Origin of the sequence: Desulfofundulus sp. TPOSR (assembly GCF_011393055.1) — a bacterium.
GTDB lineage: Bacteria > Bacillota > Desulfotomaculia > Desulfotomaculales > Desulfovirgulaceae > Desulfofundulus > Desulfofundulus kuznetsovii.
The window spans coordinates 1-57,671 of the sequence record NZ_JAAOEF010000003.1 but is presented as its reverse complement, the minus strand read 5'-3'; the positions used below and the strand labels follow the sequence as shown (position 1 = coordinate 57,671).

Genomic DNA, 57,671 nt, shown 5'->3' with positions numbered 1-57,671 from the left:
AAAGACCCGGCAAAAACTGGCCGCCGTTTTCCCCGGCTGGATGGAGGTAAATAACCCGGCGGACATCTGGCCGGCGGGTATGGCCAGGGGATACCTGGACATCCTGGAACTGGCCCTGGATACAATACTGGACGATCCGGGCGTGGATGCGGTTCTGGTGATCAGTCCGGCTTATCTGGATCCCGAAGAAGACCCGCGCCTGGACATTTCCCCCACGATTAACCGGATGGCTTCCCGGTACCCGGAAAAACCCCTGGCCCTGTGGATTTTTGGCGGTTACCGCCCGGAACTGGCAGCCAGGATGGAAAAAGAAAACCGGGTGGTGGTCTATCCATCCCCGGAACGGGCCATGGCCTCTTTAGCGGCTTTATACCGTTACCTGCACGAAATTAAAAACCGCACCCCTTTATCCCCACCGGTCTTTTCCGGCATCCAGGAGGAGCGCGTCGAGGCCATCCTTGAAACAGCCAGGCGGGAAGGGCTTAAAACCATAAATGAAACCGCCCTGGAAATTCTCCAGGCCGGCGGCATTCCGGTGCTTCCCTCCCGGGTGGCGCAAAACGCCGGGGATGCCGTGAAAATAGCGGAATCCCTGGGCTACCCGGTGGTAATGAAAATTGCCAGCCCGCAGATCTCCCATAAATCGGACGTGGGCGGAGTGAGGGTTAATTTGAACGATGCCCGGGCGGTGGAAAAAGCCTATAACGAAATGGTGGAAACAGTTTCCGCCCGGGCACCCCATGCGACCATCAAAGGAGTGCTCATCCAGCCCTACAGACCCGGTGGAGTGGAGGTGCTCCTGGGCTGCAAGCGTGATCCCTCCTTTGGACCGGTTCTGGTCTTTGGGCTGGGGGGAATTTATACCGAGCTGTTCCGGGACGTTTCCTTTGCCGTCGCGCCAATAAACCGGGAAGAGGCCCTGGACATGATCAGGGAAACCAGATCCTACCGACTGCTCCAGGGGTACCGGGGACAGCCCCCGGCAGATATCGAAGCCCTGGTGGAATGCCTCCTGCGCCTCAGCCAGCTGGTCACCCGGTGGCCTGAAATTATGGAAATGGACATCAACCCCCTTTTAGTTGGCCCGCAGGGCGCGGTGGCCGTAGACGCCCGCATAACCATAGGATGAGTAGAAAGGAGTAAAGGGAACAGGTGATCATGACCGATAATAACAACTGGAAAAAGGTTGCTTTTCGGAACTCCCGTGGTTTAACCCTGGCCGGGCTGCTGTACGGCACGCCGGAGGAAACAGGTGATATTGTCATTCACTGCCACGGCTTCACGGGCAGCAAGGAAGGGGGTGGACGGGCCCTGGAGCTGGGTGCCGAACTGGGCCGGCGCGGCTGGTCCACCCTGGTCTTTGATTTTGCGGGCAATGGTGAAAGCGAGGGAGACTTCGCGAACATTACCCTCTCGGGACAGATCGACGACCTTACCTGCGCCGTGGACTGGGTGCTCAAACAGGGGTACAAGCGGGTGGTCACCGTGGGGCGCAGTTTCGGCGGTTCCACGGTCATCTGCCAGGGAACCCGGGATCCCCGGGTAGCCGGGGTGTGCACCTGGGCTGCACCGGCCAGATTACTGGATCTTTTTGCCTCATTTACCGACGGGCCCATTGACGGCCCGGAAGAAATGGTAGCTATTGCGGGAGAAGGCGGCATCATTTACTTGAAAAAGGCTTTTTTCCAGGACCTGAAGCTCTATGATGTTCCAGGAGATGCGGCGCGCCTGGCCCCCCGGCCCCTTTTAATCATCCACGGCACCAGAGATGGCGTCGTTCCGCCGGAGGATGCCCGCCTCATCTTTGAAGCGGCCGGCGAACCCCGGGAACTGGTCTGGATTGAGGAAGGGGATCACCAGTTCGCCAAACATTATCATCAGGTCTGGGAAACCCTGTTTGACTGGCTGGACAGGCACTTTAAAAGGTCAGCCTCCTAAAGCGAGGAGTGTAAAAATTGTTGGGAAAGAAAGTGCTTAAAGGAAAGAAAAACCCTTCCCCGGCCCGGGACAGCAGGGAAGCAAGCCCCGCCTACCGGGCCGCCGTGGATACGGGGGGCACATTTACCGATATCTGCCTGTTGCGGGAGGACACCGGAGAAATATTTATCTCCAAGGTACCTTCAACCCCCTCTGATCCGGCCCGGGCCGTACTGGGCGGCCTGGCCAGGGCAACAGCCGCAGCCGGTTTGGAACCTGCCGGATTGAGAATGCTCCTGCACGGCACCACCGTGGCCACCAACGCCCTCCTGGAAGGCAAGGGCGCACCGGTTGCCCTCCTGGTTACCCGGGGCTTTAAGGACATCTTGCTCATCGGGAGGCAAAACCGGCCGGCCCTTTACGATTTCTGGACAGTAAAACCCCGCCCCCTTGTTCCCCGCCGCCTTACCTTTGAGGTAACGGAACGGATCATGGCGGACGGCCAGGTATACATTCCCCTGGATGAAGGGGAAGTGCAGGCTATAGTGGAAGAAATCCGCCGGGCCGGGGTAACTTCCATTGCCGTAAGCTTTCTGCACTCCTACGCCAACCCCCGGCACGAACAGAAGGTACGGGATATCATCGCCCGGCTTTACCCCGACGCCCTGGTGACCCTGTCTTCCGACATCCTGCCCGAATTCCGGGAATACGAACGCACCAGTACCACCGTCATCAACGCCCTGGTTCAGCCCCGGATAGCCGCTTATATAGCCCGCCTGAAGGAAGGTTTAAAGGGCCTCGCCAGCCCGGGGGTGCAAAGCAAACGGCCACCCGGTTTGTTCATCATGCAGTCCAGCGGGGGCATGCTGACGGCGGAGCAGGCCATGCGGGAAAGCGCCCGCACCGTTCTTTCCGGACCCGCCGGCGGGGTTTTAGCCGGGTTATTCCTGGCCCGCCAGACCGGCCGCCCCAATGTAATTACCGCCGATATGGGCGGCACCAGCATGGATATCTGCCTGATTAAGGGAGAGCAGCTGCGCCATACCACGGAGGGTGCCATTGGCGGTTACCCGCTGAGCCTCCCCATGCTGGATATCCACACCATCGGGGCGGGTGGAGGCAGCATTGGCTGGGTGGACGGAGGCGGAGCCCTTCGGGTGGGGCCCGCCAGCGCCGGGGCCGCTCCCGGCCCGGCCTGCTACGGCCTGGGGGGAACCGAGCCTACGGTTACCGACGCCAACCTGGTGCTGGGACGTATCAGCCCCACCCGGAGTTTAAATCCCGCCCTTGCTTTACAACCCCGGCTGGCCCGGCAATACCTGGAGGAAAAGATTGCCCGTCCCTTGAAACTTACCGTTGAAGAAGCCGCGGCAGGTATGATCCGGGTGGTAAATGCCGCGATGGCCCGGGCCATGCGGGTTGTTTCCGTCCAGCGGGGCCATGACCCCCGGGATTTCACCCTGGTGGCCTTCGGCGGGGCCGGGCCGCTGCACGCCGTGGAACTGGCCCGGGAGCTGAACATTCCCTATGTGCTCATCCCCCGCTACCCCGGAGTCACCTCCGCCCTGGGCATGCTCCATGCCGACGTGCGCCGCGATTACGTACGCACGGCGCTGTTGCCTTTAAACGACACGGAGCCGGACCAACTGGCGGACCTTTACACACCTCTCGAAGAAAAAGGCCGGCGTGAGCTGGAAGAGGAGGGATTTTCCCCCGCGGAGATCATTATCACCCGCCAGGCCGATTTGCGCTACAGGGGCCAGTCCTATACCCTGACCCTGCCGGTGCCGGCCGGTCAACTGGCTGCGGAGGATCTGGCCATTTTACGGCGCAGCTTTCACCTGCTTCACCGGCAGGAATACGGGTTCTGCCGCGAGGAAGCCCCTTTAGAAGTGGTCAACCTGCGGCTGGTGGCCCTGGGCAGCCTGCCCCGCCCTCACATATCCACCCCCGGAAAAAAGAAGGGTTCAAGGGCGGCGCCCGAACCGCTGGAAGAGCGGCCGGTGTATTTTGGCGGCCGTTTCTTACCCACACCGGTTTATCACCGCAACGATCTGGAACCGGACATGAGCCTGAAGGGACCGGCGGTAATTGAGCAATCCGACACCACCACCCTGGTATGGCCCGGAACATCCGTACGGGTAGACCAGTGGGGCAATCTCATCATCCATGTGGGGGGAAGATAGATGTCCCAATTAGATATAGACCCCGTACAACTGGAAGTAACCCGCCACGCCCTGCAATCGGTAGCCGAGGAAATGGGCGCCACCCTTACCAGGACGGCCCTGTCCCCCAATATCAAAGACCGCCGCGACTGCTCCACCGCCATCTATACCGCCGACGGCCGGCTGGTGGCCCAGGCGGAACACATTCCGCTGCACCTGGGCCTCATGCCCGCGGTGGTGCAGGCGGTATTGCGGGAATACCCCCTGGCAAAACTTGAGGAGGGCGATGCAGTTATTATCAACGATCCTTACATCAGCGGCTCCCACCTGCCAGACATCTGCGTGATCAGCCCGGTCTTTTACAGGAACAGGCCCCTGGCCCTGGTGGCCAATCTCGCCCACCATGTGGATGTGGGAGGCGCAGTTCCGGGCAGCATGTCCACCACAGCCACGGAAATTTTCCAGGAGGGTATCCGTATCCCACCGGTTAAAATCCGCAGACGGGGCAAGGTCAACCGGGAGCTTTTAAAACTGGTTTCCCACAACCTGCGGACCGCCAGGGAGTTTCATGGCGATATCCAGGCCCAGCTCACGGCCAACGACCGGGGGATAAAAAGGCTTATGGAGCTGGCGGAGCGCTACGGAGCAAATGCCTTGAAGGAGCATATGGAACAAATCATCAGCTACACCCACCGGCGGCTGCTCGCTGCCTTAGAAATAATTCCTCCGGGTACCTACGAGTTTGAAGACTTCCTGGAAGGTGACGGTCTGGAACAAAATCCCATCAATGTCCGGGTAGCCATTACCCGGCACAACAAGGGGCTTACAGTAGACTTCAGCGGCACCCACCCCCAGGTAAGGGGACCGGTCAATGCCACCAGAGGGGTAACCCTGGCCTGTGTGTACTATGTAATAAAAGCAGTGGTGGACCCCGATTTACCTTCCAGTGACGGTCTCAACCGGGCTGTGGAGGTAGTTACACCCGAAGGCAGTCTGGTAAATCCCGTCTTCCCTGCCCCGGTAGCCCACGCCAACATTAATACTGCCCAGCGCATTGCCGACGTGCTCCTGGGTGCCCTGGCCCGGGCGGTGCCGGAGCGGGTAACGGCAGCGGGAACGGGAAGCATGAGCAATTTCACCGTGGGCGGCGTCGACCCCGCCACCGGCACCTACTATTCCTACGTGGAAACATACGGCGGCGGCCAGGGAGCAAAACACAACCAGGACGGGATGGACGGAGTACACGTGCATATGACCAACACCCGCAACACACCGGTGGAAGTAATCGAGCAGTCCTACCCGCTCAGGGTGGAGCGTTACGCCCTGGTTCCCGATTCGGGCGGGGCTGGAAAGCACCGGGGCGGTCTGGGCATGATGCGGGAAATCACGGTCTTAAGGGGAGAAGCCACAGTAGCGGTAAGCACTGAACGGACCGAATTGCCGCCCTGGGGCCTGGCGGGTGGTTTGCCGGGACAGCAGGCTATGGTCAGGGTGGCCTGGCCGGCAAATACAACCTTTGCAAATTCAGGTTTCAACGGGGGCCCTACCGGACGGCTGCCAGCGGCAGCAACAGTGGAAACAGAAATGAACGGAGGAAAATTTACCTGCCGGGTACCGGCGGGAACCACCATCAGGCTGCAAACCGCCGGCGGGGGTGGTTACGGTAACCCCCTGGAACGGGATCCGGAGCTGGTACGGCAGGATGTGCTGGAGGGTCTGGTCAGCCGGCGGGCGGCAAAAGAAGTGTATGGAGTAATATTCACCGCGGAGCTGGAGATAGACCATGAGGCCACCGCCCGGCAGCGGGAAGAATTGCGCCACAAGGGGCAATGAAAACATAAAAGTCTACATGATTTGCCGGGCTATTTTGGACTGCCCCCCTATGGACAGCAAAGACCCGTTATGATATAATCTTACAAAATCAAACTGGTTGGTGGTTACCGGCAAATACTCTTCTCCTGGATTAGGGAGCGGGTAGTTTGTGTTTGGGCCCCTGAACCAGTAAGTCCCTGAAAGGAGAGGAGTATTTGTGTCTTACGAGGACAAAGTGCTTACCTGCCGCGACTGCGGCGCCGATTTCATCTTTACCGCCGGAGAACAGGCCTTTTACGCCGAGAAAGGCCTGATGAACGAACCCACCCGCTGCCGGGACTGCCGCCGCCGGCGCAAACAGCGCAACAGCGGTAACGGCGGGGGAATGGAGCGGCAGATGTACGATACCTTCTGCTCTACCTGCGGTGCACCCACCCAGGTGCCCTTTAAACCTACCGGCCGCAAGCCGGTTTACTGCCGGGAGTGCATGGCGGCAAACCGGCGGGCAAGCTTCCGCTAGTTTTCCACCGCAGTCATTACCCTACCTTTAAGGTAGGGTTTATTTTTTGGGGTGCCCGGTTGCCGGCTGCTAACCAGCGGACCAACCGGAGCGGAACAAACCAGTCCGTGAATGGAAGCGCGGCACTGGTGCTTCAGGGAAACTAACGGTATAATGATGGGAGAAGGAAGGTGATTTCAGTGATTGATCCCGTAGCCATCCATATCGGCCCGTTGCAGATACGCTGGTACGGCATCATTATGGCCACGGCATTTTTAACCGGCATTTTTTTAGCCTTGCGCCGGGCGGAGCAAAACCGGATGGACTCCAATCACATCTTGAATATGGTAACATTGATTATCCCGGCGGCCATCATTGGTGCCCGTATATATTACGTTATTTTTGAATGGTCCAGCTACCAGCACAACCCCTGGGAAGCCCTGGCCATCTGGCACGGCGGGCTCGCCATCCACGGCGGTCTGCTCGGGGGCACCCTGGCGGGGGTGTGGTATGCCCGCCGGCATAAACTGTCCGTCCCACTGCTGGCCGACATTTTGGCCCCCAGCGTCATCCTGGGCCAGGCCATCGGCCGCTGGGGCAACTTCATCAACCAGGAAGCCCACGGCGGTCCCGTATCCCCGGAGTTTATGGCCTACTTCCCGGACTTTATTCGCCGGCAAATGTTTATCGAAGGCCAGTATTACCACCCCACCTTTTTGTATGAATCGCTATGGAATCTGGCGGTATTTGCCTTCCTGATGTGGTACTGGCCCAGGAAACGCTTCACCGGAGAGGTAGCCCTTTTATACTTAGGCCTGTACTCGGCAGGGCGCTTCTTTATCGAAGGTTTGCGTACCGACAGCCTGATGCTGGGGCCGGTCCGGGTAGCCCAGCTGGTCAGCCTCCTCCTGATCGGGCTGGCTGTAACGGGAATATGGTACGGGCGGGCGAAAACTAAGACCAATATACCCCGAAGCTCCAAACAAGACACCCGTTCTAAGTAAGGAAATAAATGCGGGGCCACCTTTTAAAAGAAGATTTTTAACAAAAAATTAACCCATTGCACATTTCACCTTTAACAATGGCGCTATATACTGGCCGTAAGACTACATCCGGAGGGTGAATTTATGACGCAAGATATCACCATTGAGGAGGCTGCCAAAACTTTGCGAAATGCCGGTCTGAAGGTTTCCCGCATCAGCGGCACAGGCCAGTTGCGCACGGAATTCCCCAGAGGTTATTACGTATCCATAGGCGAACATGTAGCCCGGGAACTGGCAGCCTACATTAAAGGGAACCCCCGGATTGACCCCGACCGTATCAGCGAGTACTTCCAGGCACGTATTTTTTACGGAACGGCCGTGGCCATTTCCCTGTTGCAGTCTGACGGCACAATAGTGCGCAAACCGGCCTAATCTTTAATCTAACGGAAATTTTTCAGACGCAGCCCAGCCTGCCAGGCATTGCTGCGTTTTATTATTTTAAGGCCTCTAGCCCTGCTTACCAAGGCAAACTTGCCTCTTTGTCCACTTTATGGTAAGCTCAAAATATGATGAGAATGGGCACCTTTTGTCACGTCCCGCTCGTTAAAACTCGCAAGGAGGGGAACTTGTGGCCAAACCCTGGTTGGAGGAGCTTAAATTTGAGCTTTACGGACTGGCCATCATAACCCTGGCACTCTTAGGCATGGCCAGCTTGTTTACCCCGGCGGCAGGAACGGTAGGGCACTTTCTTGCCCGGGGTTTGACGATCACTGCCGGAAGCGGCCGTTACCTGCTGCCCGTAGTTCTGTTTTGTTTCGGGATAAAAGTTTTGCGCGAACGAAAGGTTAACGGGATAACCTCCCGCGCCTGGGGCCTGCTAATATTGCTGATCAGCACCCTCACCTTTTTGCACTTGTTTATTCCGCCGGACCAGTTCTTTCGCGCCGCCTGGCAAGGGCAGGGCGGCGGGTTGGTGGGAGCCGCTTTCAGCTATTTACTGCATCTGTGCTTTGGCGTTGCCGGAAGCTATATCCTGCTGGCCTTTCTCAGTACAACTGGCCTTGTCTTGCTCACCGGCCATTCCCTGACCAGGCTTATGGGCATTATAGTTCAGGCCGTACGCAGCACGTTGCAGCGCCTGGGGAAGCGTTTGTCCGACTTTTTCTTTGAAGAGGTGGAAGAGGCGGACACCTGCAAACAAACCAGCTCCCCTGCCCTTCCCGAAAAAAAGGACAACCTTCCCCTGCCGCAGCCAAATGCCCTGACCGGGGAGACGGAAACACAGGAACAAGGCACCAAAAACCGCCGGCAGCAAAAGGAACGGCGCAAGCAAAATGCCCGGGAGCAGGACGGAGCGGAATTAATGGAGACGGAGGTAGCCCCTTGCGCCCTGGCCGACGGCCGCCCCTACCGCCTGCCTTCCACCGGTCTCCTGGCTAAACCCAAGCCCCGGGATAATTCCATTTTAGAGCGGGAGATTGCCGAGAAAAAACAAATTCTTGAAGAAACCCTGGCCAGTTTTAACATTCAAGCCCGGGTGACCCAGGTATCCGTAGGGCCGGCCATCACCCGGTATGAAATCCAGCCTCCGGCGGGCATTAAAGTCAGCCGCATTATGGGCCTGGCCGACGACATAGCCCTGGCCATGGCAGCTCCCGGGGTACGCATTGAAGCGCCCATCCCGGGCAAGGCAGCGGTGGGCATCGAGGTGCCCAACCGGGAAATAGCCACCGTTCAACTGCGGGAATTGCTTGAAAGCAGGGAGTTCACGGAAAGCCCTTCCCGCCTTACCGTAGTTCTGGGCCGCGATATTGCTGGGGCACCCGTCATCGCGGACCTGGGTAAAATGCCCCACCTGCTGGTAGCCGGCGCTACGGGCTCGGGGAAAAGTGTGTGCATTAACACCTTAATTGCCAGTATTCTATTCAAGGCTACTCCCGATGAGGTTAAATTTTTAATGATCGATCCCAAAATGGTGGAATTAACTACTTACAACGGCATTCCCCATCTGGTGTCTCCGGTGGTTACCGACGCCAAAAAAGCGGCCGGGGTCTTACGCTGGGCGGTAAAGGAGATGGAGCGGCGTTATGAGCTTTTTGCCCGCACGGGGGTAAGGGATATCAAACGTTACAATGAGCTGTTCCGGACGGCCGGGAAAAACCCGGCAACAGATGCCGCCTCAACCCCGGACGAAGCTGCAGCGGCCACAACGGCACAGGCGGAAGGCCCCCTGCCCTTTGTGGTGATCATCATTGATGAACTGGCCGACCTGATGATGGTCGCCCCGGCCGACGTGGAGGATTCCATCTGCCGTCTGGCCCAAATGGCCCGTGCGGCGGGGCTCCACCTGGTCGTAGCCACCCAGCGTCCCTCGGTGGATGTGATCACCGGCTTAATCAAGGCCAATATTCCCTCCCGCATCTCCTTTGCCGTCTCCTCCCAGATGGATTCCCGGACCATCCTGGACATGGGGGGGGCAGAAAAACTGCTGGGCAAAGGAGACATGCTCTTCTTCCCGGTGGGGGCTCCAAAACCCATGCGCGTGCAGGGAGCCTACCTGTCGGATCAGGAGGTGGAAAACCTCACTTCCTTCCTGAGGGAACAGGCTCAACCGGTATATGACCAGCGGGTAATGGAAGAACCGCCGGTGGAGGAGGAGGAAGAGGCCAGGATGGAGGATGAAGATGAACTGCTTCCCCAGGCAGTAAAAATACTTATTGAAAACGGCAATGCATCCATTTCCATGCTGCAAAGAAGGCTGCATATTGGTTATGCCCGGGCCGCCCGGTTGATCGACATTATGGAGCAACGGGGCATCGTGGGCAAATTCGAGGGGAGCAAGCCCCGGGCCATTTTAATGACCATGGAACAATATCAACAAATGTTCGGACGCACTGGTTGACTTCTCATCCTGCCGGTGATACATTTTTAGTAACGGTGAAAACCGGGCACGGCAGAGGAAAAGGCGGGCGAAAAAAACATAGGGGGTAGGAAATTATGGTTGATTGGACGGCATTTTATGCAGGTATGGCCATAGTTCTTGGTGTGGGCGTTTTGGCGGCTATATTTGCCGGACCAATCAGTCGGGTAATGGAAAAGGTCGAAGAAAAAGCCAGTGGCCACCAAAGTCATTAAACAGGGCAATTTTCTATAAAAGCATCAGGAAACGGCCGGTGGACCCCGTGGATGTTGGCGAGGGGGACTCCGGCTGTTTTATCATTTTTGATAGCCGGGGAATTTTTTAAATAGACACCCATGACGCTTTCAGCGCCACCAACAGAGGATGAAAACGGCCGCCGTTTTGCACGAAGCGACCTAGCACTCACCGCAACCAGAGTTCTCTGATGGAATGAGTGCTAACTATAACTCTCCCGGTATGCGCAGCCAGGGAGGATTGCGGGTGACAAAGTATACGTTTCAATGGTATACTTAGATAAAGGCAGCAATGACAGGAAGTGGGGTATGACAAGTGCACGCGAGCAGGAAATCCAAGCGGAAAGTGCCGGTTCTGCTTTTGAGCCTTTTCATCTTGTTGCTCCTGGCATCCAGCTGTACCTGGTCCAGGCAGCAAGCACCGGCAAATCAATCGCCGGACCCCACCACACCCCAACCCCTCTTCCTGGCTGTGTATTATGTAAAATCTACAAGCCAGGAAAGCTATTTGGTGCGGGAAGTCCACCAGATACCCCCGGCGAAGGACCCGGCTCTGAAAGCGGTACAGGAATTAATTTCAGGTGAGCCATCTACTCCGGGAGCCATACGTATTTTACCCCCCAACACCAAGGTCCTGGGTGTAACGGTAAAGGACGGTCTGGCTACAGTCAATTTCTCCAGGGAGGTACTGGAACACCCCAGTGCAGGTGCCGAAGGGGAAGCCCTGGCCATCCAAAGCGTGGTCAACACTTTAACTGAGTTCCCGGAAATCCGCCAGGTATCGTTCCAGGTGGAAGGCAAGGTGGATGAGCGCGCCCGGGACTGGTGGGGCCACGTAGGTTTATATGATCAACCTTTCCGCAGGGATTTGTCCAGGGTTTATGAACCGGCCATTTGGGTCACCCACCCCACACCGGATCAGGTAGTTGGTGTGCCGCTACTGGTCAAGGGCAGCGCCAGAGTTTACGAAGGAACGGTCAACGCCAGACTGCTGGACAGCCAGGGCAAGGTTTTGGTCAGCGCATATACCACCGCCACCAAGGCTGCCCCCGAGCGGGGAGACTTTGAAATGCGGCTCAACTTCAAACCCCCGCAGGACGGAAAGGGTATCCTGGAAGTTTACTCGATCAGCGCCAAGGACGGCAGTATTGAAAACAAGGTAACCATACCTGTGCGCTGGCCTTAAAGTATCCTTGCGGGTAAATGGTGCCTTGAGGATAGATAAAGGGCTAAACAAGAAAGAAAGCGAGGTAGCAAGATGACCAAAGAAAAAAACAAGCCCGGTACCGTTGAAACAGCCCAGGGGGAATCCATAGAACATCTCATGAAACGGGTAAAAAAGAACTGCTCTGGGTTTTAGCCAGCAGCGTCGTTGCCTTCGGGCTGGGCCTTATAGCCGGAAATTTAATCAAGTTCTAGTGTTGATTAGCCAGAGGAGCACGGCAAAAGCAATAAACACCAGACGCAGGACACTTACCGCCCTGCCGGCCACCATTCCTTTCATCCTTAACCATTCCGCCAAAGCGCAGGGTAGAACCAGGACTCCAAAAATAAACCGGGCTACCGGCGTAAAAGCGGGATAACCGAGGGTAAAAACCCACAGAATCAGCGCCCAGGCGATAATGGCCAGAGCAAGCTTTGCAGGGCCGGGTAAATTACGGAAGGACATTGACTACACCTCTTTTCTATACTATTACCTAAATTCCCCTTTTTTACGGAATTTCCTTCTCCTTTTCCCCGCCCCCGCATATTCTAAAGAAAAGAGAGGGCGGGAATTACAGGTGTCATTAGGAATAGTTCGCGTCCAAAACAGGGCGCAGTTTTTTTCGTTCCTGGGGTTGGCGGAATTAATTTACGGCCGGAATAGCCAGGCAGCCCTTGCCAACCGGCGGGAAACGGCTCTTTTGTTTGACCCCGGAGCCAACCCGGCATTACGGCATGTTCGCCCGGCCCTTTTTTTAGCCCTGCAAAACGACAAACCCGTGGGGCGGATAGCCTGCGCAGTGGATGAATTCTGCCGGGAAGAGAATACGGGTTTTTTTGGTGCTTTTGAAGCGGTCCGGGATGAACAAATAGCCCGGGCTCTCATGGAAGAAGCGGGGAAATGGCTCGGGGAGCAAAAGTGTCAGAAAATGATCGGCCCTGCAATGGTAAACACCAACCAGCAGGTGGGAGTTTTAATTGATGGCTTTTCCGCTCCCCCGACCTTCGTGCTTCCCTACAATCCCCCCTATTATAGAGAACTTTTCGAAAGCTGCGGATGCAAAAAACTGGCAGATCTACTGGCTTACCAATGGTCGGCTGAAGACACGTTACCGGAGGAAATAAACCGGGCAGCCCGCCGGGCCAGGCGCTACCCGGGAACCGTGGTACAGCCCTTAAACTCTTGTTTGCCCTTTAACCGGCAGGTGGAAGCGGTGCACTATATCCTGAACCGCTCCATGGAACGGAACTGGGGCTACATTCCCCTGACCCTTCCTGAGGTCCTGGCCATTTTAACTCACTATCAAAGGGTGGCAGACCCCCGCCTGCTCCTGCTGGCCCGGGTAGACCATCGACCGGCGGGAATTTGCTTTTGCATACCCCGACTGGAAGGGCCGGTAGGGAAACCGGTCTTTAGGCTGGCCCTTTTGGCCGTGGTCCCCGAATTCCGGCAGCGGGGAATAGATGCCCTGCTCCTGGAAACCTGTCATGCCGCCCTGCCACCCGGCAGCCAGATAGAAATGTCCCAGATCCATGAGGGCAACTCGGTGGTGCTAAAAATGGTGCAAAGGGTAACCCCGCATCCACCGGTCAGACGTTACCGGGTATACCAGCGGAGCATCTCCTGAAAGAAAAAAATTTCCCACTGGATAGAAGTGGGAAACGGGAAGAAGGAGGTATATGGTTTTTCATGCGTGCTCTATATATTGTGACATAAGCCGACTTTTTTTTCTGTCATCCCGGCGACAATTTTTTTGTCTTGTTGGCGACAAGCAATCAGAACAGGGATCATCACCCTGGGGTACAGTTACAGTTCCCGTATTTTAACACCCCGGGCCAGTTCTTCCCCTTCCAAATTATACAGGGCATCCAAAAGGGCTGCCTGAAAGCTCGCCGGTCCACGGCCGGTGGCAGCGGCATGCTCGGCGGCCAGGCCGTAATAAGCGAGGGCTGCTGCACCGGCCGTTACGCCGTCGGCTTCCACCGCCCGGAAAGCGGCAATGACACTGGTGGCGGAGCAGCCCGTACCAGTCACTGTAGTGAGCATGGCATGACCGTTGTCCACCGCAATCAATCGCTCTCCGTCGCTGATGTAATCGGTGGCTCCCGTTACCACAACCACGGCGCCTGAATCCCGCGCCACCCGCCTGGCCATCTGGCTGACGGGCACGGAAACTTCCCCGGCATCCACACCTTTAGTCTGCCCGCCGAAACCACTGACGGCAGCGATCTCCGAAGCATTGCCCCGCAAAATGTCGATACGCAATTCCCTGATTATCATCTGCGCAGTCGCCGTGCGAAAAGGCGTGGCCCCCGCCCCGACGGGGTCGAAGATAACAGGGATACCTGCCGCATTGGCTGCCTGGCCCGCCAGCAGCATTGCTTCTACTTCTTCTGCCGTAAGCGTCCCCATATTCAACACCACGGCCCGGGCTAAGCGCGCCATATCAGCCACTTCTTCCCGGGCATAGGCCATCACCGGTGAAGCTCCAACGGCCAGGGTAACATTGGCGGTCAGATTGGTCACAACCAAATTGGTGATGTGGTGTATCAGCGGGCGCTCCTTGAGCACCTTTTGCCGCACGGTAGCTACCCGTTCTCCCCAGTTCATAGCATTCTCCCTCCAAATATCTGCTATGTTTTAAGCAATCACTAAAAAACCCACCCGGTAAGTTTTTACCGAGCAGGTCTGCAAGAACCTCCTGGTATTCTTTCGGCATCAATTTGAAAATTCCTGCCAGCCTCGGACATCCGTGCCTAGGGAGGGGCGAATTCCACGAAAACCGTGGTTCCCGGAGCCACGCGGCTGCCCGCCTCAGGACGTTGCCTGACGGCCACACCGCTCCCCGAGGCTTTGAATTTTAAACCCAACTCCTCCAGGATTGAGCCCGCCTTTTTTACCGTAAGCCCGGACAAATCGGGAACAACCAGCCGTTCCGGAGCCTTGCCGGCAGCAATTTGTAAACTAACCGTGGTACCCGGGGGAACGCGTTTGCCTGCCGATGGCTCCTGGCCGGTCACCAGGCCCGTTTTTCCGGAAGACCACGACCGCAATCCCCGTTCCTCCAGTAGCCAGCGGGCGTCGGCCACTGGAAAGCCGACCACATTGGGTACGACAACCAGTTCATCCTGCTCCGGGGGAGCATCCTGGCTCTTCCGTCCGGGAGTTTCGGGCACCCCAAGGTAACGCAAAGTGTCCCTTACAACGGCGCCAAAGGCCGGAGCAGCCACCTCACCCCCATGATATTCCTGCCCCCGGGGTTCGCCGACCACCACCAGGACGGCAATGCGGGGATCATCGGCAGGAGCGAAACCGGCAAAGGAGGCCACATACTTCCCCTCCACATAACCGCCCGGGCCGGGTACCTGGGCGGTACCTGTCTTCCCCGCTACCCTGTAGCCTTCCACCAGAGCCCGCTTGCCTGTTCCTTCCAGAACCACCTTTTCTAATAACCCGGACAGCTGCCGGGCGGTTTCCCTGGAGATAACCTGCCGGATTACCCGGGGGGATATTTCACGGATAGTTTTTCCCGAAGCATCCTCCACGGCCCTGACCACATGGGGCTGCATGAGGTAACCCCCGTTGGCTATGGCCGAAACGGCAGTTAAAAGCTGGATGGGCGTAACCGCGATGGATTGCCCGATGGCCATGGTAGCCAGGTCCAGCTCCGAGGCCTTTTGTTCAGGTAACACTACTCCCGATTCCTCGCCGGGCAAATCAATGCCCGTGGGGGTGCCAAAACCAAAACCCCGGACGTATTTATAAAACCTCTCCTTGCCCAGCCTTAGCCCTACCTGGACGAAAACCGGGTTGCAGGAGTTTCCCACAGCCTGAGCAAAAGACTGCGGTCCGTGACCCTTGCGATCCCAGCAGTAAATCCGCCGCCCATTAACCACGGCATAACCCGGATCATTAAACCAGTCCGTGGGCCGCACCACCCCCTCCTCCAGGGCTGCCGCCGCGACAATCATCTTGAAGGTTGAACCGGGTTCATAGGTATAGAGGGTGACCGGATTTTTTTCCCAAACTTCCCGGGGAAACTTCTGCCACCGGGAGGGGTCAAAGGTGGGCCGGTCGCCCATGCCCAGAATCTCTCCCGTTTTGGGGTCCATGACCAGAATGGCCGCCCACTTCGGCTGGTAAGCAGAAACAATCCTGTCCAGCTCCCGCTCCACATAGTACTGGATGGTCTGATCCAGGGTGAGTACCAGGTTGTTTCCCGCTTCCGAGCGCTTCACTAACACCGCACTCTGGGGGATCTGACGGCCCTGGGCGTCAATTTCCAGCACCATTTTTCCCGGCGTTCCCCGCAATTCCCTGTCATAACTTTTCTCCAGGCCATTAAGACCCTGGTTATCATCCCCCACAAAACCCAGCAGGGCCGCAGCGAGGTTACCCTGCTTGTAAAAACGGGTACTGGATTCAACAAAACCAAGGCCGCTGATTCCCTGCAGCTTTTTGGCCCGGTCGAATTCCACACCGTGTTGCAACCAGACAAAGGGTCCCCGGGCGGCCAGTTTTTCATATATTTCTTCACGCCGGATACCCAAAATAGCCGCAACCTTATCCGCAATACTCCCGGGATCCTTTATCTGATCGGGATGGGCATAAACGGAATAAGAGGGAATGCTGGTGACCAGGAGATTGTGATGGCGGTCATAGATGTTTCCCCGGTTGGGTTGCAGGATAATATCCCGGGTACGAATATTGGTTGCTTCCTGGCGCAAATGCCCTCCCCATACGATCTGAACCAGGAAGAGGCGCACGATCAGGTAGCTAAAGGCCAGCAGCACCATCAGGAGGAGAATACCCATGCGCCGGGAAAAGGAAGTTTTAGGAGGAGTCAATTTAACGCCCTCCCTTTTCCAGATGACTGCAATCGTTAAACAGGGTTAAAATTCCCTTCTCCCAGGTGGGAAATTCCAGGATAGACAGGCATGCATTATTGACTCCCAGACGCCAGTATTGATTTAAATCCATTCCTAAAACCGTACCCACCAGCGTCCGAATACAGCCCCCATGGCAGACAACCACTACCTGGCCGGTAGGGGTTTTTTCCACTATCTCCCGCACCGCCAGGGTGACCCTCTCCACCACCTCCGCCAGGGTTTCCCCCCCGGGAATGCGCGTGTACAAAGGGTAATGCCACCACTGTTGCAGCTCCCGGGGATAGCGGGCTTTAATTTCCGCCACCGTGAGTCCTTCCCAGGCGCCGAAGTTAATTTCCCGCAGAGCCTTCAAGGGCACGACGGGCAAACCGTGAGGTTCCGCCAGAATGCGGGCCGTGTTCAATGCGCGCTGGAGGTCGCTGGCGTAAAAGGCACTGAAATTTTCCCCGCGCAAACGCCGGGCCAGCGCCCGGGCCTGCTCCAGCCCCCGCGGGGAAAGGGCGATGTCGCTGTGGCCTTGAAATCTTAACTCTGCGTTCCAGATTGTTTCGCCGTGCCTGACCAGATAAATGCGGCAGCTCATGATAGTTTCTCTCCCCTAAAGTACCTCGCGCAGTGCTTCCAGGAGGCGCAAGTTTTCCTTGCGCCTCCTTACGGCAACTCGAATGTATCCCTCCGACAGGCCGGGAAAGTTGGCACAGTTACGCACCAGGATTCCCCGGCGTCCCAGCTGGCGGACCAGTTCCCCCGCCGTAAAGCGAGTGTTAGTTATATCCACCAGCAAGAAATTGGCCGCTCCGGGGAAAGGACGCAGACCGGGCAAAGAGGAAAGTTCCCGGAACAGGAATTCCCGCTCCCGGGCCACCATATCCCGGGTAGCTTCAATGTATTCCCTGTCCTGCAGTCCGGCCACTCCGGCCACCTGGGCCAGGGCATTGACGCTCCAGGGGTCCCTTGCCCGGTCCAGGGCCCGAACCACGTCGGGCCGTGCCGCCAGCACCCCCAGGCGCAAACCGGGAATGGCCAGAATCTTGGTCAAAGAATAAAGCAGGATTAAACGGGGGTGCCGGCCCGCCAGGAAAAGCAAAGTATGGCTTTGGGGATCGGCCACAAAGTCCATAAAAGCTTCGTCAATAATCACCATGGCCCTGTATGCCGCAGCCGCTTCCAGCAAAGCCTCCAGTTCCCGGCGGGGAACAAGCCCCCCGGTAGGGTTATTGGGGTTGCATAAAAAAAGAGCATCCACCTCCGGCAGTTGCCTTAACACTTCCTCCAGGGGGAAAGGAAAACCCGCGGAGGGATCCAGAAAAACATAATTGACCTCCCCCCCGGCAGCCTTTACGGCCAGGGCATATTCGCTAAAGGTAGGGGCAGGAATGAGCACCCGGCGGAAGGAAAAAACCCGGGCCAGCAGGTAAATTAACTCGCTGGCGCCGTTTCCCACCAGAAGGCACCGGGTATCCACACCAAGGTGCTCCGCCAGGGCACTTTTTAACTCCCGGCAATCAGGATCCGGGTAATGGCAGATTTGCCAGAGGTTAGCCTTAAGGGCTTCCAGAACTGACGGGCTGGGGCCCAGGGGATTGATATTGGCGCTAAAATCCAGAAAATCTTGCGGCGCAAGCCCGTATTCCATGGCCGCCCGCACCAGGTTGCCGCCATGGGGGGGAACGGACTGGTAGTCCTTTTCTATTTTATCATCAAGGCTCATCATTTGCACCCCCGCTACCAAAAAGTTACTGGAAGGTAACTGCTTAAAGGATATGCCGCCAGCAGTAAGAACACTTCCAGAATTTCATTGATGGCCCCGTAGGTATCCCCGGTTAGGCCGCCCAACCGGACGGTGAGATAGAAGCCAAGCCCGTGCACCAGTAAAAGGGAAACAAACAGCAGAACCAGGCCCACCGGTCCCCCCAGTACGGCTGCTACCAGGACAAAAAGGGAGGCCAGGGCCAGTTCACGCCCCCGGGTATGGCGGACCTGCAAAAGGCCAAGGCCCTGCGGCCGGGCATAGGGAAAGCGGGCAATGGCATAAACCATCCCCCAACGGCTGATGGCCGGGACGATCAACAGCAAGCGGGGCAAAACTTCCCGGGGCAGGCTGAAAAGCAGCGCAAACTTGAGCAACAATAAACAGGCCAGCCCGATCACGCCGAAGGCTCCCACCCGGCTGTCCCGCATAATTTCCAACATTTTTTCCCTGGACCGCCCGCTGAAGATGCCGTCCATGGTATCCATAAACCCGTCCAGGTGCAACCCCCCGCTGAATGCAACCATGCCCAGCACCAGAAGGGCGGCGGTGACTGCCGGCGGGAAGAAGGGAGAAAGACCAAAATAAAGGACTGTCCAGGCCGCGCCCAGGAAAAGGCCCACCAGGGGGAAAAACACGGGGGCCCGCCCGTAGGCCAGCTCATCAAACTCACCCCGGTAAACGTAAAAACGGGTCAGAAATTGCAGGGCCATGGCCAGGGTTTTCAGCATCCCATCACCCTCTGCCTTTTATAATCTTCGCAACGGTCAATAAATCGCCGGGCAACTTCCGGGCAGGAGGCAAAGTGCAGGTGCAGGTAGGAGGCCAAAAGGTTGCCATGGACATAGCCATCCAGCACCCCCTCCCGATCCCCTTCCCGGTAAAGCGCATAAGCCCGGGGGAAATCCCGGGGCATGCCCTCTATGGAAGAATAGTGAAATTCGTGGCCCACCAGCCTTGTTCCCGCCGGGGCCAGGATATTATCGGCCAGTACCCGGGCTTCACAGTATCCCAGGGCCACCCGCCGGGAATGCATGCGACATACTCCCGGCAGCAAGCCGGCCATGGGATACTCCCGGCCTTCAAAATCGCAAATGGCCCGGCAAAGATACATCAACCCGCCGCACTCCGCATAGACGGGCATACCCTGGTGAAAAGCCCGGCGCAAACTTTCCAGGAACCCTTTGTTGGCCGCCAGCTTTTCTAAAAACATTTCCGGAAAACCGCCGCCAATGTACAGGCCGTCCAGCTCCGGGGGTAAAGCCGGATCGGCAAGGGCGCTGACAAAAACGATTTCCGCTCCTAGAGCAGCCAGGAGCTCCAGCCCATCCTGGTAGTAAAAGTTAAAGGCGGCGTCCCTTACTACCCCCAGGCGCACCCGGGAGGGCAGGGGTGCGGCAGGGAAAATTTTCCGCGTGGTTTCGGGCAGCAGCGGCGCCGCCCGGGCTGTTTCCAGCAGGCGGAAGAGATCGACCCCTTCCTCCAGGACCGCCACCAGCCGCTCCAAGTGATCAGCCAGGGCGTTCTTTTCCACCGCCGGCAAAAGACCCAGGTGCCGGTGGGGAAGGGATATTTCCTCCCGGCGGCCAACCCAGCCCAGCACGGGAACACCAGCCTGTTTTTCAATGGCCTCCTTGAGCATGACGTAGTGCCGGGGGCCGCCCACCCGGTTGAGCAGCACTCCGGCCAACCGCACCCGGGGATCAAAAAGGCGGTAGCCCAGAACCAGGGCGGCTGCACTGCGGGACATGGATCGGGCATTCACCACCAGCAAAACCGGAGCCTCGAGGGCTTTAGCCACCTCCGCCGAACTGCCCCGCTCCGTAGCCCCTTTGCCGTCGTAAAGACCCATGACCCCTTCGATTATACAGAGGTCTGCCCCCGAAGCGGCGCGGGCAAACACCTCCCGTACTCCGGCCGTCCCCAAAAAAAAGGTATCCAAATTGCGGGAAATCCGTCCCGTGGCCGCAGTGTGGTAGCCGGGATCAATATAATCCGGGCCCACCTTGAAAGGCTGGACGGCAAAACCCGCCCGGGTAAAAGCGGCCATCAGAGCCGTGGCCAGGGTGGTTTTGCCGGCCCCGCTGTGGGTGGCGGCAATCAAAAGGCGCGGGATCTTCAAAAGAGTGTAACCTCCTTATAAAAGTGAGCAAAAGACCAACTTCACCGCCAGGCCGTTTATTACGGCCAGGGCGGCGGTAAGGTAGAGCATGTCCACCGCCTGGCGGATGTGATCTATCAGCGGCGGGTGGCCGGATTCGTTTAAATAGGCTCGAAAGGAAGCCTGCCCGCCATAATAGTTCAGCCCGCCGAGGCGTACCCCCAGGGCGCCGGCCATGGCTGCCTCGGGAATGCCGCTGTTGGGGCTGGGATGACGCCGGGCATCTTTTCTCATAACCTGCCAGGCCTCCCCGGCCCGGCGCCCGGAAAGCCAGGCTGCCGCCACCAGCAACAACCCGGTCCAGCGGGCAGGCAAAAAATTGGCCACATCATCCAGGCGGGCCGAGGCCCAGCCCAGATCCCGGTACAGGTCGTTTCGGTAGCCCACCAGGGAGTCAAGGGTATTCACCGCCCGGTAGGCTACGGCCAGGGGCGCTCCGCCAATGAGGGCGTAAAAGAGGGGGGATACAAAACCATCGACAATGTTTTCAGCCACCGTTTCCACCGTAGCCCGGGTCATTTCCCGGGCATCCATGGCGTGCGTATCCCTACCGACTATAAAGCCTACCTGCTGGCGGGCCAGGTCCAGATCGCCCCGGGACAGGGGGAGCAGTACATCCCGGGCCGCCCCGGCCAGCCCCCGGACGGCAAAGGTGGTGGCAATGAGCCAGACCTCCAGCCCCAGGGCCAGCCAGGGGTGCACCAGGGCAGCCAGGCGGATCAAAAAGTGCGCAGCCAGGTAACTGCTCCCCACCACCACGGCTGCCAGGACCACCCCGGCGATCCGCAGGGAAAGGGGACTCCCGGCTACCCGGCGCAAGAATTTTTCCAAACCGGCAATGACTTTCCCTATAATCACTACCGGGTGGGGAAGCCAGCGGGGGTCTCCCACCAGCAGATCCAGCATATAAGCAGCAACTATTACGAGCATGTCCCGTTACCTGGCACAAGTCCAAACACCCAGGCCTGTCGCCCCTTTCCATGCATTCTCGTCTGAGTTATCCCCACTTTCCAACTACCCTGTTTTGGCTCCCGCTCGCTCCGGTGACCCAGCACTCACCGGATCCATATACCTGCCCGGAGATTGAAAGTCCATATTAGGCAGCAACCATCCTAATTAAAGAACTCCGGCAACGGTGAGTGCTGGGGGGCCAAACTCATTCTTGTAGAGAATTTCATACCGCCCCGGCCATGGAGCCCCTGCTCTTGGGTCCCGGCAAACCGAGGAACTGGTAAATCCTGCCCATATCCAGGCTTCCCCGCACTACAGCGGCCAACCGGTCATAATCCCGTTCCCGCTGCTCCAGGTGGCTGGTACCTCCCTGCTCCAGGGGAGCCAGCCCCTTCCTTAATCTCAGGGCATTGAGCAGCTGCCGGCGGAAACCATCGTCGTCAAACAGGCCGTGGATATAGGTGCCAAAGACCAGCCCCTGCTCGTCCTGCGCCCCGTCCGGGCAGTCCACCGCTTCCCCGGAACGCCGGTGAATGTGAAAGGCCGGTACAGCCCCGGGCCCCAGTCGGGTGCGCCCCATGTGAATCTCGTAACCTACTACCCTCTGTCCCCGGGCCGGTGATAAAAGGGGGCCCCTGCCGCTGACTGTGGCCTCCACCTGGGTGGTCACCTTTTCCGGCTCAAAGGCGGTGCTGATATCCAGCAATCCCAGTCCTTCTATTCTGGGAATGCTGGACTCGGTGTGATAGGGATCGGCCAGCTCTTTGCCCAGCATCTGGAAGCCGCCGCAGATGCCGATTACCGGTACTCCTTCCCGGGCCAACCGGCATATTTCGCCGGCCAGGCCCGATCGCTTCAAAGAAACCAGATCCTCAATGGTGTTTTTGCTTCCGGGAAGGATGATCAGATCCGGCCGTCCCAAAGGAGTTCCTTTCCCAATATAACGCACATTCACATCGGGCTCGTCCTCCAGGGGATCAAAATCAGTAAAATTGGAAATATGGGGCAGGTGAATGACGGCAATTTCCACTTCCCGCCTGGAAGACGTCCGGCTTCTGCGCAGGCTTTCCTCGGAAACCGTATCCTCTTCCTGCACCCGGAAACCTTCAAAATAGGGAACCACCCCCACCACCGGTATCCCTGTTTTTGCTTCCAGGAAGTCCACCGCCGGCTGGAAGAGTTTTAAATCCCCGCGAAACTTATTGATAATGATCCCCGCTACCCGCCGCCGATCCTCTTCCGGAAGCAATTCCAGGGTGCCAACCACTGCGGCCAGGGCGCCACCCTTGTCTATATCGGCGGCAAGCAGTACCGGCGCCCCCGCCAGCCGGGCCACCCGCATGTTCACAATTTCCGTAGCCTGGAGGTTGACCTCGGCCGGGCTTCCGGCACCTTCAATGGCCACGATCTCGTAACACCGGCGCAGCCGGTCCAGGGCCTGGCATATAATTTCCCATGCCTTTTGGGCATAGCCGTTATGATATTCCCGGGCGGAAAGGTTTCCTACCGGCCGGCCCAGGACGATCACCTGGGAGGAGGCCTGCCCCGTGGGCTTGAGCAAAATGGGGTTCATGTCCACATGCGGCTCTATCCCGGCAGCCTCGGCCTGCACCACCTGAGCCCGGCCCATTTCACCCCCATCCCGGGTTACAAAAGAGTTCAGGGCCATGTTCTGGGACTTAAACGGAGCCACACGATAGCCATCCTGGTAAAAGATACGACAAAGGGCGGCCACCAGGACACTTTTGCCCACGTGTGAAGCGGTTCCCTGCACCATAATGGTCCTGGCCAGCATATGCAAGCTACCTCCTTTTAAATACCAGGGATTTGATCTCCACGGGCAAACCGGCCACCACCAGGTAAACCTCCTCCGCCTCCCGGGCCAGGATCTGGTTTACCCGCCCCGCCACATCGCGAAACGAACGGCCCAGGGCATTGTCCGGCACCAGGCCCAATCCCACCTCATTGGCTACCATAATTACCCGGGCCGGGGAGGCTGCTGCCGTCCCGCCCAATTGCCGGGCCTGTTCCAGGATAAAACTTTCTTTGTCTTCCACCGCACCGCCGGAGGCGGGCAGGTTTTCATCCAGCAAGAGATTGGTAACCCACATGGTCACACAGTCGATTAAAAGGACGCCTGCCTTTCTTTCGTATTCCCTGATCACCCTTTCCAGCCGGTGGGTTTCTTCTACAGTAAGCCATCCGGCAGGGCGGCGCCGGCGGTGATTAGCGATCCGCCGGGCCATTTCATCGTCGCCGGCGGCTGCCGTAGCTACATAAACAACCCTTGAACCGTTTGATGCGGCCAGTTTTTCGGCAAAACTGCTCTTGCCGCTCCTGGCACCGCCAAGAACAAGCACCAGAGCCATAACCACACCCCTTAAAACAAAAACCCCAGCCTTCGAAAGACCGGGGAAACTTGTGCCAGGCCAGTCCCTAGCCCCGAACGACGCCATGCCCCTTTGCTCACGAAGGGGTCAAAGGCACCCGCAGGCAGGTATCCTGGCTCCCGGATCATCGCCTGCCCCACGCCTTCCCTGGCGGTGGCATTGCAGGGCTGCTTCCCGGTTACAGTGGCGGAGACCGCTCAGGACTTTCACCTGATTCCCTATTCTCCCCTTTGGGGCACCTGCGGGCTGGATAATCACTTTGTTGGCTAATTCGCTATTTTAAAAGAAAATCCTCTTCACAGTTAAAATTTTTCTACGTATTCCTTTACGCGCTGGACCAATTCTTCGATCAGGTGGGGCAGGGGTTCGGTACGCAATCCCACCAGTTCTACGGACCCCCGTACCAGGGGCAACAAAATTTTTTTTGCCGGGCTCGCGGCGAGGGCCGCGGCCATGGCCGGTGTTAACTCCCCCATCATGGCGTGGGGGAAAAGAATACTTACCGGACCCACGATCAGGTCCACCCGGGGCGCATTGTAAATTACCGCATTTTCGCCGGTGGCCCCCTCGTTGGCACCGGCCCGGAGCATCACCGAAGTAGCCAGGGCATTGGTTCCCAGGGCCAGAATATCCACCTCCTCGGGCAATTCCCGGCGCAACCTTTCCATGATATGCTTGCCAATACCGCCGCCCTGCCCGTCCACTACAGCAATACGCATAATATTCGCTCCTAAACCTTTAGTTTCAAGCACAACTTAAACGGGGCTTGTCCCCGCTTACACCGGTGCTTAAGTGTAAGATGTACACCCCGGCCCGCTGTGGACCGGATCCCGCCGGCACTGCGAAGGCGGTATGAAACCGGCTTAACCGCCGCGAGAGTCCGGTCGCCTCGCTTCAACAGAATCCCTGGACAGGTAATCCTTTAGTCTCGATTCCAGCTCAAGGATTTGCAAATTTTTTCGTAAAAGGGACCGGGCATAACGGTAATTAACCCGGTGCAGCCGCTTGTTCTCCTTTTCCAGCTGGGCCAGGATGGCAGATTTTTCTTTATCCATCCGTTCAATTAAATTCATCAACACCCGGCGGCTCAACCGGAGTTGTTCCACCTTCTCCTCCAGTTCCTGGATCCGCCGTTGCATTTCAAGCACATCCATCGAGCCACCACCCCAGGCAGCAGGTCTGGTTTTAGTATATGCTGCCCCTGGTGGCAATAGACGAAGGGCTACCGGAAGGAAAAGGCCCTCCCAATGCGTTCCACGGCCTCGGCCAGCAACTCCTCTTCCTGTACCAGGGCTATGCGCACATAACCCTCCCCCATGGCTCCAAAGGCCAGTCCGGGAATGACCAGCACCCCTGCCCGCTCCAGCAATTCCAGGGCAAACTGCCGCGAGGAAGTATATCCCGCCGGCAGGGGAGCCCAGACAAACATGGAGGCGTTGGGTTTGGGCATATGCCAGCCGTAACGGGCCAACCCGTCCACCAGCACATCCCGCCGGCGCTGGTAAGTGCGAGCCGTCTCTTCCACGCAACTCTGGGGACCTTCTAAGGCCGCAATGCCCGCCTCCTGAACCGCCCGGAATACACCGTAGTCAATGTTGGACTTGATGCGGGCCAGGGCGGCCAGCACATCCCGGTTGCCCACGGCAAAGCCTATCCGGCAGCCGGCCATATTATAGGTCTTGGACAGGGAATAGAACTCCACACCCACTTCTTTGGCGCCGGGAACTTCCAGAAAACTCATGGGTTTAAAGCCGTCGTAAGCCAGCTCGGCATAGGCTGCGTCATGGCAGACCAGAATACCGTAATGGCGGGCAAAATCGACCACCCGCTCAAAAAATTCACGGTTGGCCGAAACGGCCACGGGGTTGTTGGGGTAGTTGAGCCACATCAACCTGGCCCTGCGGGCCACTTCCCCGGGGATAGACGCCAGGTCGGGCAGGAAATTGTTTTCGGCCAGAAGGGGCATGGGGTAGATTTCCCCGCCGGCTAAGAGAATGCTGCAGGCATAAATGGGGTAGCCCGGATCAGGAACCAGGGCCACATCCCCCGGGTTAATATAAGCCAGGGCGATATGGGCCAGACCGTCCTGAGAACCCATTAATACCAGCACTTCATAATCCGGATCCAGTTCTACCCCAAAGCGCCGACGGTACCAGCGAGCCAACGCCCGGTGGAGGGCCGGCAGGCCTTCCAGGGGGTAGCGATAGTTAACTGGATTATCAATTGCCCGGTGCAGGGCGGCAATGATGTGGGGGGCCGGGGGACGATCCGGGCTGCCCACACCCAGATTAATCACCTTTACTCCCCGGGCCTCTACCTGTTTCTTATAATGTTCCATCTCGTTAAAAATGGCCGATTCCAAACCTTTAATACGCTGAGCTACTTCCATGTCCCCACCCCGTTCGACAACAAGTTTAAGTTCCCGGGCCTTGCCGGGCCAGTTCCTGTAATATAGATATTACTTCATCTGGTGCCGTGGCCGCCCCCAGGCGGTTATACTCACGGTGGTCCGAACCGTGGTAATCGGAGCCACCGGTGGCCACCAGGTGGTAACGCCGGCAGAGCCTTTCGTAATGCCACACCATCTCTTCAGAATGGGCCGGGTAAAATACTTCGAGACCCTGTAACCCTTCGGCAACCAGCCGGGGGATGAGGTGATCGCAACGGGCCAGGCCAGGATGGGCCAGCACCGCCACCCCGCCCGCCCGGCGAAGCAAACGTACCGCCTCCCGGGGGGTATACTTGTACCTGGGCACATAGGCCACCCGATCCTTGCCGATGTACTTCTCAAAAGCTTCCCCCACCGTGGCCACGGCCCCCATCTGAACCAGCGCCCGGGCTACATGGGGGCGCCCCACCGCCCCTTCCCCGGCCAGCTCCAGCACCTGTTCCACTTCCACCGGTATTCCCAGGCAACGGAGCCGCTCCACCATCTTTACCACCCGTTCCACCCGTGCCCGGCGAAAAAGGGCCAGACGGGCCAGCAGTTCAGAATGGTCAATCTGAAAAAGATAGCCCAGGATATGTATTTCGTGGCCTTCTTCCTCCGTACTCAGCTCCACTCCAGGCAAAACCGGAAAAGAAAGCTTTGTACCTGCGTCCAGGGCGGGAAGAAGGCCATCAACGGTGTCGTGATCGGTGATGGCCAGGGCCGAAAGACCCGCCCTCCAGGCCTTTTCCACAACTTTTCCGGGAGCGTCGGTACCATCGGAAGCGGTGGTATGTACGTGCAGGTCACAGGGCAATTATTTCACCTCATTCGACACGACTGGCGGTTGTTCCTGCCCGGGTAAAACCTGATGCAATACCCGCAAGAAGTTACCCCCCAGGATGGCAGAAATCTCTTCGGCCCGGTACCCCCGTTGCCACAGGGCCCGGGTTAAGGAGGGCAGGTGGGAGACATCTTCCAGTCCCGGGGTGACATTTTTAATACCATCAAAGTCGGAACCTATTCCCACACAGCCCACCCCTCCCAGGGCGACCATGTGATCCAGATGATCCAGCAATTTGTCCAGTGAAGGCTCCGAGGGATGGACGAATTCGGGACAAAAGCACAGCCCTATTACTCCACCGCGGGCGGCCAGAGCACGGATCTGGTCGTCGCTCAAGTTGCGGCGGTGATTGCAGATATGCCTGGTGTTGGAGTGAGAAGCAATTACCGGCGCCGTGGATACTTCCAGCACATCCCAGAAACCGGCCTCGGATAAATGGGAGACATCCACCAGCATCCCCAACCGGTTCATTTCCCGCACCACCTCCCGGCCGAAACGGGTTAAACCACCCCTGGTCTCTTCTTCGGCCACCCCGTCGGCCAGTTCGTTGCGCCCGTTCCAGGTCAGGGTGAGGCTTCTCACCCCCAGGCGGTAAAACATGCGCAAGACCTCGAGACTACCGCCCAGGGCCTCCCCGCCCTCTATGGCCAGAAGGGCACCAATTTTACCGGCCGCCCGGGCCGCCGTAATGTCCTCAAAACAGGTAATCATCATTAATTCTTCCCCGTTGGCTTCCAGTTCACCATAAAACCGGTCAATAAGGGTCATGGCCCTGGCCACGGCCCGCTCCCGGTAAGCCGGGGCAATAAAGGCGGCAAAAAATACAATATTGACGCCCCCCCGGCGCAAACGGTTTAAATCCACATGCCCGCCCTTTCCCTCCTCCGATAAATGACGGTTTTGAATCTCCATAGCCGTAAGTACATCACAATGGGCATCTACCACCACGCTCTGGTGGTGCAGCATCAACCAGTCCACGTCCATTTCACTCCCGTGAATAAACTAAAAAACCTGTTTATCCATCAAACGGAATAAACAGGCCGCCTGCACAAAATTTATAATTTTAAGTTTTTATCTGGGTTCAACTATTAATTTGATGGCCGTTCTTTCTTCCCCGTCAATTATAATATCGGTGAAGGCAGGTATGCAGATCAGGTCCATTCCATGGGGCGCTACGAATCCCCGGGCAATGGCTACCGCTTTTACGGCCTGATTGAGGGCACCGGCACCGATGGCCTGTATTTCCGCACAGCCACGCTCACGGAGAACTCCGGCCAGGGCTCCAGCGACAGAATTTGGGTTGGACTTTGCTGAAACCTTTAATACTTCCATGCACGAAAGACCTCCTTCTTCTGTGGAAATATTTTTCCGGCACCTGCTGCAGTTCATAAATTATATATTCGCTAAGGTCAAAAAAATTCCTTTTTTATGACGCACCCTTTTGGAATCTTTTTTCTAACTTCTGATTATTCGAAATTTTGTATCCTCCTCACTTCCCGCGCCTCACCGGTTTCATCGTCAATATCGATGACCACTGCATTGAACTGGTAGGGCCCGGAAGCTACCTCAAAGCGGCGGGGCAACTGGGTGAGAAACTTGCCCAGCACCAGCTCCTTTTTAACCCCGATAACCGAATCCCGGGGACCGGTCATACCCACGTCGGTAATGTAGGCCGTACCGCCGGGTAAAATGCGTTCATCGGCCGTTTGGACGTGGGTATGGGTACCGCAAACTGCCGATACCCGTCCGGCCAGATACCAGCCCATAGCCATTTTTTCCGAGGTGGCTTCGGCATGAAAATCCACCAGGATCACCCTGGTTATCCCCTCCAGCTGGGCGAGCAGCTGGTCAGCCTTGCGGAAGGGACAATCAAGTTCGGACATAAAAACCCGCCCGGCCAGGTTTAAAACGGCTATCCTTCCCTTATGCCCGGTCTCATACACGCAAAAACCCGCCCCCGGTACCCCGGGAGGGTAATTGGCCGGGCGCAAGATCCTTTTCTCCTGTTCGATAAGGTCGAAGATTTCCTTGTGATCCCAAACGTGATTGCCCATGGTAATGACATCAATGCCGCTGGCCAGAAGTTCCCTGGCCACTTCCCGGGTAATGCCGTTGCCTCCGGCGGCATTTTCACCGTTGGCCACAACAAAATCGATGTCCAGTTCCCGCTGCAAGCCGGGCAGGTTCTCTTTTAAAGCCCGCCTGCCGGGGCGGCCTACAATGTCACCGATGAAAAGCAAACGCACTGGAGGTTTCCCCCTGGTCACTTGTTAAAAACCAGTACGCGACCGTCTTCACGAAAGGCAAAAAGATGCTTGTCCTCAGCAGCCACGCGCATGCTATCGAGCATATGTTCAATAATTTCCTCCTGGATCAGCAGATCCTCTTCAAAGAGGGAGTCATTGGCTTCGGTAACCAGGTTATCATCCAGAAGCTGGCGCAAAAGCTGCACGATAAGGGCTATTTCCTCCTGAACCAGGGTTTCCACATCCCGCTGAACCTCAATCATGGTCAGGTGGTCACAAATTTGATGGTCGATGAGGCTGACCCGGGTCTGTTTGCCTTCCAGCATGCTGAAAACTTCTATACTATCAAGCAGCCTTTTTTTTACAACTGCTAATTCCCGGTGATTAAGGACCCGGGAAGCAATGAAGTTAAACTTCAAAACCTGCCTGCCGGGATCAAAATTAATGGTGGCCACCTCGGGGTAACGCACCAGTATGGAAATTAACAGTCCCACGCTATCCGTAACGTCTTCCCTGCCCGTAACCAAAAAAGTCACCTTCCTTTTAGATACTGCCGCATAACCACCCGGGACGGCGGTAGTCCCCCGTCAACTGAGCCAATGAAGAAGTTAGAGCAGTGAGTGATGGGGCGCTCCTTATGGGACGACCGCCGCCCGTTTCGTTTCTGGTTTTACGACAGTACCTTTTGTCCCTCATATCAGTAATACGTTTAAATTCGGTTTTATCGGGCGAGTTCCTGCCTTTCTCTCAGGGTAGTCCAAAAAAAATTTGTTCCAAAAAAGGGAAGTGACCCCTCCCCAGGGTCACTTTGCGTACTCCACCACCCGGGTTTCCCGTATAATGGTCACCTTAATCTGACCCGGGTAATCCAGCTCTTTTTCAATTTTCTTGGCAATTTCCCGGCTCAGGCGGACGGCTCCCAGGTCATCTACCTTATCCGGCTTAACCATAATCCTGATCTCTCGCCCTGCCTGGATGGCATAGCATTTTTCTACACCCTCAAAGGAGCCGGCGATCTCCTCCAGCTTCTGCAGCCTCTTGATATAGGCCTCCAGGGTTTCCCGCCGGGCTCCCGGACGGGCCGCCGATATGGCATCAGCCGCCTGTACCAGGACTGCCGTAATAGTTTGGGCTTCCTGATCCCCATGGTGGGAGGCAATGGCGCTGATCACCTCGGGATGCTCGCGGTACTTTTTGGCCAGCTCCACCCCAATGGATACGTGGGGACCCTCTACCTCGTGGTCCACCGCCTTGCCGATGTCGTGCAGCAAACCGGCCCGTTTGGCTATTTGTGCGTCCACACCCAGTTCAGCGGCCATCAGTCCGGCCAGGTGGGCCACTTCAATGGAGTGTTTGAGGACATTTTGCCCGTAGCTGGTACGGAATTTTAAACGCCCTAAAAGGGTAATTAGCTCGGGATGCAAACCGTGCACCCCGGTTTCGAAGGTAGCCTGTTCCCCGGCCTCGCGAATTTGGGCTTCCACTTCCTTGCGGGCCTTTTCAACCATTTCTTCAATCCGGGCGGGGTGAATGCGCCCGTCAACGATGAGCTTTTCCAGGGCAATACGGGCAATTTCCCGCCGGATGGGATCAAACCCGGATAGAATTACCGCTTCCGGAGTGTCGTCGATAATTAAATCGATCCCGGTTAGAGTTTCAAAAGCGCGAATGTTGCGCCCTTCCCGGCCAATGATGCGCCCCTTCATCTCATCGCTGGGCAGGGGAATGACCGCCACCGTAGTTTCGGTGACGTGATCTGCGGCACACCGCTGAATGGCCAGGGAAATAATCTCCCGGGCGCGCCTTTCCGCCTCCTCCCGGGCCTTGTTTTCCACATCCTTGATCATCAGGGCTGCTTCGTGTTGCACTTCCTTTTCAATGTCGGCAAGTAGCTGCTGGCGCGCTTCCTCTGAAGTCAGCCCCGAGATCCGTTCAAGTTCGCTAACCTGTTGTTGATAAATCTCACTTAAACGTGCTTTTAGACTTTCAATCTCTGCCTCCTTGCGGTTAAGGGCTTCTTCTTTGCGTTCAATGGATTCAATTTTGCGGTCGAGGGTTTCCTCCTTTTGCAGCAGCCGCCGTTCCAGGCGTTGCAGTTCGGACCGGCGCTCCTTGTTTTCCCTCTCCATCTCATTACGTAACCGCAAGACTTCTTCCTTAGCCTCAAGGATGGCTTCCCGTTTTTTTGCCTCTGCAGCCTTTTCTGCCTCTTCTATTATTTTCCTGGCTTCAGTTTCGGCCGAAGCAATCTTGGCCTCTACCAGGTACTTGCGAACCAGATACCCGATGGCAAAAGCAGCCACTGCGGCGATTACCGTTACGGCTACGGTAATAGCTTGCAAATTATCTCACCTCCTTAAACGCATTTCCCTGCAGGCATCCCCAGCTTTTTAGCCCGCCGGGCCTGCCGGGATGTCACAGGGTATACAAAAAAAAGACCGAGTCAAGCTCGGTAGAAAAAGAATCGGTACTACTTTTGTTTCGGCCACGGGCAGAAAAACTCCTCTAACCCCTTTTTTAGAGGTTATTCTTGAGGTTATGTCCTTCCCTTTGGGAAGGTTGTATCTATTTCAAACCCGTACCAGTAGTAACCAATTCTATTTTCTCCCAACGTTAATTCTATATTTTTTATTAGAGAATGTCAAGGTTGAACCCTCACTGCTCACTGGTAACAGGCGACATAACTGGTTGCCATCAACATCCCAGCAGTTCAAAATTACTCCCCTGTGGTTTGATCCCCTGCTGAAGGCATCTTAATGCCGCCCATCTGCAGTTGCTGGCGAATTTTTTGCTCAATTTCCTGGGCTACCTCCGGGTGATCCCGCAAATATTCCTTCACATTCTCCCGGCCCTGTCCCAGCCGTTCCTCTCCGTAAGAATACCAGGTGCCGCTTTTGGTGATGATCTTCATCTCCGTGGCCAGATCCAAAAGCGTCCCCTCCCTGGAAATCCCCATACCGTACATGATATCAAAATCTGCCTGCTTAAAGGGCGGAGCCAGCTTATTTTTGACTACCTTCACCCGGGTCCGGCAGCCAATGATGTCTGAACCCTGCTTTAATGCTTCCAGCTTGCGCACCTCCAGGCGTACGGAAGCGTAAAATTTTAGCGCCCTGCCGCCGGGTGTGGTCTCCGGATTGCCAAACATCACGCCCACCTTTTCCCGTAACTGGTTAATAAAAATAGCCGTGGTGCGAGATTTGCTGATGGCACCGGTTAGCTTGCGCAGGGCCTGGGACATCAGGCGGGCCTGCAGGCCAACCTGGAGCTCGCCCATTTCCCCTTCAATTTCCGCCTTTGGCACCAGGGCCGCCACCGAGTCGATGACCACCACGTCTATAGCACCGCTCCGTACCAGCGCCTCACAGATCTCCAGGGCCTGCTCGCCGGTATCGGGCTGGGACACCAGCAGATTTTCAATATCCACCCCCAGGTTTTTGGCGTAGACCGGGTCCAGGGCATGTTCCGCATCAATAAAAGCTGCTATGCCGCCGGCTTTTTGGGCTTCGGCAATGATGTGCAGGGCCACGGTGGTCTTGCCCGAAGACTCCGGGCCGAAGATTTCCACCACCCGGCCCCGGGGCACCCCGCCCACCCCCAGGGCAATATCCAGGGACAGGGCACCGGTGGGAATCACCTCCACGTTGAGCCTGGCGGTCTCGCCCAGTCTCATGATGGCCCCTTTACCGAAATTTTGCTCAATTTTACTTAAGGTCGCTTCCAGGACCTTTAATTTTTCATTGGACATTCCCAACACCACCTTAAAAAAAGTAAGTACCCACCGGGCCCGGCCAAAAAGGCCTGGCCAAAACTAACGCGATGGATTATTATTATAATCGTGCGGAAAGGAGAGGGCAGGTAAGAAATGAACAAAAGACATTTCCTGAGGGGGGTTAAGGACGCCCTGCCTGTTGTGCTGGGCTACCTCCCTTTGGGCATGGCCTTCGGGGTGCTGGCCCGCTCCGGCCACCTTTCCATTGGCCAGGTGCTGGCCATGTCTTTAATGATCTATTCCGGCTCGGCCCAGTTTATTGCCGTGGGCATGCTGGGAACCGGGGCGGCCCCGGCCAGCATTATGGCCACAGTCATGCTGGTCAATTCCCGCTTGATACTTTTAAGTGCCTCCCTGGCACCCCATCTTTCCCGTGTGACCGCTCCCGTGCTCTCTTTCCTGGCCCACGGGATCACCGATGAAACCTACGCCGTGGCTATGGGCCGGATGGGTGAAAAGCCCCCTAACCGGTGGTACCTCACCGGGTTGTTCGTCACCGCCCACCTGGCCTGGTTGGGAGGCAGTGCGGCGGGAGGAATACTGGGCAGGCTGCTGGGGGATACCGCCCGCTGGGGGCTTAACTTTGCCCTCACGGCCATGTTTATCTGCCTGTTAATCTTGCAGTTGAAAAACAATGTCACCATCATGGTAGCCGGCCTGGCCGGGCTGGTTTCGGTCGCGGTGGCCACCATGATCGGCGGCGGATGGAATATCATTGTGGCCACTATCCTGGCCGCTACGGTGGGAGTGTTGATGGAAAAATGGAACAAACCGTCTGGGCGATCATCCTCGGTATCGCCGCATTAAATTACCTGTTCCGGGTGACCCCGCTTTTACTTTTAAGCCGGGTCCAGATCCCTCCGCTCTGGGCCAGGTGGCTGGGTTACGTACCGGCAGCCGTACTGGCGGCCCTGATTGCCCCGGAAATTTTTCTGGCCGGAGGTGAGCCGGCACTAACGCTGGAGAACAAGAACCTCCTGGCCGCCATTCCCACCTTTCTGGTGGCCGCCAAAACCAGGAGCTTACTTTTCACCCTGCTGGCGGGCGTAGCCTCCATGGTCCTTTTCAATGCCCTGGGCTAGGACCGGGCGAGTAAATACAGGCGGATCATGTTCAGGGCAGCATTGGCCGCCCCCTGTCTCACCGCCTGACGGTGGCCGGGAAAGTGAAATTCCCGGCAGCTGGTACCATCAGCGGTAGCCAGGGCAATATATGTCAGCCCCACCGGTTTGGCCGGGGTACCCCCGCCCGGCCCGGCAATACCCGTAATGGACAGTCCCAAATGTGCTCCAGTAAGGGATCTCACTCCTTCGGCCATGGCCACGGCAGTCTGCTGGCTTACGGCACCGTGAACTTGAAGAGTCCCGGCCGGGACACCCAGGACTTTTTCCTTCACCCGGTTATCGTAAGCCACGATGCTGCCCAAAAAATACGCGGAACTGCCGGGTATGGAGGTTAAGCGGGCGGCCGTCAACCCACCGGTACAGGATTCCGCCAGGGCGCAGGTCAAGCCCTTTTGAGCCAGCAACCGTCCCACTACCTCCTCCAGGACATCGTCATCCATCCCAAAAAGGTAACCGGCCAGTCGTTCCCGCACCTTCTCCAGCAACCCGGTGATCATTTGCTCGGCGACAGCACCGTCGGCAGCCCGGGCACTAATGCGCACATGCACTTCGCCGGGCTGGGCCAGGTAAGCTATTCCGGGATTGCCCTGCCCCCCCAGGTCGCCGATGAGCTCCTGGACCTGTGATTCGGAGATACCGGTGACTTTAAGCAACCTGCTGCGGGTAACCATCCCCGGGTTGCCCAGGGAGGCCAGGTAGGGAACCACCGAAGCCTCAAACATGGCCTTTAGTTCCCGCGGCGGTCCGGGAAGGAGGATGATCACCTTGCCCCGGTGCACCAGCAGAGCCCCCGGGGCGGTGCCTGCAGGATTGGGCAACACTTTGGCCCCTGCGGGGAAGTAGGCCTGCCTGGCCATACTTTCGGACAGAGGTGCCCGCCGCCGGGTCATGAATTCCCGGAGCCACTGCAGGGTCGGCTCATGAACCACCATGGGCAACCCCAACACCCGGGCTACCGTATCCTTGGTCAGGTCATCAGTGGTGGGACCCAGTCCACCGGTAATAATGATTAGATCCGCCCTTTTCAGGGCGGCTTCCAAGACCTGGGCCAAACGGTCCCAGTTATCGCCCACGGTGGTGTGCAGGATAACCTCAATCCCATAGGCCGCCATTTGCCGGCCCAGATACTGGGCATGGGTATTCAACACCTCTCCTAAAAGCAGTTCGGTGCCGGTGAAAATTAGCTCGGCCTGCATATGCTCACTTCCTTGCCCTTTCCTCTCCCTGCTTGTCTCTCCTTTATTTATCTTTTCGCCAGGACCCCTCGAAACCCTGCCGAACCCGGAAAAATGTAGTACGGGGAGGCCAGAAGGCGACCTCCCCTTCATCAAATTTGCCCCTTTGTCTCCCCTGGTAAATATTCGGTGAACCCGGTTGGATGCGGCGCTGTCCCCGCTCACTCCAGTGCTCCGCGCCGACAGCACCGCGGCTCGCTTCGGGCCGGCTCTGGCTCTCTGCGGATTACCATCGAAACTATCACCTCCCGACCATATTAAACTGCCCGATGTGTCACCAACAGTGTTCTTCCATTTGCTTTCGTTTGGCGTCCTCGAGAGCCGAGCCGGCAGCCTCGCATCACCGGGTGCTGTTACCGGCGCTTCGCAAGTCGTTCGCTCCGGACAGCGCCGCATCCTCAATTATACCGATTTTACTGAATATTTACCTCCCCTGTTATGCAGCCGGCGAGTCGATCAATCTACGGAACTCCTCTCCGGTAACCTTTTCCTGTTCCAAAAGCAACTGGGCCACCCGTTCCAGGATACTCCGCTTTTCACTCAGGTAGGAACGCACTCGTTCCTCCTGGGCCCGCAAGATTTCCGTGAGCACCCGGTAACGCAAGCCGCCGGGAAGGCTTTCCACATCAACCACACCCAGACGGGACATGCCGTTTCTAATAATTTGCTCCGCCACGCGGGTGGCCTCCCGGAAATCGTTGCCGGCACCGGTGCTACGATTGCCCAGGATCAGTTCCTCGGCCACCGCTCCGGCCAGCATGACGGCAATCTGATTCTCCAGGTAATCCCTGGTGTACAAATAGGTGTCGTCTTCGGGGATCTGGCGCATGTAACCCAGGGCCTGCCCCCGGGGAGTAATGGTCAGGGTGGATACGGAACCACTTCTTACTAACTCGCTTAAGAGGGCATGGCCGGTCTCGTGGATGGCCACCCGCCTCAACTCGGCCGGGGAGGGCCGGCGATCCAGCCGGTCGCCCATCATAACCTTATCCACCGCTTCGTGGAAATGCCGCTGGTGGATGACTTCACAACCCTCGCGCATGGCCAGAATGGCTGCCTCATTGGCCAGGCTCTCCAGGTGGGCACCGCTGAAGCCGAAGGTTTCCTTGGCCAGAGCCTCCAGGGAAACATCTGTTGCCAGGGGTTTATTTTTGGTGTGCAGCTTTAGAATTTCCAGTCTCCCCTGCTTGTCCGGCAATTCCACTCTTACCTGGCGGTCAAAGCGACCGGGCCTTAGCAGGGCAGGGTCCAGCATATCCACCCGGTTGGTGGCCGCCACCACCAGCACCTGCACCTTATCATCCACCTTCAGGCCATCCATCTCCACCAGCAGCTGGTTGAGGGTCTGATCATATTCGTGGTGGCTGGTGGTTTGGCCCCGCCTGGCCCCGAGAATATCGATCTCGTCAATAAAGATCAGGGCATGCTTCTTGCCCTGCCTTAACGCGCTTTCCCGGGCCGTCTGGAAAAGGCGCCTTACCCGCTGGGCGCCCACCCCCGCATACATTTCGATAAATTCCGAACCGCTGCAGGCCACAAAGGCGGCATCCGTATAACTGGCCGCCGCCCGGGCCAGCAGGGTTTTTCCCGTGCCGGGCGGCCCCGTCAACAATATGCCCTTTAAAGGCCTGATGCCCAGCTTTTGAATATGGTGATAGTTCTTAATAAAATCAAGGGCCTCGCGCAACTCCTGAATGGCCGCCGCCTGACCGCCGATATCGGCAAAGGAAACCTCTTGCCGGGAAATCACCTGTTCACCTGCAAAGTTGCGGGCCAGCAAGCCGCGGGACCGGGCCACATAATATAAACCCGCCCCGGCCGCACCCACAAAGATCAGGGGAGTTACATCATGGCCGTTAATGAGCAGGAAAAGGATACCGGCCAGAACCAGACCCAGGCCAATTTCCTTCAACATGAAATACCTTCCCTTCAATCAGCTGATTAACCGGCAAGTTTTTTGGGTTAGAACATTATTTATTATATCATAAGATAAGGGGAAGACCGGTCAGGTAATCTATGCCACTTACAGCTGGAGAGGATATGATATACCACTCGTTACACGCCCGCGGCTTCCGGCTTCAAAGCGGCCCTGCGGGGGATCACTGCATAAAGGTGGCGGTCCCGGTGTTTCATGTGCACGTAGATATTTTCATCATCGAGGGAAATAACGGCTTCTACCCCTACTGACGCTGCGCGATCTTCAATATAACGCACCATTTCCCGGTAATTGCCCCGTATCTGGGCCTCATAAAGGGCAAACTGGCTGTAATAAAAAGCTTTTTTTAGCTCCTGGTCCCGATTATCCTTTAATTCCAGGGTAAAGGGGTGGCGACCAAGCACACCCTGAATCGATTTCTTCAACCTCCGGTAGGTTTCGCCCAGGTCAACCGTATTCTTTAACCGCACGGCAATTATAAATACCCCGTCCTGTTTTTCGATGGAAAAGGTTTGGACCGCCCCATCGGCCTCCAGAACCCTGGACAGGGGCTCCTGATAGTTGTAACGGTTATAGAGCCACTGGACGGCAAAGAAAAAGGAAAGACCAACCAGCAGTGCCGCCAATACAACTGGAATACGCCATCCATACCACTGCATATGCTTAATCCCTTCAATGAGTTTCAGTTTCAGTGTAAATATAACACAAAGGAAAAGGCCTGTATGCCAGGAAAAATCCGGCTAAAAACCACCCTTTTTCAGCACCGCCCAACCCCGGTTAAGGTAGTCCAGTCCCGACCAGATGGTAAAGGCGATGGCTATCCACATGGCCAGATTCCCGGGGGTTAAACGGACAACGCTAAAGGGAGAGTCCTGTAAAAGGAGGGCTACAATAGCTACAATCTGGGTGATGGTCTTGAGCTTACCCAGAATGCTGGCTCCCAGAACAGCACCCTCGGCGGCCATCAAGGAGCGCAGCCCCGTAATGGCAAATTCCCGCCCGATAATGATCATAGCCACCCAACCGGGCAAACGGTGAAGTTCGACCAGGGAAATAAGCGCACTGGAAACCAAAAGCTTGTCCGCCAGGGGATCCATTAGCTTGCCCAACCGGGTAACCAGCTGGCGCTTTCTGGCAAGGTACCCGTCCAAACCATCGGTGCTGGCGGCTAAAATAAAAACGGCAGCAGCAACGTAATCCCCGTAGGGCACCTGGAGGGATACCACCGTTAAAAAAATAGGAATCAAAAAAATCCTGGCCAGGGTTAAACGGTTGGGCAAATTCATGCGAGCTCCCCCATCAAGTCGTACTCACCGGCCCGGGTAATCTTTACCAGCACAAAATCACCCGGGCTTGGAGTCACACGGCCGGCAGTAAAGTACACCCGGCCATCTATTTCGGGAGCGTCGGCCTGGGTACGGCCAAAATAACGGCTGCCCTTTTTCCCTTCCACCAGAACGCTCACGAGGCTACCCACCAGGGAACGGTTGTGCTCCAGGGATATTTGCTGTTGCAAAGCCATAGCCCTGTGGTAGCGTTCTTCTTTAACTTCTTCCGGCACTTGACCGGTCATGGCAGCAGCCGGTGTACCTTCCTCGGCACAGAATTTAAATACTCCCGCCCTTTCAAAACGCATCTCGCGCATAAAGTCAAGCAACTGTTGAAAGTCCTCTTCCCTTTCTCCCGGAAAACCAACCATGAAAGTAGTGCGCAGAGTTAACCCGGGAATAGCCCGGCGCAGTTTATGGACGAGCTCCCGCAGCCTGGAGGCGCTACTGCCCCGCCCCATGCGGGCGAGCACTGCCGGACTGGCGTGCTGCAGGGGCAAATCGATATAGCGGCAGATTTTATCGCAAGATGAAAAAACATCGATCAATTCAGCGGTAATCCCGTCGGGATGGCCGTAAAGCACGCGGATCCAGCGTATGCCGGATATCCCGTTCAGGGAACGCAACAGCGGGGCCAGCTTCCGCTCCCCGTAAAGATCAAGACCATAGCGGGTAGTATCCTGGGCCACCAGGATAATCTCTTTAACCCCCCCAGCAGCCAGGGCTTCCACCTCTTGCCGGATGGATTCCAGGGTGCGGCTGCGATAAGGACCCCGGATGGAGGGGATGGCGCAGTAAGTACAGCAGTTGCTGCAGCCTTCGGCAATTTTTACATAGGCCGTATACTCCGCCGTGGTTCTAATCCGGGGCAGGCCGGCATCATAATCAAAACCGGGCTCCCCTACGGCTAAAACCCGCTCCCCGGCCAGAGCCCGCCGGACCACGTCCACCACCCGGTCGACCATTCCGGTACCTAAAACGCCGTCTATTTCGGGCATTTCATCCAGCAATTCCCCATGGTAACGCTGGGCCAGGCAACCGGTCACCAGGAGCACCCGGCAGCGCCCGCTTTTTTTGTACTGTGCCAGGTCCAGGATCTGGTCGATGGATTCTTCCTTGGCGGGGGTAATAAAACCGCAGGTATTAACGAGCAGGACATCCGCCTCTTCGGGACGGGGTGTGATGATAAATCCGGCCGCATCCAGCTGTCCCAACATTAGTTCCGTATCCACCAGGTTTTTCGCACAACCCAGACTGACCATGCCAACGCGGTACGACATTTTCTCTATCTCACCAACCCAGGTTCAGTATAACTCAAAAAAAACGGCCCTGTCAAAAAAAGGCGCGGCCCGCAAGGGCCGCCCGGATAAAAACCGGGGTTATTCGCCCAGCAAGTTTGCTATTCCTTCGTGGATATGGGAGTTGATCTGGGCAATAGTTTTTTGTAAGGAAGGGAAATCCTTAAGAATGTAACCCTCACTCCAACGGGTGATCAGGTACTGCACAAAGGCGAGATAACCCTTTACAGAAGCCACCCGGAAAAGATCACGGTACACGTTGTTGTTTGGCTGCCCCAAACAGTACTGGCCGGGGCGGTGGGTAATGGCAAAGTTGCCCAACTCCCGCCCTTCCCGGTACCAGGAAAGAATGCCGTCATACAGGCCGACTTCTCGACCGCAGGAGTCACAGATAAAGGAACCCATCACAAGCCCTCCTATCCCTGGGTAGAGGCGGAAAACTCCCGGCTCACCACCTGTCCCCGATCGCCCAGCACACCCAGATCCCGGCCATTTACCCGTACATTGACCACACCGGCGTTACCCAGCTTAACCCAGATGTGTTCCCTGGCCTGGAAGGACTTGGATTGATTGGCCGCCACCTCGCCGGTAAACATGGTTTTACCATCAACCACTACCCGCATCCAGCAGGTTTCGTCGGTTACATTGAGCACCAGGTGAACCCCTTCCGGCGAGCGGTTCTCCGTCCCGGTTGAGGTTGGTGCGTTTTGCGTATGACCACTGTTCCCCGGGAACGACCTGTCGGATGTACCAGCGTGTCTATCCTGGGACACAACCGGCTGTCCCCTCCCCTGATTATCATAAGCCGCATGCCGGGTGAAGCCAAAGAGCCACCCGGCACCCCATAAGAGCAGGACGGCCAGGAGCAGTCCCGTTGCCACGTAAGCGAGGCGGCCAGAGGGCCAGCTCAGCCGCAGTTTCTTCTCGACTCCGGCAAGCGGCTGCGTGACAGGCTGTGTCTCCTCCAGAGGAAACATTTCCTCAAACCGGGCCACCAGGGCCTCGGCATCCAGCCCCAAAAACCTGGCGTAATTCCGGAGAAAACCCCGTACATAAACCCGCCCGGGCAGCACATCAAAGGCTTCCTCCTCCAACGCCTCCAGGTATTTGCGGCGGATTTTCGTTTCTTCCTCAGCCTGCTCCAGGGACAACCCCCGGGCCTGGCGGGCTTCCCGTAGCATGTTTCCTATATCCATCGGGTTCACCTCCCTCTACCCGACCATATTCGGGCAGGCCTGTAATCCACTCCCTCACCCGGTTAACTGCCTCGTCCATATCAGCCGTGTTCACACAAAGGTCATAATCCGGGCTGGGCTCACCTGGATACCCGTAGAGAGGATCATAATATTTGGTCAAAAGATAGGAAAAAACCTGGTCAAATTTCCCCCCGGCCAGCAACTGGTTCAGCTCCGCCACGCGACGTGCTCCCAGATACTTTGCCAGGGCAGAGGTGGCCTCCTGCAAAGCGGGAATGTTTTGCTGGGGACCACTGGTATACTCCTGGCGGATACGCCTTACACGGTTTTCCAGGGAATCATAGAGCAGTACCCTGTACCCTTTTTCCATCGCCCTTAACACCACCGCCGGGACCAGCAGATTGCCCAAGCGGCGGCTTTCACATTCAACAACAAATACCCCTTTTTCCTCTGCCGCCATCAAGGCCCGGACAATAAGACCCTCGAACATTTTCTGGCTGGGGGAAGGGGGCAAGCCGATCTTGCCGTAAACCGAACCCCGGTGCCGGGCCAGGCCCTCCAGGTCTAACACGGGCAGACCCTGTTCCGCCAGGCGGCGAAGCAAAGTGGTTTTGCCCACCCCCGTCAATCCGTGGATTACCACTGCCTTTACAGGCAGTTCTTCTACCCCCAGGTAAGAGTTGACAAAGCGGCGGTAGGCCTTATAACCACCCAGGATGCGGTAGACGGCAAAGCCCATGACATCAAGGATGGCCGCGGCAAATTGACTGCGCAACCCTCCCCGCCAGCAAAAGAGGACCAGCCGTCTGCCGCGGGCCAGACGTTCTACAGCCTCCACCCAGCGGGGAAGACGGGGAGAAACCAGTTCCAAACCCAATTTACGGGCCTCTGCTGGCCCTTTTTCTTTATAGACAGTTCCGACCAGCGCCCGTTCCACATTATCCAGCAGAGGAACATTTACTGCCCCCGGGATGGTTGCCTCGCTGTACTCACCTTCTGAACGCACATCCACTACCAGAACATCTGTTAAAGACAGGGCTTCAGCAACGTTAATTTCTTTAATCATAATGTCACCTTACGTATTGCACTGGCCACTATCATATACTTTTCCCTAATATACTTTCCTCCGCATTTTTTGCTATTCCGGGCGTGTCCTTGGCGCAAATCCACACAGTGTTTTTCTACACTTAACTTCGGTTTCCTTTCAAAGCACGCATTTTTAATTTACCTTTTTTTGAAAGTCTGCTTGAACTGTTCTAAGGTAATCAGTACAGACCGGGGTTTACTGCCCTCGTACCCTCCCACAATGCCCTTCCTTTCCATAATGTCCATAAGCCGGGCCGCCCGGGCGTACCCTACCCGGAGGCGCCTCTGCAAGAGGGAAATGGAGGCGTGACCCGTTTCAATGAAAATTTCTACGGCCCGGGGCAACAGCTCATCTTCCAGTTCCTCCTCCTGTTCCCCATGGCCTTCCTCCGGGAGGAGCTGTGCTTCAAAGTGGGGGCCAGCCTGTTTCTTCAGAAAAGAAACAAGCGCTTCCACCTCTTGATCCGAGAGATAGGCTCCCTGGACCCGGATGGGTTTCGGCGCCCCCACCGGGAAAAAGAGCATGTCCCCCTTTCCCAAAAGCTTTTCCGCCCCGGCCATGTCCAGGATGGTGCGGGAATCAATCTGGGAAGACACGGCAAAAGAAATCCGGGATGGAATATTGGCTTTGATCAGGCCGGTTATGACATCCACTGAAGGGCGCTGGGTGGCCACTACCAGGTGGATGCCTGCGGCCCGGGCCATCTGGGCCAGGCGGCAAACCGCGTCCTCCACATCGGCCGGCGCTACCATCATTAAATCAGCCAGTTCATCGATGATGATTATAATTAACGGGAGTGGTCCCCGTGCCCCCGTACCCGTCTCCTGGCTGCGGCAGAGATCATTGTAACGGGTAATATCCCTTACCCCGGCCGCGGCAAAGAGCTCATAGCGGTGTTCCATTTCCTTAACGGCCCAGCGCAGGGAGGTGGCCGCCTTTTTGGGATCCGTAACCACAGGCGATACCAGGTGGGGAATCCCGTTGTAGGTGGCCAGTTCCACCATCTTGGGGTCGATAATTAAAAACTTTACTTCGTCGGGCGTAGCCTTAAAAAGAATGCTGGCAATGATGGTATTCAGGCAGACACTTTTTCCGGAACCGGTTGCGCCGGCGATAAGCAGGTGGGGCATGCGGGCCAGGTCGGCCACTACCGGATTGCCGGCGATATCCTTGCCCAGGGCCACGGTAATCCGGGAAGGCGCCTCCTGAAAATCGGGCGTTTCCAGTAACTCCCTTAAATAGACCATGGAAATTTCCCGGTTGGGCACTTCAATCCCTACGGCCGCTTTGCCCGGAATGGGTGCCTCAATCCGTACGTCCGGCGCCGCCATGGACAGGGCGATGTCATCGGCCAGGCTGACAATACGGCTGACCTTGATCCCCGCCGGAGGCTGGATCTCGTACCGGGTGATGGCCGGTCCCCGGGAAACCTGCACCACCCTGGCTTTAACCCCAAAGCTGCTTAGAGTTTCTTCCAGTATACGAATATTTTCGGTAATATCCCTGCTATTCTTGATGCTTTTGGCCCGTACCGGTTTGGAAAGCAGGCTCAAGGGAGGAAACTGGTAAGGTGAAGAGCCGGATGACACATCCTTTTCCCCGGCGGTTCCGCCGGGCGGGGAAACGGGAGAAGGAACAATGCGCAAAACCCGGGGCGTGCCGGTATTGCCCGCATTACTGTTACCGGTTTTTTCACCGGCTGCTTCCGGAGTGGCTGCTTCCCGGGTGGCTATCCCCGGTCCGCTCTGGTCAATGATCACCGGCCTCAAGTCAGGCCCTTCTACTGTTTCCTCCGCTTCCGTGAATAAAAAGCCACCAACGCGTTCGTAGAAACCTTTGAGAGCACCCACAAGCCCGGCAAAAAAGGTACTCAAAGAAACGTTACTGCTCAAAAGCACACCCATTAAAATTAAAGTAGCCAGGACAATGCAGGTGCCCGTCAAACCGAAGGAACGCTCCAGAAGGAAAAAACAAACCGCCCCCACCAGGCCACCCCCCTCCCCGGCCAAACCGGCCTGCAGGGAGTAATTCTCTGGCACCAGCATGTGCAACAGGGTGAGGGCCACCACAAAGAGCAGGGCCCCCCCGTACAAGCGCCGCCCGGCCCCCCGCCTGGACGCCTTTCCCCGGATCAATCTCAAACCCCAGAAAGCGAGCAGGAGGGGGAAAAGATATCTTCCCTCTCCGGCTATTCCCCGCAGCATCCGCTCTACCCCCCAGCTGACCAGCCCTACAGCGGGGTTAACCAGGCTGATCAAAGCTAAAAGGGCCACACAAATTAAACCAATGCCAGCAAGCTCGTATTTTTGCAGGTCTCTGGCCGTCCTTACTTTCACCCCAACCAGCCTCCGCCCTAATTATACCATACTATATGGGAAAGTGCTGCAATTAAACTATATTTTACCACAGGCAAAAAAGAACGGGGGAAAGCCGGGTTTTGGTAAACTAAGCATGAGTCACGCCGGTTACGATACCAAAGCATAAAAAAGCCCCCGGGATTTCCCGGGGACTGTGCCTCTGGGCAAACGCTCAATTTTTCTTCCCGTTTTACGCCCGGCCCGCACCGGCAAGGCACCGGGCCAGTATCTCGGCCGTATGCATGACCTGTACTCGCGAGTTCTGGTGGTCCAGGCCACCGCCAATCTGCATCCGGCAACCCGGACAGTCCAGGGCCACCACTTCTGCGCCAGTGTCCAGTGCAGACTCCAGCTTGCGATTTAAAACGGATTTTGAGAGTTCGGGGAACTTGATGGTATAGGAACCCCCGAAACCGCAACAGACATCTGAACGATTCATTTCCACCAGATCCGCCCCGGCATCCTTGAGCAACTGGCGCGGTTCCGCGGTTACCCGCAGGTAGCGCTTTAAGTGGCAGGAATCGTGATAAGTAACCTTTTGCCGCAAGGGGACCAGCAACGGGGTTAGTTTTTCCCTGTGAGCATGCACAAAGGAGGAAAAATCCGTTACTCTTTCCGCCAGTTCCCTGGCCCTATTGCTCCAAACCGGATCACCGGCCAGAAGTTCCGGATACAAGAACTTCAGGGCTTCGGCACAGGTGGGACAGGCGGTAAGGATATGCCCGGCATCTATACCCGCAAAAGCTGCAATATTTTGCCGCGCCAGCTCGGCAAAAATGTTCGTCAAACCGGCCTGTTTGGCCGGGTACCCGCAGCAGGTTTGTTGTTCCGGGTGAACGATTTCAAATCCCAGGGCCGCCAGGACTTTAGCCACCGACTCACCAATACCGGGGTAGACAAAATCAACCAGGCATCCCGAAAATATAGCTACGCGGCCGGTTGCCCTGTCCGGGCGGGGCAGGGTACCAACCCGATCCCGGAAGGGAATGTCGGCAATGGCGGGCAAAGTACGCCCTTCGGTTAAACCGGAAAGGAAGAGGGGTAAGTGACGTATTTTCCCTCCCCTGGCAAAGGGTTTCTGCAACCGGGAAGCCGTTTTAAGAAGCCTGTGGAATAACCTTCGATTGACCAGCACCCTTTCAAAAATTGCTTTCTCAACATAGCCCAGGCCTTCCCTTTCAACCGTTCGCCGCCTGAGCTCGCCAATCAGGGCGGGCAGGTCAATGTTGCCCGAACAGTAATCCCGGCAGCGCCCGCAACCCAAACACAAGTTCTGCACCCGCTGTGCCTTTTGCGGGTCGGTGAAGAAGGCAGTGAGCACGGTCCCAATGCCGCCGGTATAAACATCCCCAAACACCCCCCCGACCAGCTGGTAAATGGGACAGACGTTTAAACAGGCGGCACAGCGCACGCACTGCAGGGCTTCTTTAAAAACGGGATCGGCGGCCATGCTGGTGCGCCCGTTATCCATGAGTATGATATGCAGTTCCTTTTGTTCGTGGTAGTTGCCGTCGGGGTCAACAGCGGATACGGCACCGGTAATCATGGTCACGTAAGTGGTAATGTGCTGGGCCGTGGCACTGCGCGGCAGCACTTCCAGTATGGGTGCGATGTCTGTAAAGCGGGGCACCAGCTTTTCCAGACCGACGATGATTACATGCACCGGGGGCAGGGTGGTGGTCAGGCGCCCGTTGCCTTCATTGGTGACCATGACGATGGTACCCGTTTCGGCCACGGCAATGTTGGCACCGGAAATGCCCATCCAGGAGGAAAGGAATTTCCTGCGCAGCTCCCTGCGGGCCAGCTGGACCATGGAGGAAATCTCCGGTTCCACCGGCTTTTTAATTTCCCGGCTGAAAATTTCAGCCACTTCGTTCCGGCTCATGTGAATGGCCGGCATGACCATGTGGGAAGGCCGTTGACAGGCAAGCTGGATGATCCACTCACCCAGATCCGTTTCCACGACATTCAAACCCTGCTTCTTTAAATAGTCGTTTAAGTGGATCTCCTCGCTGGCCATGGACTTGGACTTGACGACGGTCTTGATGCCCTTGGACCTGGCCAGCCGGGCAATGTACTCCCGGGCGTCCTGGGCGGTAGCCGCCCGGAAAACAGTGGCGCCGCGACGGGTAGCCTCCCGGGCAAACTGGCCGGCCAGTTCTTCCATGCGCTCCGCCGCTTCCCGCTTAATCCGGGCTACTTCCCGGCGCAGTCCCTCAAAATCCTTATGCCGGTAAGCCTGTTCCCGGGCAATGACATAGTTATCAGCAAACTTTCCCAGGGCGGAACAAACACTTGTATTGGCCAGGGCCTCCCGGGTCGCCTGCCGCAAGGCTGCCTTACTCACCGGCATCCCCTCCCTCGTCAATAAAAATGACCACCACTTTGCCCGGCCCGTGCACGCCAATGGTAAGCACGCGCTCGATATCCGCCGTACGGCTGGGGCCGGAAACAAAGGCCAGGTAACCGGGGATTTGACCCCGGGCCGCCAGGTTATTGATTGCTTCCTGCAGAGTACCCACCAGCTGGTTGGTGGATACCAGGGCCAGGTGTGCGGGAGGAAGCATGGATACCAGCCGCCGGTTAATCTCAGTGGCGTCCTGCACCAGTGTCCCCGTTTCGGCAATGGCCATTTCAAAGGACGAAATACCCAGGTCTGCCGCCTCGGCCCGCTCCCGGGGGTTACCGCCGGTAACTTCCGCTCCGGCCCCGCCTACTGCTGCAGCCGGGTCAAGGGCGGTTACAAGAGGTGACTCGGCCAGGGCGACCTTTCTCACACCCATCTCCTGAACCAGCTTACCCACCAGTTCCCTGGCTTTAGCCAGATTGGGCACCCGGTAAACTTCAGTTCCCAAGGCCCGGGCCCTGGTAACAAATTCCTCGTATAGTTGCTCCAAATTCCGGTTAGCATCCGGCAATGCCGCTTTGTTTAAAGCCACGGGCTACTCATCCCTTTCTCGGAATATCCCGGCCGGATCATTCCATCCGGCCGGGTCAAATGCCTCCTTTAATGTCTTCTATGCACTCCGGCGACCGTTCAAGGCGTCCAGAGAGCTTCTCTGCCGGGAAGCGATCAATCCCAGCACCAGAATGAACGCTGCCGTCAGCAGCAGGATGGTCGTCCCGCCGCCGGAATCCGCACTGGCTGCTGCAGCCGGGGTAGCTTTAGTCAGGGCCGGCACCATCCAGGGGAACACGTAGGCCTGCAGGGAGGTAACGACGGAGATAATCAGGGTAAAGAAGATACTGTGCCCCAGGGTAAAGCGGAACAGGTCGCCTTCTTTACCCACCAGGCCTGTGGAGGCCGCTCCCACGGCAATTGTCTGGGGCGAAATCATCTTGCCGGCCACCCCGCCGCTGCTGTTGGCCGCCACGGTAAGTACCGGGTTTACCCCGATTTGTTCGGCGGTAATCTGCTGCATCTTGCAGAACAGGGCGTTGGAGGAAGTATCGCTACCGGTAATCACCACTCCCAGCCAGCCCAGGATGGGGGCCATGAAAGGGAAGAAGGTGCCGGTTACGGTGAAGGCCTTCCCCAGGGTGGGGGTCATGCCGGACCAGTTGGCCACAAAAGCAAAGCCCAGTACGGAAACTATAGTCAGCAAAGCAAAGCGCAAGTCTTTCAATGTTTTACCAAAAACCTCCAGAAACTGACCGGGGCTGATCCGCATGATTATGGCGCTGATGATGGCCGCAATCAAAATGGCCGTTCCACCGGCAGAGAGCCAGTTGAAGTTGTACACCACGCTCATGGGCTTACCGCCAGCAATGATGGCCTGATCCAGGCCACTGAATACAATTTTAATGGATACCGTATCCAGGACCGCTTTGACCGGCTTCAGACCCCAGTCACTGATCAGTACCGTCAACACGATAAAGGGAGACCAGGCTTTGAGCACTGCTCCGGCGGAATGCCTTCTCACCTTGAGGGTGGCTTGAGATTCACCGGCAAAACGCCAGATCTTTTTCGGCTTCCACACCCGTAGCAAGAACACCAGGGCAATGATGGAAACCAGGGAAGACAGGATGCCCGGCAACATGGGCGTCATATAGTTCGAAGAAAACCACTGGGCCAGGGCACAGGATATGCCGCTGACCAGGATTGCCGGAAGAACCTCCACGGCCCCCTTCCACCCGGCCATAATGAAGACCAGCCAGAAAGGTACGAAAACCGAGAGGAAGGACACCTGTCGGCCGACCATCTGGCTGATGGTCATGGCATCGATACCGGTTACCGCACCGGCAGTAATGATGGGGATACCGAGACCGCCGAAGGCTACCGGGGCGGTGTTGGCAATCAGGCAAATACCGGCGGCATAAAGGGGGTTGAAACCAAGACCGGCCAGCATGGCCGCTGTAATGGCCACGGGGGCACCGAAACCGGCGGCTCCTTCCAGGAAAGCACCGAAGGAAAAGGCAATTAAGAGCGCCTGCAGGCGGCGGTCTTCAGTAATGGAAGCAATAGAATCCTTGATGATTTCAAACTGGCCTGTTTTCACCGTCAGGTTGTACAGGAAAACTGCCGTAACCACAATCCAGCCAATGGGGAAAAGGCCCGTCATTACGCCGTAAAGGGCGGTTAAAAACGCCATGTTCCCCGGCATACCATGAACACCTATGGCCAGCACCAAGGCCAGAGCCAGGGTAATAAGACCGGCAATATGTCCTTTCATCCGCCATATGGCCAGGGCACAGAACAAAAAGATGATTGGCAGGGCGTCCACCAGGGCCGAAAGACCCAGATTGCCCAGAGGGTTGATTGCCTGTGTCCACGTCATGGCATAATTCCTCCTTATTAATAAGTTTTACAAGAAAGTGATTAGTCCGAAAACTCGACTTGAAGTGATACATGTTAATTATCGTTAATTATCAGTCCTTTTTAACTCTCACCACCCTTTTATTTTAGTAATATGAAGTCTAAGCCAGCATGGGAATGGATGGCCTGACCACCAGGATCTATATTTCGCGCAAGGAATAAAATTTCCTGCTCTCATAACCTGTTTTTTAAAAATCGCACGAAATTTTTAAAAAAGTGACCGTGGGGGCCGGAGCCGTGCAGCCCCCACTGCCCTTAAAACACATCCACTACCTTGCCTGGGTTCAAAATTAGATTGGGATCCAACGCCTTCTTAATGGAACGAATCATGTTGAGCTGTACGGGATCCATGAACCGGGCCATGGCATCCTTCCGTTTAGCTCCAATGCCGTGCTCTCCGGACAGGTTACCACCCAGGTCATACACCACCCGGTACATCTCTTCCAGCACCTTTTCCTTAACCTCATGCCAGCTGTGTTCATCCCGGTTCTCCCGCAACAAAGTGGCATGAATGTTACCATCCCCGGCGTGACCGCAGCAGGGAATTTTGATCCGGTACTTTTCCGCTATCCGGTTAATGGCCTCCAGTGCCCTGGGAATTTGACTGACCGGAACGACAATATCTTCCATACAGTAAACCGGGCTAATCATGCGCAGGGCTTCGGCATAACACCGGCGGGCCTTCCAGATGCGCTCCTGAGTGGATTTGTTGTCGGCTACAAAAACTTCCAGCCCGCCATTCTCCAGGCACAGCTTCCCGATGGTTTCGTAATCCTCCTGCACCTGCCGCTCCGAATTGCCGTCCACTTCCACGATCACATAGGCCGCAGCATCCCCATAGGGCAGTTGCTGATTCAGATACAGCTCAGCCGCTTTGATGGACAGGTTGTCCATAAACTCCAGGCAGGTGGGAATAATCCCCCCGTGGGTCATAATGGTAGGCACGATATTGATGGCTTTTTCAATGTCGTCAAAGGGAACCAGTAAATCTGCTACATACTGGGGCAGGGGCATCAGCTTGAGATAAACCTTGGTAACAATACCCAGTGTTCCCTCGGAACCAACCATCAGGTGCACCAGATCATAACCCGTAACGTTTTTCACACACTTGCCGCCCAGGGTAACTATATCCCCGTTGGGTAAAACCACTTCCACCCCGTAAATGTGCCGGGAAGTGGTACCGTACTTCACCGCCTTGTTGCCGCCGGCATTGGTGGCCACATTGCCCCCGATAAAGGAACTATCGGCACTGCAGGGGTCGCCGGCATAGAGATATCCCTCGGCCTGGGCGGTACGCTGCACTTCACCGGTGGTCACCCCGGGTTCGGTAACCATAAAGAGATTTTCCTTATCCACTTCCAGGATCCTGTTCATCCGTTCCAGGGAAAGGACAATTCCTCCCAGCATGGGCACCGCCCCGGCAGCCAGACCGGTTCCTGCCCCCCGGGGAGTAACCGGCACCAGTTCCCTGTTGGCCAGTTTCATGATTTCGGAAATCTGCCGGGCATTTTCCGGCTTCACCACCACTTCGGGCATGTGCTGCCACATGGCCTCGGAAACTTCATCCCTGCCGTAGACTTCCATTTTTTCGGGATCCACAACTACATTGGCTTCCCCGACTATTGACTTTAGCTCATCGATAATCCCGGCGGTAATCCGATTGTAGCGCATCTACCTCAGCCCCTCCCTTCTGATCAGGCACCGGCCTTTAATTTTTTCAGCGCGTCAATTAACTCCGGAACCACTTCAAAGGCATCTCCAACAATACCAAAGTCAGCCACCTGGAAAATTTGTGCATCGGGATCTTTGTTAATGGCCACAATGGTTTCCGAGGTTTGCATGCCGGCCAGGTGCTGCACCTTGCCGGAAATACCTACGGCAATATAGAGCTTCGGTGAAACGGTTTTCCCGCTCAAGCCAATCTGATGGGAGTAAGAAATCCAGCCCAATTCTACCGCATCCCGGGTAGCCCCTACACCGGCACCCAAAACCCGGGCCAGCTCTTCCACCAGTTTAAATCCTTCCCGGTTCTTCAATCCCTTGCCGCCAGAGACGATAATATCGGCATCCTGGATATTGACCTCCTGGCTCGGGTCAACCATAAACTCCAGGAAGCGCTCGGTAAGGGAAACCAGCATATCGCCATAATTCTTCACAGTTACCACACCGGTCCGGGATTCGTCCCGGGGAGCCGGCCGGGTCGAACGGGGCCGTACCGTAGCCATCTGGGGCCGGGTAAAGGGCGTCTTGATGGTGGCCATGATATTGCCTCCAATGGCCGGTCTGGTCTGCAGCAGGATTCTTTCCCCCGGGTCAATATCAAGATATGTACAGTCCGCCGTTAAACCGGTACCCAGGCGGGCTGCCACCAGGGGCATTATCGTCCGGCCGGTGGTGGTGGCTGCAGCAATGACAATTTCGGGTTTTTCTTCCTGAATCAATTGCGCCAGTGCCCTGGCGTAAGGTCCGGGGAGAAAACTGGCCAGGTCTTTGCTGCACACGTGAAAAACTTTATCTGCTCCCCGCAGGATTACTTCTCCCAGATCATCCACCCGGTCCCCGAGAATGGCACAGGACAGCTCGACACCCAGCTTGTCCGCCAGGGTGCGTCCCCGGTTTAAAAGCTCAAAGGTCACCCGGTGAATAGATCCGTTCCTTTGTTCACCGAGAACCATTACGCCCCGGTATTCTTTCACATCCACAACCCTGCACCCCCTTATACAATTTCCCGAGCAGTGAGGAAGCTAATTAACTCATTTACAGCCCGTCCAGTATTATCATGGCGGTACAGAATGGTATCCCGGGAAAGCTTGGGGCTGAAGATCTTAACCACCCGTGTGGGGGAACCTTTCAACCCAATCTCATCCGGAACCAGACCCAGATCCTCAGGACCCCAGATGGGCACCTGCACTTCCTTAGCCCGCAGCTTTCCGGCCAGGGTCGGAAAACCGGGCTGGTTGATCCCTTTGATTACCGTAACCAGGGCGGGCATTTTCACCTGGACGCGTTCAAAACCGCCCTCTACCAGCCTTTCCACCGTGATTACCCCGTCCCCTACTTCCAGTTTCTGCACGTAGGTCTGCACGGGAATGTCCAGCATGGCGGCAACCATAGCCCCGGTTTGACCGGTTTCACCGTCGGTGGCCCGTTCACCGCAAAGGATCAAATCCACCGGCCACAGTTTCTTAATGGCACTGGAGAGAGCCCGCGCGGTGGCCACAGTGTCAGAACCGGCAAAGGCCCGCCCCGACAGAAGTATAGCGCCGTCGGCGCCCATGGCAATGGCTTCCTTAACAGCCTTCATCGCCGACTCCGGACCCATGCTGATGGCCGTAACGGTTACATTTTTCATACTCCGCTTCAGCCGCATGGCTTCTTCCAGTGCATTTTCGTCCAGGGGGTTGATGATATTACCCTTGCCGGTGCGGATCATGGTTCCAGTTCCCGGATCCATTTTTACATTATCCGTTCCCGGCACCTGTTTGATGAGAACAACAATCTTCATGGCACACCTCCTGATCTTATATTCAGGTTGTCTGACCTCAGAAAGAAAAGGAGGTCAACAAAACCAGAACACAAAAGACAGTCCAAGGGGTATTCAGGCTATCCTATCTGTTGGTGGCCTGACCATTGTAGTCATTCTATACTGGATAATAAAATCCTTCTGGAAAACGTAATTTTCGCAAAAAAAGTTTCCCTTAAGGGAAAAATTATTGAACTAAATTTTTGCAAAATCCTCCGCAAGGGGAACCTGTCAAAAAAGGCTTTTATCTACAGCTTAGATACTCTCATACAACTAGCCCGGCGGGGTCCCTCGCCCGGAAGGCGCCCCAGACCGTATGAAACACAGGCCTGCCGGGATTTGAGATCAATTCTGTTTACAATTGTTCAGGTTGACCCGTGCCAGCTCCACTTCCACTTTCCAAAGGTGCTGGTACATCAATTCCCTGGCCCGGGATCTATCCCGCGCGGCCACGGCCAGGTAGATGTCGCGGTGCTCTTCAAATAGCCGCCGGGTGGTACCGGAAGTGGCGGAAAGCCACAGGGCCCGGGTTACCCGCAAAGTCTGACTGATAGTCTCCTGAACGGTGTTCATCAACCGGCTCAACAGGGGGTTCTGGCTGGCCTGAGCCAGAGTAAGGTGAAAGCGCAAATCCAGCTGCTCGGCTTTCTCTCCTGCGGGGAGATCTTCTTCCATCTCTTCCACCACTGCCTTCAGTTCCTGCAACAGTCCGGGAGTGCATCTTTCGGCAGCCAGGCCGGCGGCTTCCACTTCCAGGGCCTTGCGCACCTCCAGGATATTTTGCAGTTTGTCCTTTTCCAGGAGCAAAATAAAGGTCAGGGGTTCAATAACGGCGTTCGGCCCGGGCCGCTTGACATAAATCCCTTCTCCATGCCTGATTTCCAGAATGCCGGCCAGGTTCAAGGCGGAAAGAGCCTCCCTCACCGAGGCCCGGCTCACCTGCAACCGTTCAGAAAGCTCTCTTTCGGTAAGCAGTTTATCACCCGGTGCCAGCTGGCCTTCAATGATCAGCTTCTTGATCTGTTCCAAAATGCTTTCAGAAGTGCGTTTAGTTTTTACCGGTTTAAATTCGGCCATGATTTTATCCCTACCCCATTTTTACCTGATTCCGGCAAGGGCCAGGACTATTACCGTTGCCCCCAGGATCAGGCGGTACCAGATAAAAATGCCGAAACTATGGCGGGTTAGAAAACGCAAAAGAAATTTAATGGAAAGGAAACCTACCACCGCCGAAACAGCCACACCAACTAAAAATGGAAGGTTGAGGTCGGCGGGAGTTAATTTGGGCAACTGCATTACTCCAGCACCGAAAATGATAGGCGTAGACATGAGAAAGGAAAAGCGGGCTGCCGTTTCCCGATCCAGGCCGGCCATGCGCCCCACGGCCATGGTGATGCCCGAGCGGGAAACTCCCGGGATGATTGCTAAAGCCTGGGACAGGCCGATCCAGAGACTTTCCCCCAGGCCAACCTCTTCCAATCGCTTATAAGCGGGAGCCCGGGTATCAGCCAGGTAAAGGATTACCCCCATGACTATGAGCATGATCCCGATGACCAGAGGCTCCCGGAAAATTGTTTCCGCCTGTTCCTCAAACATGTAACCAATGGCTGCACCGGGAACGGTGGCGACCACTAAATACCAGAACAAACGGCCTTCGGTGGTACGGCGCCGCAGCAAACCGTCATGCAACAGAATTAGCCAGTCCTTCCAGAAAAAAGCCACCACGGCCACCAGAGTACCCATATGGAGGGCCACGTCAAAGGTCAATCCCGCATAATGCCAGCCCATCAACCAGGGAACAAGCACCAGGTGGGCCGAACTGGAAATGGGCAAAAACTCTCCCACTCCCTGGACTACGCCCAGGATTACGGCCTCAAACAAGCTCAATTAAATCACCCCGTATGTTACTGCTTCCAGTGATGCAACACTAACTCTATCATTATAGCATAATGGTAAAATATATGGCCAGATAGTTGTTCATATAACTAACAGCCCGGGCATCGCCCCGGCCGGTGGAAAACCCGGCCGTTCACGAATGTCAGCCCGTCTGGGTACATCTGAACAACTTTACCACTGCACCGGGATAAAGATCGCTTCTGAGATAATCCAGGGGATCGGTACTTAAAAGGCGCACCACCCTGCCCTCTCCGGGCCCGGTATCCTGAATCAACACAGGCACGCCATCAATGTTTACCTCTCTGGTGGGAGCATGCTGCATTTCCTCCAGGCCTTCAAAGACTAACTCTAACTGCATGGGGGTATATAAGATCACTGTACCGGCACCCCATTTCGTAGTTTCCATTCCTCAATCATTGACTTAAGCTTGTTTACCGCCTGTCCGACTCCCCCCACCTCATCAATCAGACCCTTTTCCACCGCTTCCCTTCCGATGAGAACGGTTCCAATATCCCGGGCCAGTTCCCCCGTGCGAAACATTAGATCGCGAAAAGAGGCTTCGCTAATGCGGGAATGCTGGGTCACGAAACGTACCACCCGGTCCTGCATCTTGTCCAGATACTCGTAGGTTTGGGGTACGCCTATAACCAGGCCATTCAAACGAATGGGATGAATGGTCATACTGGCTGTTTCAGCAATGAAACTATACCGGGCGGCGACGGCTATCGGCACCCCGATGCTACCCATGTCGCTACCCCCTGATAAAGAGCGAAGGACGGAAACTTTCCGCCCCGTTAAAACGTTGCCAGTACCTTGAGTTCGAACCTTTCCTGCTCCAGTTTTTCTTCCCGCCCCAGGAATTCGGCGAGGTCGACATTATAATGAATTTCAATCTTATCCCGGTACAAAACCACCTTGCTGATAATCTGGGCGAGCATCTGCTTTTTCGTCTCGACCGGGGCCTCCATGAACAGCTTGAACCAATGAGGGGCACGCATGGAAAATTCCATCAGCTGGCTTCTCCGATGCTTCTCCACGCGCGCCTGCGACTTTACTTCTTCAAGTTCCTTCTCAAGTGATTCTACTATCCTGCCGTATTCGTTCACTTTTTCAGCCAGCAGTTGCTCCGAATACAAACTGCCGTCCGGATCGGCGAAATAATCATCCAACCGTCTTACCCAGGCATTATAGATTTTCCTGTTTTTGCTTAACTCCTTCTCCAGGGTCTTTACCCGATTTGTCGCTTCAGCCAGGTAGTCCACCTGCTTCTGTTCAACATACTGTAAAAGATCTTCATAATTCAACCCGGACAGAAAATTTTCAAGTTCCTGCAGGAAAATCCGGTCTATTTTTTTCTGGGAATACGAACCCTGCCCTTCACACAGTTTTTCTCCCCCACCTACCCGGGCGTGGGTAACACACCGGTAAACCCTTTTCTGACAGGGGTAAACCTTGCCGTTACGTTTGCGCCAGTTATGGCCGGAGCTGATAAAGCCGCGGCCGCAGTAACCGCACACAAGAAAGCCGGTCAGGAGTGCACTGCTGGACATGGCGCGGGGATTGGGAGTTCCTCCCTTTTGTGTTTTAGACGTACAATTTTCCTGCATCTTGCGGATCAACCGTTGCCATGTTTCCAGGGGAATAATGGAGTATTCGGGTATCGGCTTCGGGTTTCCATTCTGATCCCGGGGAATGATGAAATTGTTCAGGTCCGTATATCCTTTGATGCGAACCCTGGAAGTGGGAGTGTTTCCCGGTTTCGTCCTGTCATAGGCCGGAAGCCCGCAGATTATTGGGTTCTGCAGCACCTGTCGCACCCGGGTGTCGGTCCACAACCTGCCTTCCCGGGTGCGGTACCCCTGTTCGTTCAACGCAGCGGCTATCCTTTTGCTTCCCAAGCCTTCTTCCAGGTAGAGTCTGCACATTTCCTTAATCACCGCGGCCTCTTCCTGATCCACTTCCAGCGGCAAACCTTTTTTGGACTCGGATAGCCTGAACCCGTATGGAGGGCGGCCACCGGTCCAGCATCCCTGTTTGGCTTTCTGCCGCATAACATGAGACACGCGAATTCTGGTGTTCACACTTTCCGTCTCCGATTGCCACCCTTCGATAAACCGCAGGAGCTTGTCATACTGGTCCTTAAGCTCCAGCTTTTTACCTCCAGGTACATCGGCGACGGCGATAACCTCGACACCGGCACGGTGAAACTGCCATAAGACTATCGGGTACTCCAGGCTTTTGCGTGAGAGGCGGTCGGCCTTAAATACAAGCAGAATCTTAAATTTACCCATTAACGCGTCGGCGAGAACGTTCTGCAGGATGTCTCTGTCGTCTTTGCTGTACTTAAATGCTGAAACGCCTTCCTCCGCGTATTCCTTCACAAGTTCCCATTCCGGATGTTGTGCAACAAATTCGCGTATTACGCTTGCCTGAAGCGGTATGCTGTCTTCCTCGTTATTTTTCAACTGCTTTGCGGTCGATACCCTGTATAATGATGCTACCGGAATGGTCATGGAAAGCACCCCTACTTCGTGATTTCCTCCAGAATAAGTTGGGCCGCTTTAGCTTTGAAATTTACCATGCGTTCCCTGGAATCGGGCACGGGTATGAAAACATTTTCCACTTTCATACCCGACACGGGGTCACGCCTTCTTAATTTCATATGGCTCAGGCCTTCTTCTACAATATATTCTACATCATTTATTAAAACC

At 56.3% G+C, this 57,671-nt stretch carries 53 protein-coding genes, 1 pseudogene and 1 riboswitch (1 of these 55 running past the window's edge); of the genes and pseudogenes, 13 read left to right on the top strand and 41 right to left on the bottom strand.

The features are described 5' to 3' along the window. The 10 genes from G7K71_RS11040 to G7K71_RS10995 all read left to right on the top strand — a co-directional run. Positions 1–1,129, top strand: the 3' portion of a protein-coding gene (locus G7K71_RS11040) for an acetate--CoA ligase family protein (RefSeq protein WP_166346393.1). The gene continues 977 nt to the left of window position 1, outside the view; the window shows 1,129 of its 2,106 coding nt (coding positions 978–2,106); its start codon lies off the left edge, out of view; its stop codon occupies positions 1,127–1,129. A 29-nt stretch (positions 1,130–1,158) separates the two neighbouring features. Further along, entirely contained in the window at positions 1,159–1,938 is a 780-nt protein-coding gene (locus G7K71_RS11035; RefSeq protein ID WP_207712939.1) for an alpha/beta hydrolase, read from the top strand. 17 nt (positions 1,939–1,955) lie between these two features. Continuing rightward, entirely contained in the window at positions 1,956–4,103 is a 2,148-nt protein-coding gene (locus G7K71_RS11030; protein WP_166346387.1) for a hydantoinase/oxoprolinase family protein, read from the top strand. Next, the gene (locus G7K71_RS11025; protein ID WP_166346384.1) at positions 4,104–5,915 is read left to right on the top strand and encodes a hydantoinase B/oxoprolinase family protein; all 1,812 of its coding nucleotides are present in this window, start codon (positions 4,104–4,106) and stop codon (positions 5,913–5,915) included. 196 nt (positions 5,916–6,111) lie between these two features. After that, the gene (locus G7K71_RS11020) at positions 6,112–6,414 is read left to right on the top strand and encodes a zinc-ribbon domain containing protein (protein ID WP_166346381.1); all 303 of its coding nucleotides are present in this window, start codon (positions 6,112–6,114) and stop codon (positions 6,412–6,414) included. A 170-nt stretch (positions 6,415–6,584) separates the two neighbouring features. After that, a complete protein-coding gene (gene lgt, locus G7K71_RS11015) occupies positions 6,585–7,397 on the top strand; it encodes a prolipoprotein diacylglyceryl transferase (protein WP_313884965.1) in 813 nt (270 codons plus the stop codon). A 123-nt stretch (positions 7,398–7,520) separates the two neighbouring features. Continuing rightward, positions 7,521–7,808: a hypothetical protein gene (locus tag G7K71_RS11010; RefSeq protein WP_166346378.1), complete on the top strand. Its 288-nt coding sequence runs from the start codon at positions 7,521–7,523 to the stop codon at positions 7,806–7,808. A 196-nt stretch (positions 7,809–8,004) separates the two neighbouring features. Beyond that, on the top strand, positions 8,005–10,278 hold the full coding sequence (locus G7K71_RS11005; protein ID WP_166346375.1) for a DNA translocase FtsK: 2,274 nt from the start codon (positions 8,005–8,007) through the stop codon (positions 10,276–10,278). A gap of 95 nt (positions 10,279–10,373) precedes the next feature. After that, positions 10,374–10,511 (top strand): hypothetical protein, encoded by a 138-nt coding sequence (locus G7K71_RS11000; RefSeq protein WP_013823404.1) that lies wholly within the window; start codon positions 10,374–10,376, stop codon positions 10,509–10,511. A 334-nt stretch (positions 10,512–10,845) separates the two neighbouring features. Next, positions 10,846–11,715, top strand: a complete 870-nt coding sequence (locus G7K71_RS10995; protein WP_166346372.1) for a Gmad2 immunoglobulin-like domain-containing protein — start codon at positions 10,846–10,848, stop codon at positions 11,713–11,715. A 222-nt stretch (positions 11,716–11,937) separates the two neighbouring features. Here G7K71_RS10995 and G7K71_RS10990 read toward each other — a convergent pair whose 3' ends face one another. Next, positions 11,938–12,198: a hypothetical protein gene (locus G7K71_RS10990; protein ID WP_166346369.1), complete on the bottom strand. Its 261-nt coding sequence runs from the start codon at positions 12,196–12,198 to the stop codon at positions 11,938–11,940. A 112-nt stretch (positions 12,199–12,310) separates the two neighbouring features. Here G7K71_RS10990 and G7K71_RS10985 point away from each other — a divergent pair, with 112 nt between their 5' ends. Continuing rightward, entirely contained in the window at positions 12,311–13,360 is a 1,050-nt protein-coding gene (locus tag G7K71_RS10985; protein ID WP_166346366.1) for a hypothetical protein, read from the top strand. A 179-nt stretch (positions 13,361–13,539) separates the two neighbouring features. On the opposite strand, the gene thiM is transcribed toward G7K71_RS10985, so the two are convergent. From thiM to recA, 19 genes are all read right to left on the bottom strand, one after another. Continuing rightward, a complete protein-coding gene (gene thiM, locus G7K71_RS10980; protein ID WP_166346363.1) occupies positions 13,540–14,343 on the bottom strand; it encodes a hydroxyethylthiazole kinase in 804 nt (267 codons plus the stop codon). A 146-nt stretch (positions 14,344–14,489) separates the two neighbouring features. Continuing rightward, positions 14,490–16,580, bottom strand: a complete 2,091-nt coding sequence (locus G7K71_RS10975) for a penicillin-binding transpeptidase domain-containing protein (protein ID WP_166346360.1) — start codon at positions 16,578–16,580, stop codon at positions 14,490–14,492. A gap of 1 nt (position 16,581) precedes the next feature. Beyond that, positions 16,582–17,205, bottom strand: a complete 624-nt coding sequence (gene cobC, locus G7K71_RS10970; RefSeq protein ID WP_013823411.1) for an alpha-ribazole phosphatase — start codon at positions 17,203–17,205, stop codon at positions 16,582–16,584. Positions 17,206–17,220: 15 nt separating this feature from the next. After that, entirely contained in the window at positions 17,221–18,336 is a 1,116-nt protein-coding gene (gene cobD, locus G7K71_RS10965; RefSeq protein ID WP_013823412.1) for a threonine-phosphate decarboxylase CobD, read from the bottom strand. 11 nt (positions 18,337–18,347) lie between these two features. Further along, positions 18,348–19,103: an adenosylcobinamide-GDP ribazoletransferase gene (gene cobS, locus G7K71_RS10960; protein ID WP_013823413.1), complete on the bottom strand. Its 756-nt coding sequence runs from the start codon at positions 19,101–19,103 to the stop codon at positions 18,348–18,350. Beyond that, positions 19,097–20,494, bottom strand: coding sequence for a cobyrinate a,c-diamide synthase (locus G7K71_RS10955; RefSeq protein WP_166346357.1), 1,398 nt, complete (start codon positions 20,492–20,494; stop codon positions 19,097–19,099). The genes cobS and G7K71_RS10955 overlap by 7 nt, the downstream gene beginning before the upstream one ends. A gap of 15 nt (positions 20,495–20,509) precedes the next feature. Next, a complete protein-coding gene (gene cbiB / locus G7K71_RS10950; RefSeq protein ID WP_166346354.1) occupies positions 20,510–21,463 on the bottom strand; it encodes an adenosylcobinamide-phosphate synthase CbiB in 954 nt (317 codons plus the stop codon). Between the two features lie 244 nt (positions 21,464–21,707). Beyond that, positions 21,708–23,279, bottom strand: coding sequence for a cobyric acid synthase (locus G7K71_RS10945; RefSeq protein WP_166346351.1), 1,572 nt, complete (start codon positions 23,277–23,279; stop codon positions 21,708–21,710). Positions 23,280–23,286: 7 nt separating this feature from the next. Next, a complete protein-coding gene (gene cobU, locus G7K71_RS10940; protein WP_166346348.1) occupies positions 23,287–23,853 on the bottom strand; it encodes a bifunctional adenosylcobinamide kinase/adenosylcobinamide-phosphate guanylyltransferase in 567 nt (188 codons plus the stop codon). A gap of 105 nt (positions 23,854–23,958) precedes the next feature. After that, positions 23,959–24,132, bottom strand: a riboswitch (cobalamin riboswitch). A 44-nt stretch (positions 24,133–24,176) separates the two neighbouring features. Next, positions 24,177–24,593 (bottom strand): DUF3842 family protein, encoded by a 417-nt coding sequence (locus G7K71_RS10935; RefSeq protein WP_166346345.1) that lies wholly within the window; start codon positions 24,591–24,593, stop codon positions 24,177–24,179. Between the two features lie 144 nt (positions 24,594–24,737). Further along, positions 24,738–25,028 (bottom strand): hypothetical protein, encoded by a 291-nt coding sequence (locus G7K71_RS10930; RefSeq protein WP_013823419.1) that lies wholly within the window; start codon positions 25,026–25,028, stop codon positions 24,738–24,740. Positions 25,029–25,096: 68 nt separating this feature from the next. Further along, a complete protein-coding gene (locus G7K71_RS10925; RefSeq protein WP_166346342.1) occupies positions 25,097–26,263 on the bottom strand; it encodes an LL-diaminopimelate aminotransferase in 1,167 nt (388 codons plus the stop codon). A gap of 25 nt (positions 26,264–26,288) precedes the next feature. After that, positions 26,289–27,119 (bottom strand): PHP domain-containing protein, encoded by an 831-nt coding sequence (locus G7K71_RS10920; RefSeq protein WP_166346339.1) that lies wholly within the window; start codon positions 27,117–27,119, stop codon positions 26,289–26,291. Further along, on the bottom strand, positions 27,120–28,130 hold the full coding sequence (locus tag G7K71_RS10915) for a dipeptidase (RefSeq protein WP_207712883.1): 1,011 nt from the start codon (positions 28,128–28,130) through the stop codon (positions 27,120–27,122). It lies immediately after the preceding gene. An 87-nt stretch (positions 28,131–28,217) separates the two neighbouring features. Beyond that, positions 28,218–28,478: a stage V sporulation protein S gene (locus G7K71_RS10910; protein WP_013823423.1), complete on the bottom strand. Its 261-nt coding sequence runs from the start codon at positions 28,476–28,478 to the stop codon at positions 28,218–28,220. Between the two features lie 134 nt (positions 28,479–28,612). Continuing rightward, positions 28,613–29,392, bottom strand: a complete 780-nt coding sequence (locus G7K71_RS10905) for a TIGR00282 family metallophosphoesterase (protein WP_013823424.1) — start codon at positions 29,390–29,392, stop codon at positions 28,613–28,615. Between the two features lie 17 nt (positions 29,393–29,409). Continuing rightward, positions 29,410–29,928, bottom strand: a complete 519-nt coding sequence (locus G7K71_RS10900) for a hypothetical protein (RefSeq protein ID WP_395858277.1) — start codon at positions 29,926–29,928, stop codon at positions 29,410–29,412. Positions 29,929–30,195: 267 nt separating this feature from the next. Further along, positions 30,196–31,725 carry a ribonuclease Y gene (gene rny / locus G7K71_RS10895; protein ID WP_395858281.1) on the bottom strand — a complete coding sequence of 510 codons (1,530 nt, stop codon included), beginning with the start codon at positions 31,723–31,725 and terminating at the stop codon, positions 30,196–30,198. Positions 31,726–32,108: 383 nt separating this feature from the next. After that, on the bottom strand, positions 32,109–33,140 hold the full coding sequence (gene recA / locus G7K71_RS10890) for a recombinase RecA (RefSeq protein ID WP_166346333.1): 1,032 nt from the start codon (positions 33,138–33,140) through the stop codon (positions 32,109–32,111). A 117-nt stretch (positions 33,141–33,257) separates the two neighbouring features. Here recA and G7K71_RS10885 point away from each other — a divergent pair, with 117 nt between their 5' ends. Next, positions 33,258–33,971: an AzlC family ABC transporter permease gene (locus G7K71_RS10885; RefSeq protein WP_166346330.1), complete on the top strand. Its 714-nt coding sequence runs from the start codon at positions 33,258–33,260 to the stop codon at positions 33,969–33,971. Continuing rightward, a complete protein-coding gene (locus tag G7K71_RS10880) occupies positions 33,926–34,246 on the top strand; it encodes an AzlD domain-containing protein (protein ID WP_013823429.1) in 321 nt (106 codons plus the stop codon). The genes G7K71_RS10885 and G7K71_RS10880 overlap by 46 nt, the downstream gene beginning before the upstream one ends. Here G7K71_RS10880 and G7K71_RS10875 read toward each other — a convergent pair. From G7K71_RS10875 to G7K71_RS10775, 21 genes and pseudogenes are all read right to left on the bottom strand, one after another. Next, a complete protein-coding gene (locus tag G7K71_RS10875; RefSeq protein ID WP_013823430.1) occupies positions 34,243–35,484 on the bottom strand; it encodes a competence/damage-inducible protein A in 1,242 nt (413 codons plus the stop codon). The genes G7K71_RS10880 and G7K71_RS10875 overlap by 4 nt on opposite strands. 475 nt (positions 35,485–35,959) lie before the next feature. Further along, a complete protein-coding gene (locus tag G7K71_RS10870) occupies positions 35,960–37,438 on the bottom strand; it encodes an AAA family ATPase (RefSeq protein ID WP_166346327.1) in 1,479 nt (492 codons plus the stop codon). A gap of 140 nt (positions 37,439–37,578) precedes the next feature. Then, positions 37,579–38,118, bottom strand: coding sequence for a hypothetical protein (locus tag G7K71_RS10865; RefSeq protein ID WP_166346324.1), 540 nt, complete (start codon positions 38,116–38,118; stop codon positions 37,579–37,581). Positions 38,119–38,199: 81 nt separating this feature from the next. Beyond that, complete coding sequence (gene pgsA / locus G7K71_RS10860; protein ID WP_166346321.1) at positions 38,200–38,745, bottom strand: CDP-diacylglycerol--glycerol-3-phosphate 3-phosphatidyltransferase; 546 nt, start codon at positions 38,743–38,745, stop codon at positions 38,200–38,202. Then, positions 38,742–40,067 (bottom strand): 30S ribosomal protein S12 methylthiotransferase RimO, encoded by a 1,326-nt coding sequence (gene rimO / locus G7K71_RS10855; RefSeq protein ID WP_166346318.1) that lies wholly within the window; start codon positions 40,065–40,067, stop codon positions 38,742–38,744. The genes pgsA and rimO overlap by 4 nt, the downstream gene beginning before the upstream one ends. 99 nt (positions 40,068–40,166) lie before the next feature. After that, complete coding sequence (locus tag G7K71_RS10850; protein ID WP_013823435.1) at positions 40,167–40,490, bottom strand: hypothetical protein; 324 nt, start codon at positions 40,488–40,490, stop codon at positions 40,167–40,169. Between the two features lie 11 nt (positions 40,491–40,501). Beyond that, positions 40,502–41,281 (bottom strand): helix-turn-helix domain-containing protein, encoded by a 780-nt coding sequence (locus G7K71_RS10845; RefSeq protein ID WP_166346315.1) that lies wholly within the window; start codon positions 41,279–41,281, stop codon positions 40,502–40,504. Further along, on the bottom strand, positions 41,217–42,347 hold the full coding sequence (gene mnmH, locus G7K71_RS10840) for a tRNA 2-selenouridine(34) synthase MnmH (RefSeq protein WP_166346312.1): 1,131 nt from the start codon (positions 42,345–42,347) through the stop codon (positions 41,217–41,219). Before mnmH ends, G7K71_RS10845 begins: the two co-directional genes overlap by 65 nt. Positions 42,348–42,505: 158 nt before the next feature. Then, complete coding sequence (locus G7K71_RS10835) at positions 42,506–44,704, bottom strand: DNA translocase FtsK (protein ID WP_166346309.1); 2,199 nt, start codon at positions 44,702–44,704, stop codon at positions 42,506–42,508. Positions 44,705–44,915: 211 nt separating this feature from the next. Then, positions 44,916–47,078, bottom strand: a complete 2,163-nt coding sequence (ldhH, locus tag G7K71_RS10830; protein WP_207712882.1) for an L-lactate dehydrogenase (quinone) large subunit LdhH — start codon at positions 47,076–47,078, stop codon at positions 44,916–44,918. Next, positions 47,065–47,664: a lactate utilization protein gene (locus tag G7K71_RS10825; RefSeq protein ID WP_166346303.1), complete on the bottom strand. Its 600-nt coding sequence runs from the start codon at positions 47,662–47,664 to the stop codon at positions 47,065–47,067. Before G7K71_RS10825 ends, ldhH begins: the two co-directional genes overlap by 14 nt. 78 nt (positions 47,665–47,742) lie before the next feature. Then, entirely contained in the window at positions 47,743–49,503 is a 1,761-nt protein-coding gene (locus G7K71_RS10820; RefSeq protein ID WP_166346300.1) for an L-lactate permease, read from the bottom strand. A gap of 293 nt (positions 49,504–49,796) precedes the next feature. Continuing rightward, positions 49,797–51,212 carry an FAD-binding oxidoreductase gene (locus tag G7K71_RS10815; protein WP_166346297.1) on the bottom strand — a complete coding sequence of 472 codons (1,416 nt, stop codon included), beginning with the start codon at positions 51,210–51,212 and terminating at the stop codon, positions 49,797–49,799. 23 nt (positions 51,213–51,235) lie between these two features. Continuing rightward, the gene (locus G7K71_RS10810; protein ID WP_395858276.1) at positions 51,236–52,243 is read right to left on the bottom strand and encodes an electron transfer flavoprotein subunit alpha/FixB family protein; all 1,008 of its coding nucleotides are present in this window, start codon (positions 52,241–52,243) and stop codon (positions 51,236–51,238) included. A 14-nt stretch (positions 52,244–52,257) separates the two neighbouring features. Next, the gene (locus G7K71_RS10805) at positions 52,258–53,046 is read right to left on the bottom strand and encodes an electron transfer flavoprotein subunit beta/FixA family protein (RefSeq protein WP_166346294.1); all 789 of its coding nucleotides are present in this window, start codon (positions 53,044–53,046) and stop codon (positions 52,258–52,260) included. Positions 53,047–53,409: 363 nt separating this feature from the next. Then, positions 53,410–54,141, bottom strand: coding sequence for a FadR/GntR family transcriptional regulator (locus tag G7K71_RS10800; RefSeq protein WP_166346291.1), 732 nt, complete (start codon positions 54,139–54,141; stop codon positions 53,410–53,412). Between the two features lie 21 nt (positions 54,142–54,162). Continuing rightward, positions 54,163–54,951: an undecaprenyl-diphosphatase UppP gene (gene uppP, locus G7K71_RS10795; protein WP_166346288.1), complete on the bottom strand. Its 789-nt coding sequence runs from the start codon at positions 54,949–54,951 to the stop codon at positions 54,163–54,165. Positions 54,952–55,102: 151 nt separating this feature from the next. Next, positions 55,103–55,336 carry a YlzJ-like family protein gene (locus tag G7K71_RS10790; protein WP_166346285.1) on the bottom strand — a complete coding sequence of 78 codons (234 nt, stop codon included), beginning with the start codon at positions 55,334–55,336 and terminating at the stop codon, positions 55,103–55,105. After that, positions 55,333–55,701: pseudogene (locus G7K71_RS10785) on the bottom strand (ATP-dependent Clp protease proteolytic subunit); the annotation flags it as partial. The pseudogene G7K71_RS10785 and the gene G7K71_RS10790, both read right to left, overlap by 4 nt. Positions 55,702–55,754: 53 nt before the next feature. Beyond that, positions 55,755–57,473, bottom strand: coding sequence for a recombinase family protein (locus G7K71_RS10780; RefSeq protein ID WP_166346282.1), 1,719 nt, complete (start codon positions 57,471–57,473; stop codon positions 55,755–55,757). An 11-nt stretch (positions 57,474–57,484) separates the two neighbouring features. Further along, on the bottom strand, positions 57,485–57,671 hold a 187-nt coding region (locus tag G7K71_RS10775; protein WP_207712880.1), incomplete at its 5' end, for a hypothetical protein.

What these genes read in the sequence shown, in the direction of transcription:
- G7K71_RS11025 (WP_166346384.1), top strand. Translation starts at nt 4,104, where the DNA reads ATGTCCCAATTAGATATAGACCCCGTACAACTGGAAGTAACCCGCCAC.
- G7K71_RS10875 (WP_013823430.1), bottom strand. Translation starts at nt 35,484, where the DNA reads ATGCAGGCCGAGCTAATTTTCACCGGCACCGAACTGCTTTTAGGAGAG.
- G7K71_RS10915 (WP_207712883.1), bottom strand. Translation starts at nt 28,130, where the DNA reads ATGGACGTGGACTGGTTGATGCTGCACCACCAGAGCGTGGTGGTAGAT.
- G7K71_RS10870 (WP_166346327.1), bottom strand. Translation starts at nt 37,438, where the DNA reads ATGTTGAAGGAAATTGGCCTGGGTCTGGTTCTGGCCGGTATCCTTTTC.
- G7K71_RS10885 (WP_166346330.1), top strand. Translation starts at nt 33,258, where the DNA reads ATGAACAAAAGACATTTCCTGAGGGGGGTTAAGGACGCCCTGCCTGTT.
- mnmH (WP_166346312.1), bottom strand. Translation starts at nt 42,347, where the DNA reads ATGATTAAAGAAATTAACGTTGCTGAAGCCCTGTCTTTAACAGATGTT.
- G7K71_RS10850 (WP_013823435.1), bottom strand. Translation starts at nt 40,490, where the DNA reads ATGGGTTCCTTTATCTGTGACTCCTGCGGTCGAGAAGTCGGCCTGTAT.
- G7K71_RS10945 (WP_166346351.1), bottom strand. Translation starts at nt 23,279, where the DNA reads ATGCTGGCCAGGACCATTATGGTGCAGGGAACCGCTTCACACGTGGGC.
- cobS (WP_013823413.1), bottom strand. Translation starts at nt 19,103, where the DNA reads ATGCTGAAAACCCTGGCCATGGCCCTGCAATTTCTGACCCGTTTTTAC.
- G7K71_RS10800 (WP_166346291.1), bottom strand. Translation starts at nt 54,141, where the DNA reads ATGGCCGAATTTAAACCGGTAAAAACTAAACGCACTTCTGAAAGCATT.
- G7K71_RS10990 (WP_166346369.1), bottom strand. Translation starts at nt 12,198, where the DNA reads ATGTCCTTCCGTAATTTACCCGGCCCTGCAAAGCTTGCTCTGGCCATT.
- cobC (WP_013823411.1), bottom strand. Translation starts at nt 17,205, where the DNA reads ATGAGCTGCCGCATTTATCTGGTCAGGCACGGCGAAACAATCTGGAAC.
- G7K71_RS10845 (WP_166346315.1), bottom strand. Translation starts at nt 41,281, where the DNA reads ATGGATATAGGAAACATGCTACGGGAAGCCCGCCAGGCCCGGGGGTTG.
- cobU (WP_166346348.1), bottom strand. Translation starts at nt 23,853, where the DNA reads ATGGCTCTGGTGCTTGTTCTTGGCGGTGCCAGGAGCGGCAAGAGCAGT.
- cbiB (WP_166346354.1), bottom strand. Translation starts at nt 21,463, where the DNA reads ATGCTCGTAATAGTTGCTGCTTATATGCTGGATCTGCTGGTGGGAGAC.
- G7K71_RS10925 (WP_166346342.1), bottom strand. Translation starts at nt 26,263, where the DNA reads ATGGAAGTAGCTCAGCGTATTAAAGGTTTGGAATCGGCCATTTTTAAC.
- G7K71_RS11000 (WP_013823404.1), top strand. Translation starts at nt 10,374, where the DNA reads ATGGTTGATTGGACGGCATTTTATGCAGGTATGGCCATAGTTCTTGGT.
- recA (WP_166346333.1), bottom strand. Translation starts at nt 33,140, where the DNA reads ATGTCCAATGAAAAATTAAAGGTCCTGGAAGCGACCTTAAGTAAAATT.
- G7K71_RS10820 (WP_166346300.1), bottom strand. Translation starts at nt 49,503, where the DNA reads ATGACGTGGACACAGGCAATCAACCCTCTGGGCAATCTGGGTCTTTCG.
- pgsA (WP_166346321.1), bottom strand. Translation starts at nt 38,745, where the DNA reads ATGAATTTGCCCAACCGTTTAACCCTGGCCAGGATTTTTTTGATTCCT.
- thiM (WP_166346363.1), bottom strand. Translation starts at nt 14,343, where the DNA reads ATGAACTGGGGAGAACGGGTAGCTACCGTGCGGCAAAAGGTGCTCAAG.
- G7K71_RS10935 (WP_166346345.1), bottom strand. Translation starts at nt 24,593, where the DNA reads ATGCGTATTGCTGTAGTGGACGGGCAGGGCGGCGGTATTGGCAAGCAT.
- G7K71_RS10880 (WP_013823429.1), top strand. Translation starts at nt 33,926, where the DNA reads ATGGAACAAACCGTCTGGGCGATCATCCTCGGTATCGCCGCATTAAAT.
- rimO (WP_166346318.1), bottom strand. Translation starts at nt 40,067, where the DNA reads ATGTCGTACCGCGTTGGCATGGTCAGTCTGGGTTGTGCGAAAAACCTG.
- G7K71_RS11010 (WP_166346378.1), top strand. Translation starts at nt 7,521, where the DNA reads ATGACGCAAGATATCACCATTGAGGAGGCTGCCAAAACTTTGCGAAAT.
- G7K71_RS10815 (WP_166346297.1), bottom strand. Translation starts at nt 51,212, where the DNA reads ATGCGCTACAATCGGATTACCGCCGGGATTATCGATGAGCTAAAGTCA.
- G7K71_RS11035 (WP_207712939.1), top strand. Translation starts at nt 1,159, where the DNA reads ATGACCGATAATAACAACTGGAAAAAGGTTGCTTTTCGGAACTCCCGT.
- G7K71_RS10780 (WP_166346282.1), bottom strand. Translation starts at nt 57,473, where the DNA reads ATGACCATTCCGGTAGCATCATTATACAGGGTATCGACCGCAAAGCAG.
- G7K71_RS10805 (WP_166346294.1), bottom strand. Translation starts at nt 53,046, where the DNA reads ATGAAGATTGTTGTTCTCATCAAACAGGTGCCGGGAACGGATAATGTA.
- G7K71_RS10865 (WP_166346324.1), bottom strand. Translation starts at nt 38,118, where the DNA reads ATGCAGTGGTATGGATGGCGTATTCCAGTTGTATTGGCGGCACTGCTG.
- G7K71_RS10930 (WP_013823419.1), bottom strand. Translation starts at nt 25,028, where the DNA reads ATGGATGTGCTTGAAATGCAACGGCGGATCCAGGAACTGGAGGAGAAG.
- G7K71_RS10910 (WP_013823423.1), bottom strand. Translation starts at nt 28,478, where the DNA reads ATGGAAGTATTAAAGGTTTCAGCAAAGTCCAACCCAAATTCTGTCGCT.
- cobD (WP_013823412.1), bottom strand. Translation starts at nt 18,336, where the DNA reads ATGATGAGCCTTGATGATAAAATAGAAAAGGACTACCAGTCCGTTCCC.
- ldhH (WP_207712882.1), bottom strand. Translation starts at nt 47,078, where the DNA reads ATGCCGGTGAGTAAGGCAGCCTTGCGGCAGGCGACCCGGGAGGCCCTG.